The following is a 44,561-nucleotide window of genomic DNA, read 5'->3' on the forward strand; positions in this document are numbered from 1 at the left end:
AAAGCACGTTTCGCCGAGGCGATCCTGACTTCCGGGCATGACACGGCAACGGTGCGGCAAGTATTGAACGTTTCGAAATCAGGGCTGTCTCACCTGACAAAAATTACGCAACATGTTCCTGCAAAGATTGGTGACATGATCGGCGCAGCCCCAAAATCAGGCCGCCCAAAATGGACCGTGCTTGCAGAGCACTTCGTTGCAGGCAAGCTAGCGGAAGATGAAGCTGCAAATCTTCTTGCAACCATTGAGCCATCGATGTCGTCAGATGATCGGCTGGAAATGCTCCTAAAAGCAGCTGCCAAACGCGGTGCAAGACAAAGAGAAGGTGCAGCCGAACTCAACCCAATCGAAGGCGTTACAATCAAATCTACCAACGGATCACTAACTGTTTCGGTCAAAAGGACCGGAGCTAACGCTGGCTTCGCTAGCTGGTTGGACGAAAACATGGCTGAAATCATTAAGCGCTCACACGCTGAGTTTACAGCTGTAAACGCCAAGAAAAAGAACTGAGGACGAGCAGAAAGGAGGAAGGCAAACAAACAAAACCCCCGAAACCGGAGCTTCGAGGGCTGCTGCGCAAAGCGCAATTCTTAGATTAGACACCTAGAATCTAGCAGCACCCGAATCGCCACACAAGAAAAAACGCTCTTGAGCGAACGGGTAATTTTTGTCTGCCGATAGATAATCATGAAAACACTAACAGCATTGGCTCCAATTGGAGCGACCTTGTCGGGAACGGCAGGGCAGGGGAACAGTACGCCCAAAAAATGGATACTTCTTCGCGCCGTTGAAGAGGCCAGAGAACCTCTTGGGTTAAAATCCACAACTCTCAATGTCCTGAGAGCGATGGTTTCCTTTATGGGCGGTGATCAGATTGCTGCGGACCAGGATGATCATCACATCTGTTTCGCGTCCAACGCGGCGATAGCCAAACGAACTCATGTCAGCGTGCAGACAGTTGAGCGTCATATCTCGACGCTGGTGGACCTTGGACTTATCCGCCGCGTCATGAGCGCAAACGGTAAGCGATGGGCGCGCCGGGATCGCCAGGGCAGGGTGGTCACCGCAACTGGGCTCTCCTTGATGCCTTTGTCTGAACGGCACGCTGAGTTCATTCAGGAAGCCCAGAGGCATGCTGATCGCGTTCTCGAGTTCACTGTACTCCGTGACAAAGTTTCCGCCGCTCTGGCGCGCCTTAAGGAACTCGTAGCAAATGACACCGCGATCTCTGATTTGGTGACCACCGTACGCAATGCTCTGCGTCGCAAACCAGATGCGAATGTACTCAGCGAGCTGTTGGCAGAAATCTCTGTGGAAATCTCCGAGATAACACAGACTGATACAGAAAATTTGAGGGCCAGTGACAGTGAAATTGAGGGGCACAAAGAGGACTCTTTGAATCCGGAAGTTAAGAAAGAAAAGCTTTCTCAGATTCAGGTTTCTCCAGACCAAATGGAGCGCAGTTTTCCACGGCTATGCTCAGAACTACGCTTTGCAAAAGATCAGCACCACTGTGATCGGCTTATGGATGATATCGCCGAGTATCTACGGCTTGGCCAAACCTGGTATGCAATGAAATCAACTTTTGGCCCAGCTATTCGCTTCATTGTTCTCGGATACATCTTTCAACGTGCTGAGAACATACAATCTCCAGGGGCTTACCTGATTTCGTTGCTGGCCAAGATCGAAAAGGGCGAATTGTCTCCAAAGGCAATGCTCTCGCGGACATCCAATGCTACGTAAATTTGGGGAAACAGGATGAAATTTACCGTTTTCAGATTACACCTCCAAGTGATGACTGGATCGAAGGGTCTGAAAAAGGTGAGCTATAGGATTGACCTCTATAAATCACGCAACCATAAATAGTGAGTTATAGAAAGGAAGCTTATACCTCACGATGTGGAACTGGCAGAACCCTGACTGGCCTACCTTTCGTTACGACGCCGCAAGACTCGAACCATACGAGCAACAGTTCCTGTTGTCCTCAGGGGAAGTTCTTGGAGCGGTTCATCATGTGAACACATCGGATCGAGATCAATTGCGTATCGACCTGCTAAGCGAAGAAGCAATGAAGACCAGCGCGATCGAAGGTGAGATGCTGGATCGTCTCAGCGTGCAATCTTCCTTGCGCCGACATCTTGGACTGGCTCCCGACAGCTATCCATCCAAACCGCGCGAGCAGGGCGTTTCTGAAATGATGGTGGATGTTTATTCCAACTATTCGGAACCACTGTCACACGACACCCTGTTTCGGTGGCATGACATGCTTCTGTCCCATGACAGGCATCTGGAAACGATTGGATCATACCGGAGCCATGAGGATGCGATGCAAATCGTCTCAGGCAGGCTCGACCGCCCAACGGTGCATTTCGAAGCTCCACCTTCACATCAGGTTCCGGCTGAAATGGACCAGTTCGTAGCCTGGTTCAACCGGACCGCACCGGATGGTCCCGAACCATTGCGCGCACTGATCCGGGCCGGTTTGAGCCATCTGTATTTCGAGAGCATTCATCCCTTTGAGGACGGCAATGGCCGGTTGGGTAGGGCGCTGGCTGAAAAGTCCTTGGCCCAGAATATCGGTCAGCCAAGTCTGATTGCCCTTGCTTTCACGATCGAGCGAGAGCGGAAGGCTTACTACGACCAACTCGAACGCCATCAAAAGACGCTGGAAGTCACACCGTGGCTCGTCTGGTTTGCCGAAACTGTCCTTACAGCACAGCAGGTGACGCTTGAGCGGGTTGGTTTCTTTATTTCCAAGACGCACTTCTATGATCGGTACCGTGATCAGTTCAACACTCGCCAAAGCAAGGTAATCGCCCGTTTGTTCAAGGCTGGGCCGGATGGGTTCACAGGGGGATTGAGCGCTGAGAACTATATCTCGATCACGGGAACATCGCGCGCCACAGCAACGCGGGATCTCCAGAACCTGGTAGAGAAGGGCGCTTTGATCCGAACGGGTGAACTCCGGTACACGCGATATTGGTTAAAGCTAGATCGGGACGGGTAGGGGGCTGAAGTACGGCACGAAGCGCGGGAAGTGGAAGTTCGCTGCAGTCGCTACGCATGCTCGCAGGAAATGCGGAAGCTGACGTTTAGATAGCTTCCCAAGCGAGCATCTTTCTGTCCCGCCGCAAGGCGGCTCCGAGTTCGTACTTCATATGAATGGTCCATGCCGAAACTGGCGCAATGGGCGGGAAACGAACCTTCGTCGTGTCAATCCCGAACTCCGCTATGCGGCCTAAGCCGAGCTAGAGCTTGTCCACGCCGGTCATATTGATTGAATTCCGAAAGTGTGGAAACGTTCATATGGTAGACGCGTTAACGGCGATATTTCACATGAAGCGTATCCTGTTCTCAGTTGTGTTTTGTTTTCTGCCTGCGATGGTGCTGGCGGACAAAGTTGCCTTGGTAATTGGCAATGCGAACTACCAACATGTCAGCAATCTCAAAAACCCGTCGAATGATGCGATCGACATTGCAGAGGCATTGCGCAGGATCGGGTTTGAGGTCACAACAGGTCTTGATCTGGATTACCGCGACATGCGCCTTGCCATACGTGACTTTGGAGAAAAGGCAAAAAACGCCGAGTCGGTCATCGTATACTTCGCCGGCCACGGCATCGAGTTGGACAACACGAACTTCCTGATCCCTGTCAGTGCGGAACTGCGGAGCGACCGTGACATCGAACTCGAGGCAATCCGCCTCAACACATTGATTAGCTCCATCGCGGGCGCACCCGGCTTGAAGATCGTGTTGGTTGACGCCTGCCGCAACAATCCATTCCTCGCGACTATGGAGCGCACAAACAGCACCCGCTCAATTGGACGCGGACTTGCACGTATCGATCCGGGAGGTGTGTTGGTTGGATATGCTGCAAGGAGCGGAACGCTGGCGCTTGACGGCGATGGCCGCAACAGCCCCTATGCTCAGGCTCTGCTCAACCACATCGAGGAACCCGGACTTGAGATTGGCAAGTTGTTTCGGCGAGTCCGCGACAGGGTTTACACTCTGACAGAAGGCTATCAGGAGCCATTTACTTATGGCTCGCTTCCCGCCAGAGACATTTTTCTTGTTCCAGATGCGGCTGCAGGCTCGACGCCAGAGGAAGAAATTGAGCGTGTCGAAGACCAGATTTATGCGGACTTTGAACTTGCGCGTTCGCTCGGAAGGCTTGATGCGATCGAGATGTTTCTGGAGCGATACGAAGGCGAAAGGGATCATTTTGCAGTCGCGCTCGCCCTTTCGTTGCGGGACGACTTGCTTGCTGAGCACCAGAAGGACGAAGTGCCGGGCAACAGTAGTACTGCGCGAGACAAAGTAGCAGCTCTTGTGCCGACATCGCCTCAAAGCGCGAAGGATGATACAGAGACGCGCAGCCTGATCCGTGATATACAAACTGAGCTAAATCGCGTTGGCTGCAGCGCTGGCACAGCGGACGGTGTTGCGGGCCCACGCACGAGATCTGCTTTCTCTCGGTATATCAGCGCTAGAGAGAATCTTGGACTGACGCCTGAGAGCCTCGAGACCAGTGAAACTCTTGCCGCACTTCGAGGAGAGCAAGGAAGAGTCTGTAATCAGTTGGTCGCGCCGTCTTTCGCGACTTTTGATGGTGACTACATTGTCTTAATCAGACGCAGATGGGACGATGATTATTGGCAAACAACCAGTCGGCCCGACAAGGCCTATTTCCCCGGAAAAATCGAGCCACTTGCAGCCTTGCGCATCAATCGCAATGGAGACAAGCTGACCTTGCTATCTGCCCAAGGCTTTGCGGCCGAAGGGCCTTGGTTTAGGGACTTCACTGGCAAATTCGATGACTCCGGTCAGTTGAAATTGCGCTTCACATTGAGTTCGCATTTCGGGCAGGCGACACCCTATAAGGTCAATATAAGCGTCAAACTGCCCGAAGGACTTTCGCCAGGAAGAAGGCTTGTCTACGAGCCGCGCAGGATTGACGGGCAGTTTTTTCTGAATTTTCTAATACGCCGTGTCAGTTGAAACTTTAAAGCGATGTCCTTGCCTGCTCCGCAAGAAGACCGTCGCTCTGGGCTCCTCGTCGCTGTTCGCCGCAGATTTCGCCAAGGTCTTGTTTGGGCCGTCCGCGAAGACGGCCCAAGTTGTTAGATTTCAATGGCCTCTGCGATCGCAAGCGCATCTTCCAGCTCAACACCGAGATACCGGACGGTGCTGTCCATCTTGGTGTGCCCAAGTAGCAGCTGGACCGCCCGCAGGTTGCCGGTCTTCTTGTAGATCTGTGTGACTTTTGTCCTCCGCATCGAATGCGTTCCGTATGCACTGGCCTCCAGACCGATCGACGTGACCCAATCCCGGACGATCCGGGCGTACTGGCGTGTCGAGATGTGCAAGCGTTCATGGAAACGACCCGGCCATAGGTACTCCGAGCCGACCATGAGCTCATCTTCCATCCACTTTTCAACCGAGGCGCGTGTGCCTTCGGAGATTTCAAAACGAACCGGCTTCTGCGTTTTGCTTTGCAACACCGAAGCTCGTTCCTTGATCTGGCCGGACGCCATCACGTCGACGACTTTCATCTTCACGAGATCGCAGCCACGCAGTTTGCTGTCGATTGCCATATTGAACAGCGCCAGGTCCCGATGGTTCTCGGCGAGTTCAAGTCGAACACGGATTGCCCAGACGTGTTTTGGTTTCAGTGGCCGTTTTTGCCCAACGATGCGCCCTTTGTTCCAAGCCGGGCGAAGCGCACGAATGGCCGGTAAGTTTGGTGTTTCCATGACTGATCCTCCGATCCGCCATGCCCTCCCACAACGACAACCTGACGTTGACGATGCCTCCATATCACGGGATGCTGCGTCGCATCCGAGGTCGGGGCTGAGCCCAAATTGACCAATTCTGTCGTCAGGATCAATTGGCGCATACTGTCAAGAAGCTGCCACTCAAATTCGCGGATCAACGCAAAGCGAGTGAGAGTTTGCGGTCCGCACGTTCCACCAAATGCTTCAATCGGTGGCAGTTAACTTCGGGTCAGACGAAGATCGCTTCAGACGCCATATGTGCAAGATCGAACCCAGATGAATGCTGCACCAATGCGCGAATTGCGAGATTTTCCAGGCTCTGATGCTCAGGAAACGGGAGTGTGAATCCTACGGGGCAAAAGAATCCTTGACCAATTCCAACATCAGCTCTAGTAAAACTGAAATGACGTTTTGCTAGATGAAACGATTGCGAATGATTATGTGGAGCCGCGCATGTCGCGAAGCCACAAACCAACCAACAGTTCGGGAGGAGCCTGACATGATGAAAGATAACCAAAAACTGAAGCTCACCACGGCGCTAGTGGCAGGTGGCCTGGCCATTGCTTCGCCTGCCTTTGCCGAGGGAGAGGTCGTGTTTGCGTCCTGGGGAGGCTCGTTTCAGGATGCCTTGCGCTCAGCCATGCTGGAACCTGCCGCTGGTGCGCTGAATATCACTGTCAAGGAAGATACGACAAACGGCATTCAGGACGTGCGCGCGCAGATCACGGCGGGTGCCGTTGCATGGGACGTTACAGAACAGGATTTGCCTTCGTGTGAAACCCTGAGCCGGGAAGGCAGCCTTGAGCCGATCGACTATTCGATTGTTGACACCACAGGCATTCCGAAAGAGCTGATCCATGACAATTACATCGGCTTCATCAACTTCACCAAGGTGATTGCCTATCGCAAGGATGCATTTGGCGACAATGGCCCGTCCAATTGGGCAGAGTTCTGGGATCTGGAAAACTTCCCCGGCAAGCGCGGTATGCACGGCAAGGTGAACTATAACCTCGAAGCCGCGCTCATGGCGGATGGTGTGCCGATGGCCGAGATCTATGACACGTTGGCCACGAATGAGGGCAAGGCGCGCGCATGGGACAAGCTGGGTGAGATTGCCCCCGAAGTTACCGTTTGGTATCGCGGCGGGTCGCAATCGGCGCAGTTGCTGCGTGACGGCGAAGTGGACGTGATCCATATGGGCCATAACCGCGTAGAAAGCGTGATCGCGTCGGGCATTGATGTGGCCTATGCCTTTGATGGCGGCACGATGGACGTGGACTGCTTGTTGGTTCCCAAGGGGGCTCCGAATAAAGACAACGCGATGCGCCTTATCAACGAATTGCTGAGCGCCGAAGCACAGGCGAGGCTGGCGGTGACCATGCCGTTGGGTCCGGTGAATTCGGGTGCCTTCGGCACCGGGATAATCTCGGATGAGATGGCAGTGAAGGTCAACACACATCCCGACAACTATGGCAAGCAGCTTCTGGTCGATCCGAACTTTTACATCGGCCAGCTGGGCGAGTTGACCGAAGAGTTTGACACGCTGATCCAACAGTAAAAAATATCTGGGCGCGGCACATCTTGTGCTGCGCCCATTTTTGTCAGGTTAGGAGCCCCCATGTCACCTGCAGCCCACTCCCTTCCCATCGATATATCCAACCTGTGCAAGGCCTACGGATCGGTCAAAGCGCTGAATGACGTGTCTTTGAACATCGCCGCGGGCGAGTTCCTGACATTGCTGGGGCCATCAGGCTCCGGCAAGACGACGCTTTTGATGGCGCTGGCCGGATTTGTGCGTCCTGATGGCGGGTCGATCCGGTTTGGCGAACAGGAAATGATTGCAACGCCGCCCCACAAGCGCGGCCTTGGCATGGTGTTCCAAAGCTATGCGTTGTTTCCGTTCATGACGGTCGCAGAAAACGTGGCTTATCCGTTGAAAATTCGCGGGGTGTCCAAAAGCGATCAGAAGGCCCGCGCCGAGCGCGCGCTGGAGACCGTGCAGCTGGGCGGTTATGGCGACCGGCGCATCACGCAATTATCCGGGGGACAAAGACAGCGCGTGGCCCTTGCCCGCGCCATGGTTTTTGAGCCGCAGATCATTCTGATGGATGAGCCGTTGTCAGCGCTCGACAAGAAGTTGCGCGAACATATGCAAATCGAATTGAAGGCGCTGCATGAAAAGCTGGATGCAACTGTCGTTTACGTGACCCATGACCAGCGCGAAGCCCTGACGATGTCGGACCGGATTGCAGTGGTCAATCATGGGCGGATCGAACAGATCGCGACGCCTGAGCGGCTCTATCGCCAGCCGCATAGTTTCTTTGTGGCGGATTTTATCGGGGAATCCATTTCCCTGCCGGTTAGTGTAGCGAATGACACGGCGCAGCTTGGCGAGCGCGTTCTGAAATCCAATACGCCTATTGCGCTGGGCAGCGGAGGCCATCGTCTGATCATCCGGCCCGAGTTGCTGGAAGTCACAGCAGGCGCGGTGCCAGACGCCGCCAATGACCTGTCCGGCCAAGTGCATGACATCATTTATCAGGGCGACAGCGTTCTAGTGATCGTTCAGCACGACAGCGCTGGTCAGATCAATGTGCGTGTGCCTGCCAATCGCGCGGGCCAAACCGGGTTGCCGTCGAAGGGAGAGCAAATCGGCCTTGCCCTGCATCCCGAAGATACGATCATCGTACCGGAACATGTGGCATGAGTATCGCCGAGACGTATGAAGGTGCTGGGACTCTTCAGAATGCCAGCACGCTCAAATCCGAAGAACGCCGCGAAAAACTGACGTTTCTTGGGCTTTCGATGCCTGCGGTTTTGACGATCTTGATCGTCGTCTTCCTGCCGATTTTCTGGCTGTCTTCGCTGTCGTTTTTCAATGCGGCAGGCGAACTGAGCACGGAAAATTACACGCGCATCTTTAGTAGTGCTCTCTATCGGCGAACCTTTGTCGTCACGTTTCAGATCAGCATTGCCGTGACGGTGATTTGCGTCCTTCTCGGCTACCCGCTGTGCTACTGGCTGACAAAGATGCCGAACAAAACAGCGGCCATTCTGATGGTGTTTGTGCTGGTCCCCTTCTGGACCTCGGTTCTGGTGCGGACCTATGCGTGGCTGGTGCTTTTGCAGCGCAATGGGATCATCAATTCGTCGCTGATGTCACTTGGCATTATCGAAGAACCGCTGCAACTGGCGCACAATCTGACCGGCTCCATCATTGGCATGGTGCATATCATGCTGCCTTTTTTGGTTCTGCCGCTCTACGCCACTATGCGCAATATTGACGGCGACCTGGTCCGAGCCGCCGTGGGCCTTGGTTCCAGCCCGCGCGGGGCCTTTTGGCGGGTATTTTTCCCAATGTCCCTGCCGGGCCTTTTTGCCGGCATCGTGCTGGTTTTCATCCTGTCGCTTGGGTTCTTTGTCACACCGGCTTTGCTGGGCGGTGGCCGGGTTCAGATGCTGGCGCAGCGTATCGAAAGCACCATCACAGTCTATTCGAACTGGGGGGCCGCATCAGCCCTGGGCGTGGTCCTGCTGTTGCTGGCGCTGGCGATGATCTGGCTGATGAACCGTGTCTTCGGGCTCGACAAACTGTTTATGCGCTGAGGATCTGAAAATGGAACAAGTCGGACAACGTAAAATCGACGGCCTGTGGCTGACAGTGGTCGGCATTGCTGTGCTGTTCTTTCTCATCCTGCCCACGCTGATCGTTATCCCGATGTCGTTTTCGGGGGCATCCTATCTGGAATTCCCGCCGACATCGCTCTCGTTTCGCTGGTACGTGGCCTATGTCACGTCGCCGGAATGGATGAGCGCAACAAAGACCTCGCTGATCGCGGCGGCGCTGACCACGGCAATCGCGACGCCCCTGGGCTCACTTTGTGCCTATGGTCTGCATTGCTCTGCGCCTCGTATCAGGAGCGCGGCTCAAATCCTTGTGATCATGCCGATTGTCGTGCCAGTGATCCTGATCGCTGTTGGAGTGTTCAGCCTCTATGCCAAGCTGGGGCTCAATTACACACTGACCGGGATCGTGATCGCCCATACTGCGCTGGCGCTGCCATTCGTGATCGTGACGGTGATGTCGGGATTGCAGAATTATGATTTCGATCAGGAGCTTGCAGCGCGCAGCTTAGGGGCGTCCCGTGCATACGCATTGTGGACAATCACCGTACCGCAGGTGAAATTCTCGATCCAGACAGGGGCTTTTCTGGCATTTATCACGTCGCTGGACGAGGTTGTGATCTCGATGCTGGTCTCGGGCGGGGAAAACGCCACAATCACCCGGCGCATGTTCAATTCACTGCGTGATCAGCTTGATCCGACAATCGCGGCGATCTCGACCTGTCTGATTGTCGTGTCCATCACGGCGCTTATCGGTGTGCAGATGATCGGGCGTCGGAAAGACAAGGCACAATGATGCGGGTCTTATTTTTCGCCAAACTCCACCCGAATCTGGCGGGCGGCATCAAGGACCGCCGCGCGATACTTTTCGACGGCTGTGTCATTGAAGCGGACGCGCAGGCCGGACAAGCTGATCGCGCCCAGCAATTCATCTTCGAACCCAAGAACAGGAACCGACAGTCCGGCGACGTCAGGATCGCGTTCACCAAGGCTGAGATAATACCCGGCCTTTCGGATGCTGGCCGCCTGTTTTCCCTGCCGGATGGAATAAGCATCCAGCACCTGACCCGAAGAGCCCATGCTCAGCGGAATGATCTCGCCCTCCTGAACGTGATCCCGCGCAAGCCTTGGCGAATTGACCCGGTAGAGGCACACGCCAGAGTTGCCGCGTTGCACATAAAACGACGCACTTTCGCCGGTCGCATTCACCAAATTCGCAAGCACCGGTCGCACAATTGGCCCCATCCGCAGGTTTTGGCGAAACACGGATCCAAGACGCCACAAAGACGGCCCGAGGTGAAACAGACCCTCGGCGTCTCGCGTAATATGACCAAACTTTTCAAGCGACACGCTCAGACGCAGAATTGTCGCCTTGTTGACCCCGCTGCGGTCCGCAACCTCCTTCAAAGAGAGGCCTGCATCGCCCGGCTCAAAGATGTCCAGCACACGCAATGCGCGCTCTACCGCTTCGACACCACCATTGGCGTCAGGGGATCGGGGCTTGTCGGGCATAGGCAGACCTTTCGACGCAAATCCGTCGCTTTTTATAGCCGGTTTGAGCGCAATTGGAAATCGCAAATAACGAAGGCGTCTGGCAATGAATAGCGCGCGGAAACAAATGATAACAGCTGGTTATGCGGACCTTCCTTTTGGCATTCATTCGCAATGTAAGGCTGATTGTGTTGGGGTTATGGGCGTTCCGAGCGAAGTTAACACCGGGCCCCGATCCGGCACCTCTCTGGCACCCGATGCGCTGCGCAAAATGACTGCCCAACTTGGGATCGGACTGCCTGTAGATGGTCGGGATCTTGGCAATCTGGACCTGTCAGGGGATTGGCCTGCCGCGTTGGAACAACTTGTGACGCAAATGGTGGATCACGGTGTTGTACCCGTTGTCTTGGGTGGCGCGTCTGATGTCGCCTCGGGTGTGCTGGGGGCCTTGCCTGATCTGCCAGTTGTCGCGGCCATGCCGTTGGCCCGGCGTGATATCGCGACGCGAACAGCCAACACGATCTGGGTGGGATTGAACGGCGATCAACCTGCTGGTGTCTGGGATCTGATCAGCCAGCGCAAGATGGATTGGCGCACCGCGCGGCAGTTGGATGAAGGGCACGGCGACTATTCTGACACGCCCGAGCGCGCTGTCTTGTGGATCGACATATCGGTCATTGATCTGGGGCATGCAGCTGGCAGCGTCGGCCTAAATCCCGGCGGGATGAAACCTGAAACGCTGGTTTCCGTCATTGGTGCCATGTCCTGTAAATGGCAGGCGATTGTGATCACCGGCCTTGCGCCTGCGCGCGACACCAGGGGAATGTCGGAACTGGCGGCGATCGAAACCCTGAACGCGGCGTTGCACAATGAGTGAAGCGGCGCAAATACAGTTTGACGCGATCCCCAGTTTTCTGGGCGCATCCATTGGCGATCTGGAAGATCTCGTGCCCGGTCAGGTCGCGATTGCAGGCTATTTTTGTGACAATCTCGCCCGGCCATCGGCAGGGCAACGCTATCTCGCGCGCCAGCTTCGGTATGCGTCCTGCCCCACAGTAACACCCGCGAATGCAATTGACCTTGGGGACGTGAACGTCTTTCCGCTAGAACCTGACAAGCATTTTCTCGCAGTTGCCTCGCAATGTGAATCGGTTCTTGAAACCGGTGCCCGCATGGTGTTGGTAGGCGGCGATTCCAGCGGTTTGGAAGCGCTTGACGTCGCCGCAAGACAGGTCACAGGTGCGGATGTTCCCATCATTGGGGTCAATGGCGGCGCAGTGAGCCATTTGCCCCGCACCCAACCGGTCATCCTGTCTGTGGATTTACAAGAGCTTGCGGGCAAATGGGTATCGCACCCGCATCGCCTGACGGGAATGTCACCAGCACAAATGATCGCGCAAATTGACGCCACCCCGGGCGATACCATCGCGGCTGCGGTTTTTGGGCTTGCCCCGGAACTGGACAACCGTGGCAAGGCTGAAACCCGCGCTGCACTGGCGATCCTGCAAGCGGTCACAGCTCGTCTTGAGAAAGGAGCAGGCTGATGCCTCTACGTTCGGCCCCGTTGCCGCGCATGGCAGGGCATCTGTCGTTCATGCGCTCTCAGACCAAAGCAATCGGCGACGTCCGGTCTGGAGATCTGGCCGTACTGGGCATCCCGTTTGAAGATACAAACGCACCTCATGCAGGGCAATCTCTGGCGCCGCGTGCATTACGCGAAACCTCGGTCTATTTCGGTTGGCACGCAAATCCACAATTCAGTCACCCCGTAGATATCGATGCGCGTCAGGATATCAGTACCGATGGCCTGCACGAGCGGCTTTGTGATCTCGGAGATATTGCACCGGGGTCCGAAGATGCGATCCACGCGGCCTTGAAGGCGGCCATGCGTCAGATCAGCGACAATGGCGCCTGTGCAATCTTTTTGGGCGGATCAGATCGCATGTCCGAGACGGCGCGGAGCGCGCTCCCTCATTGTCAGACAGTGCAGCTTGGCGGTACACCAGCCGATGCGCGCGATTTTCATATTGCGCCCTTGCCGAACGGAACGACCACGCCGGTAAATAGAGATACTGCCGCGCAGCGTGCCGCGTTTTCAGAGTGGCGGGATCCATCAAAGCCGTTGTTTGTTCGGTTTGATCTCTCGGTGTTTGAAACATCGCTCAGTGCGCTTTGTGATCGGCCCCGTTTGGGGGGCTGCGATCTTGCGACGGTGGTGCAATGGCTTGAGCTTTTGGGACGGCACGAGGTCAGCGCCATTATGTTGACCGGTCTGAATCCGAACCGTCCCGGAATGGGTGTCGTGAAGGTTGGCCAACGCCTGATGGTCACGGCTCTTCTGGCGTTTATCTATGCGCGCCTCGGCTTTGGGATTGATTTTCCGCGCCGCCAAACTTCCAAGGAAAAAGTACTGACATGACTGCAGCGATAACGACATTTCTCCCGCCTCTGGCACAACCGGGGTATCGGCTGTTTGATGGGCCTCTGCTCGATGCCGCCGACGTCCGTCCGGGCCAAATCGGTGTGGTGGGTATGCCCAGCGATTGGACACATTCAAGCCGGCTCGGAACCAGGTTTGGTCCCGAGGCGCTGCGTAAGGCAACGACGGTATTGCAATCCATGCGACCGCAGGGGGTCAGTTTTGATCCAGATACGGGCCAAAGAAGCGCAACGGCCAGCGACTGGCTCGTGGATTGCGGGGATGCAGTGATCACCCCTGAGGATGTAGACGCAACCACCGAGGCCATTGCCGCAATGACCGAGGCGCTGAGCGTTGGAGGGGCGATCCCTCTGGCACTGGGCGGTGATCACTATAATAGCTTCCCGGCCTGCCTTGGCTATTCCCGTGGGTTGGCCAAACGCGCACCAAATGCACGTTTTGGGTATATCCAGATCGACGGTCATCTGGATTTCTCTGACCGGCTTGGCGCGTGGGGCAGCCATAACCACGCAACCAATGCCCGTCGGATTTCCGAACTGCCCAATGTCGACGTGTCCAATATGGTTTGGGTCGGGATCACCGGTTGGGTCGACAGCGGTGAACTCGCCTTGATCGAAGAGCAGGGCGGTCGGGTGTTTTCGGCTGGCGACGTACATAAATTGGGGACGGCAGAGGCAATTCGTCAGGCGTTGGAGCATGCCATGAAGGGATGTGACGAACTGTATCTGTCAATCGACATCGATGCGATGGACGCTGGCTACCTCCCCGGCACCGGCTCAATCGTTCATAGCGGTATTACACCGCGTCAGTATTACGATCTGCTGGATGGGCTGGCCGAGGCCCCGTTGGGTGGACTGGATATTGTTGAGGTGTCCCCTCCTCTTGATCCGTCGGAGCGTACCGAATTTCTGGCTGCAGAAATGTTGTTCCGGATCCTGCGTCGCTTCCGCACACAACCTGTGACCGGGGCGGTGACAGAGCAATGATGGACTACAAAGGAACAGAGCAGCTGGGTGGGTTTTCCCATGCAGGAAAAACACTTGCGCCCGCGACACGGCCCTGGATCACAGACCTGTCAGCGCTTTGCCCTTACGAGGGCCTGCAACCCGGGAACCTACCGGAATTTGAACGCGACCCGAATTGGGACAACTGGGCGCTCACCGACAGTCCCAAAGACCCGAACCTGCGCCTGAACTGGCATCTATTTGAGGACGGTGGAAGAAGATTGATGGTCGCCGACCGGATGCTTATGAGCCGCGTCAGCTGGCAGGATCTGGATGATGCGGGGTATGTCCATGGCACAGAGCTGTCGATTGATGGACGCCTGTTTCGCTGCCGGTTGCTTACGGGGGGGGATACGCCCTGTAGTGACCCTTTTCAGGGGGCGACGCGCCCCAATGAATGGGATGCGCTGGTGGGGGGCAGCGGGGCGTTGAACGCTCCGCAACCGGACCCGGCCAATAGTACAGCACCGCTTTGCCCGGATCATCTGACCTCGCCTCATAACCGTTTGTGGAACTGGTTCGGCGCGGTCAGCTGGACCGCCGAACCGGTTGCCAGACGGGCCGATGGGCGGGTGTGCAGGGGCTATCATGGCCCGACCTATTTTTACGTGAATACTGTGGACCACCGGCATGAAGATATCGGGTGGCGACCAGTTCTTGAGGAAGCGCTATGACTGCAAACCCCTTTGCCAACTTTATCGCCGGATCATGGGTTGCTAGCAGCGACGCGGCCCCCAATGTCAACCCGTCCGACCTGAACGACACGATCGGCGAGTATGCCCGGGCAAGCGCCGATCAAACGGTTGACGCAATCGAGGCCGCGGCCGCGGCCCTGCCGAATTGGCGCAAGACATCGCCTCTGGTCCGGTTCGAAGCGCTCGACCGGATCGGGTCGGAAATCCTCGCCCGTGTAGACGAGCTGGGCGATATGCTGGCCCGCGAAGAGGGCAAAACCTTGCCCGAAGCCAAGGCCGAAGCGCATCGCGCCGGGCATTTGTTCAAATATTTCGCGGCTGAGGCGTATCGTGCGACCGGCGACACCTACCAATCTCTGCGCGAAGGTGTGTCGCTAAATGTTGTACGCGAGCCAATCGGCGTTGTGGGCGTAATCACGCCCTGGAATTTCCCACTGGCGATCCCCGCATGGAAAATCGCACCCGCTCTGGCCTATGGCAATACGGTTGTGTTCAAACCTGCCGAACTGGTGCCCGGATCGGCATGGATGTTGTCCGATATTATTGCCCGTGCGGGCGTGCCTGAGGGGGTGTTCAACCTTGTGATGGGAAAAGGCCGTGAGGTTGGGGAGGCAATCGTTACGCACCCCAAGGTGTCCGGGGTCACATTCACCGGTTCCACACCCGTCGGTCGCCATATGGGGGCGGCGCTGTTTGCGCGAGGAGCGAAAATGCAGCTGGAGATGGGGGGGAAGAACCCCTTGATCGTGCTGGATGACGCCGATCTGGATCTGGCGGTGCACTGCGCCGTTCAGGGCAGCTTTTTCTCAACCGGACAACGCTGCACAGCGTCTTCCCGCCTGATTGTGACCGAGGGCATTCACGACGCATTTGTTGACCGTCTTTGCGCGGCAATGAAAGACCTTCGGATCGGTGATGCGCGCGCTCCGGAAACCCAGATTGGTCCGGTCGCCAGTGAAGCGCAGCTCGCCATCGACAAACGATACGTGTCTCAGGCTGTGGATGACGGTGCAACGCTTGCCGCAGGTGGTGGCGAGGTCAAATCCAAAACAACCGGCCATTACTTTGCGCCTGCGTTGTTTACGGATGTGTCACCCGACGCAGCCGTGGCACGAGACGAAATCTTTGGGCCCATCGCCGCCGTGTTACGCGTGCCGGATTACGACGCCGCCCTGGCCACGTCCAACGACTGCGAATTTGGATTGTCCGCAGGAATTGTCACGCGGGATCCCGCCAAAATCGATCACTTCTCGCAGAACGCCGAAGCAGGCATGATACAAGTCAATCTGCCCACCGCCGGCATGGATTTCCACGCACCCTTTACGGGCCGAAAGGGATCCTCTTATGGTGCACCGGAAAAAGGCAGCTATTGCCGCGAGTTTTTCACGGCGGCCAAGGTTGTACACGCGGGGCGCGGATAATGTCGCAGACACCTTTGAAGGGCATTCGTGTTCTTGATCTGACCAATGTCCTTGCCGGTCCGTTCTGTTGTCATCATCTGGCGCATCTGGGCGGCGAGGTTATCAAGGTCGAAGCCGTCGGTCGGGGCGATCTCGCCCGCCAACTGGGGGCCGACCCAGAGCTGAACAAAGTCAACATGGGCGTGTCCTTTCTCGCCCAGAACGCGGGCAAGAAATCGGTCACGGTCAACCTCAAGAACCCACGGGGTCGAGAGATTTTTCTGAAACTGGTCGAAACTGCAGATGTCGTGGTTGAAAACTTCCGGCCCGGCGTCATGACGCGCCTCGGCGTGGGCTACCAGACCCTGAAAGAGGCCAATCCGACCCTCATCTATTGTGCTATCTCCGGCTTTGGCCAAGAGGGCCCGTGGATACGCCGCCCGGCTTATGACCAGATCATACAGGGAACCTCGGGTGTGATGTCGATCACCGGGGATAGCGACAGCGCGCCGCTGCGCGTTGGATATCCGGTGGCAGACACTGTGGGGGGCATCACCGCAGCCTTTGCGATTTCATCTGCTCTGAACGCCAATCCGCGCGGCACCTTTATTGATGTGTCGATGCTGGAATCGGTGCTGGCGACAATGGGCTGGGTGGTGTCGAACTATCTGATCGCCGGCGTCAATCCGACTGCCAATGGCAATGAAAACCCCACTTCGGCGCCTTCCGGTGCGTTTGAAGCGAAGGGCGGGTTGATCAACATTGCCGCAAACAAAGACCAGCAATGGGAGCTACTGACGGACCACCTGGGATTGGCCGCGCTGCGCGAGCGGCCTGAATATGCCACGCGCGAGGATCGCAAACGCAATAGGCTGGCTCTGAAAACTGAGCTGGAGACCGTGTTGAAGACCCGGTCACCGCGCGACTGGGCCAAGGAACTCAATAGCATTGGTGTGCCATCAGGAGCGGTTTTGACAGTGCCGGAAGTATTGGAAATGCCGCAGGTTGCAGACCGCGGTTTCCTCGACCAGTTTGAAAACGTCCCCGGCGTCGGACGCGACATTCAGGTTGCCACGACCGGGATCAAATTGGACGGCAGCGCGCCCACCGTCGATGCACCACCGCCCACATTGGGGCAGCACAACTCTCAAATCTGGAGCGAGTTAGGTCTTTCACCGGAAGACATTGAAAAACTGGCAAAGGATGGCGCGATATGACGGACCCCGCAGGACGCAATGACGCCGATGCCATTTGCCACTGGTGGCGCACCGAAATTATCGACATGGCTCCGGGGCGGATCGCCTTTCGCGGCCACCCGATCCAGGACCTGATCGGAAACGTCAGCTTTGCTCAGATGATCTGGCTCATGGTGCGCGGCAATTTGCCCACGCCAGAACAGGCGGCGCTTTTTGAATGCGCGCTGGTGGCGGGCGTGGATCATGGTCCGCAGGCGCCATCGATAGCCGCAGCGCGTATGGCCGCGACCTGTGGGCTGGGGCTCAACAACGTCATGGCCACCGGGGTCAACATGTTGGGTGACGTGCATGGCGGCGCCGGTGAACAATGCGCCGAGCTTTATTTCGACGTCGCCAAACGGATGGATGACGGCGCTGAACAGGAAGTTGCCGTCCGCGACGGTATCGCCGCCTGGTGTGAGGAAAATGGCAAGATCGTCTCGGGTTTTGGCCACCGTTTCCACAAGCCCGTCGATCCCCGCGCACCGCGATTGATGGCGTTGGTACGCGAGGCCGCGATGTCAGGCACTGTAGAAGGGCGATTTGCCGATATCGGTGAAGCTATACAGACGGAAATCGGACGTAAGCGCGGTGCCGATATCGCGATGAATATCGATGGGGCCACGGCTGTTATCTTTTGCGAATTGGGGTTCCCGGCACCGCTTTCCCGGGGATTGTTCTGTCTTTCCCGCTCGGTTGGCGTCTTGTCTCATGGCTGGGAACAGATTCAACAGGGCGGGCGGAACAAGGGGCCAATGCCGCCGCGTTATCTGCCGGAATATATTGGTGTCAAATCGGAGCGCTAACCCGATGACCATTGATGGTGCGAACGCCTAAATTCACACCGAACTTGGCATTGAAGCGCCACTGGCGTGTGGACTGTTTTGCCGGTCTCGGTCATTGGGCATCCCCCCCTAGAAGCAGACCCAACATGTTAGTCTGAACAAAGATTCACTTCTTTGGTGTTGTCTTTGAAGGTATTTCAATCCAGGCGAGAATCGATACATTTTCACGCTTGTTCTGACGTCAGCGAAGCGCACCGAGCTGCCATCGCGACAAGCGCGGCGAATTCACACTTGGTCCGCGATGCGTGAGTTTGTCGATCGCTGGATTTCGCAGTCGCAGCTAAAGTCCGGTCTGGTGGGCCGCACCGCAGCGATGCGCGCCCTCGGTCAACGGCAGCAAAGGGCCGATCTCCTAACAAGTTGTGGAAAGAAATTACGGGATCACCTTAGATCTCAGCGTTATCGCTCAGATTGAACCAAGTTGGCTATGCTAGTTCGCTGATCATCGATTTCAGATGGCGCATGTCGGTACCGCAGCATCCTCCAAATACTTGGATCGACGGATTCTGCCTCGCAATCGCGGCAATCTGTTTACCAAGTTCAGCTGGATCGCCTTCGTCCAGCTCATCTGCTTCGTCAAGTTCCGCATGCGAGCAACTCGAAGCGTTCGCCACAAGGCCTCTCAGCCGGGGGTGGTTGCCAAGCGCTCCGGCGAAATGGGTAGGGTGAGCGCAGTTGACCATAAAAAACAGCGCCGCCGAGTCGGTTGCTGCGTCGATCTGGTCAATTCCGTCCACAAGTTTGGTCCCGTCTGCCAGGCACCCGTCTGTCTCAACAACCAGAGACATGATGATCGGCAGTTCAGCGTCCCGGGCGGCGAGGATGCATCCCGCTGCCTCGCTTGGGCGGTTGAATGTATAAGCGGTGACCAGATCGAGGCTTGTGTCTTTCAGGCTGTGCATTTGAGCGGCGTGGTATTGACGTGCATCTTCGACGGGTACCGGCGGGATGTCGGCGTAAGGATCATGGCGCGGGCCGATGCAGGCCGACACCAGTACATCATCGCGAGCGGCAGCTTGGCGCACGTCTTCCATTAGACTGACCGCATCTTTGTTTACTTCGGCGAGCCGCTCTGCATCGTACCCCAAGGGCGCTGCCCGGTCGGCGTTCGCCATCCATGTGGGCGCATCAAGGATGCATCCGACATTCATTTCACGGGCCAGATCGACAAGAGCCTGCATTTGACCGGCCAGTATCACCCTGGTGCCAGGTTCTTCCAGCAATGGAAACGACGCGAAACCGGGAAGCTCAATTCCATGATTGAAAATCAGGTCGGTGCCAGTGCCGGCGTAAACCAGAAAGGGCTTGTTACCTTCGAGTGGGAGCTGTCGCGCCATTCTGATCCACGCCTATTGCCGTTACCTCTGCACAAGAAACCTACTTTGTCTCGGGCCTCCTGTGAACCTTAGGACTGCGACAGGGTGTATTCCGTCACTCTGATCCCCACGCCAGGCCAAACACCAGGTCATGTCTCGGTCGAAATCACCAGTGGCGACCGGCGCGCTCTGATTACAGGTGATGCAATCCATACAACCGCCCAGTGCTGGCATCCCGAGTGGCATTTTATGTTTGATTCCGATGCTGAGATGGCCGTGACATCCCGTCGGAAACTGTTGGAAAGCGCCTCGGAAACGGGATGTATTGTGCTGGGAAACCACTTCGCTTTGCCGTCTATTGGTCGGGTGAAGGCGGACAACGACGCGTTTCGCTGGGAGGACTAGCCCAGGTTGTATTTTGATGTGCGCGGGTCTGTTGTGGGATGGCGGCTGACGTGAAAGTTCGACGCGCCGCGCAGCTTACAGGCAATGATCGGCGAAACTAAATCTCGAACCCATTGGGCTATGTCACATTCCCTTGAATTCTTGTTTCACAAGCTTTCTCTCTTCACCATTTTGTGAAAGCCTGAAGCAGTTATGAGTGACAGAGTGTGCAATTTTCAGAAAACAGTGGTTCTTTCTGAACTCCAATCAGCTCTCTTGGACGGAATTTGTGATCACTGCGAGGTGACAAGTTCGGAACTGGCCAAGAGTGGAGAGGTGCTGGAAATATGTGGACAAGAGTACTGTTTCGATTATGAAACCGGTGTGTCCACGGAGACTGAAATTTTGTTGTGCCCCAGCTGTCACGAGGCAAACCATCTGGACGCGCAGCGACAGCATAACCCTTGCCACATCTCTGCAAGACGCAGCCGGGAAAACATGGGTTAGTCGATGGGTTCAGGAGGCGAAGCTTTGGAACGGTTTTTGCAAGAACCATCGCTGGTCCAATTTCGGTAGTCTGACAGACCAAGCTCGTCCCACATCCAGCCGAAATCATACTCAGCCACCGGAGAGCCGGTCTGGCGCGCGCTGCGGTTTTCGATTGTCTTCAGCCAGTCTATGACTTTCTTCCTGCCCGCCGTGCTGCGAACGGCCTGGCGCGGGGTCTTGCCATCCAGGGCAGGAATCGGCTGGTCAAGCGTATCGCGGTAATGCTGTTCGAGATATTCGTGGGCCATCTGACGGGCAAGGGCACGGGGGATGTCCTCTTCTTCTGCCACTCCGTTACTCGTGCTGTCATCCGCCATCATCTGTTCGGCGGTCTGGATTGATGTCAGCGGAGATTTCACCAGGTCGCCCAGGAGGTCCCGGACCAGGGCTTCGCCGCGTTCAGCGCGCGCTGTAGAGCTCACAGAAAGTGTGAGTGTCCGACCTTTCAGATCTAGGGACCCAAGCACGGAGGCCCCTGACATTGATTTGTCCAACACGAGGCCGGTGCCGTGCTTGGTGCCGGACGGGGTGTCGAGGTCAAGCCAGGTCCAATCCTTCTGGCCTGAGATCACGAGTTCTGCGGACTGTGTTAGCTTTTCAGATACCTGGCTTTGCGTCACTTTGCTGGCGAGGGGGAAGCGCATGTCGTGAAAGAGCAGGTTGTCGCCATCGCTGTTGCTGATTTGTGGTGGTTCCGGATCCAGTAGGTTCGGCAGATGTGCGAAGAGCCAGGCATTGGTGAAGAGGGGTGCGGAACGGTGTAGCTGATCCTGTGTCAGCCTCAGTTCAACGTCGGGGTTCAATTTCAACACGGAGCGGAGCCCGTCTTCAAAAAACGCGACGGTGTCGGGGTCGAATGGGAGCAGCGCCCCCGAGATCACGTTATAATCCCCCTGTGCGACAACCCGAGCTGCGATGCGATCCCATCGCTGCAGCATCTGCGTCGCGCTGTGTTCCCGGACGGTAACCGGCTCTGCGTCCGAAAGCATGTTGCGCAAGACCATGGATCTGCCGGGGTCTACCTCGCTCACCTCATAAAGGCTGACCGACGCGTCCCGCAATCCTTTGATATAGGCGCGGGTCTGCGCACTCTCCTTGGAACCGCTCCCTTTCAGATAAGCATCCGCAGCGTTTTCGGCGTCCGCTCCGAATGTCCTGCCCAGCAAATCTTCCAGGCCACCACCCCACAGGACCATCGGCCAATCCTCGCCCAGCAAGTCGCCCAGATCCTCGAACTCAAGATCGAAGGCCTCGAGCGCTGGCAGAAAATGCTCGTCCAACACATCAGCGAGCCGCTCATGCCAAATCTCGTCACGGGTGATAAACCCGATGAGCCCACCAAGATCGTTCCCCGTTGTCATCTTCAGCTTCTCCCTGTTTGCCGGACAGGGGCGATTTAGCGCAGATTGCAACCGCCAGCCAGCCCACACGCGTATGCAGACCTGCGTTACATGGAGGGACTTGTCATGGCGAATGCTATGTCTTTGGCTCCCGCCCAAAAAGCTCTGTGAAAAGCTTTTCGGAGCGGCGCAGGCCTTCATCGGTCAGTACCACCGATTTTGCCTTTCCAACCGGGTCCAGGATCAATCCGTTACGGTGCAGGCGATCAAGCGCTCCCCAGTCAAAGCCTTAGGGCCGTCCTGAACCCAGCGAATTCGGGGATGTTGCGAGCCGCTTCGACGACGGGTGTGAGCCCAACTAGTGGATTCGTCAGGGCGTTTCCGCCGGTATTCTATGATTGCTAAAAGATGGTGGTGCTGATCGCTGTCGTATTAGATTTTCCGCAAATATGCCCAAGAGACGTATCCCTTAAGCTTGCGCGCGCGCTCCAAAGAGACGCGGCACCAACGGGTGCCACCGGTCTGCTCACAGCCGTGAACTCGTAGTGCGGTTCCATTTGGAAGACCAACGATCACATTGAACCCTGTTCCAGGCCCACTGCGCATTTTTAGCATGTCACCGTCTTCGACGCCAAAAACCTCATATGTTCCGAGTGACGCGGCCGCCGCCGGTTTAACGTCCATGACGACCCCCAGGAACAAAGCCATTAGGGGTAAAAAGATTGCATTGCGCATCGCGATGTCCTGCTTATTGCCTCAACGACAATCGTAGCAACTCGGGTCACCAAGAGGAACAACTCCAAGACAGAAATGTAGGTGATACCAAAGCTTCAAACGCTACATTTCTTCCAAATGGTGGGGAACCCTGGCCCAGTTGGGGGCATCTTTCACAAAAACCTTGCTCGTTGGCTTGAAGTTGTTTGGCTCATCCAATGTCCCAGCCGCAATGCTCGTCAATCCGAAGGCTGTCACGCCCCACAGGCCTGATCCGCAGGTGCCACAAAAATGCTTGATGACAGGTCGACCTTCCTTTGAGGTCTTCTCAAAGGTCCGTGGTTTGCCTTTCAGCAGCTGCAGGTCTTCCGACTTTATCATGTACCCGGCATAACCGTCCGTTCCGGTCATCGATAGGCAATCACTGCAAAAACACATGAGTTGCATTACTGCGCTGCCAGTGACCTGGTATCGAACCTCACCGCAAAAACATCCGCCTTCCAAGATTTCAGCCACGTTGCCTTCATCCTTCTATTTCGTTTTGCAAGATATGAGAAAACCGTACCTACTCTGGCCAGTGGTCACAACGGTTCCAGCAGCGGAATGTGGAATGGTGCCAATATGAGCTCCTGTACCTGGATGGGTACGAGGCAAGCATCAGACAGATTGAGTTGTCGAATGTTTTCATCACGGTTCTGAATCCTTGCCAATTGACTGTTCCAGCAAAGTCATTGGACAGACGAGCTTTATTGATCGACAATCGCGTCATGGAGCTGACAGACACCACACCTGTGCACCTGATCCATGTGGACCCTGAGATCAACATGGCGCGGTTCTATGGCATCGAGTTGCAGCCGACGTTGTTTGGGGAGGTTTCAGTGCTTCGTACCTGGGGGCGTATTGGCACGAACGGGCAAGCCATGATGGTGACGTATGATGACGAAGCCCTGGCTAGTGAAGCGCTCCACAATCTCGAAAAGCAAAAGCTCCGTCGAGGGTATGTTCCGGTCGGTGAGTGACTTCGGGCTGCAGTCTGTTTCTGTGGCAAATCCCGAGCCTTTCGGCTCGTGAGCAGGCTCTAGGTTTCAGCCGACGTATCGGCTTCCACCCAGAACACCCCAGAATGATCTCCCTGTCCCAGTAGCCCCTGACCCGTCTCTTGCGAGCCGGGGCAGGGGCTTTGGGTCATGGTCGGTCCATGCCGTGGTGATCTGCCCATTCGGGTGACGGTCCCTTTTGCGCTCACGCAGGATCAGAGATCCTTTGTCCTTTCCTTGTGGGTCAGGCGGGATTTGGACAAGCCAAACGCTACCTTCCGTAAGGGGGAAGGCGCGGCCTCCCCCCTCGGACAAGACAAATAGACAATACCGTGTCCTCGCGCGCCTGCGCTGCGGGCCGCACCACTCTTGTCGATTGGTCCTGTCTCGCCCCTCTCCGCGTTCGCCACGGGGCAGGTTTTAGAGACGACGCCCTTTCAGGGCTCGGCTCAAAACCAGCACCAAAGGGGATCAACCCCAGAGGTCGCACCACAAAAGGAGAGACGGTTTTGGACATTGAAAAGACAAAAGACATCGACACTGACACCAGCCTGCAGGCGGCAGAGATTGCGACCCAGAATGACCTATTTCGGAAAGCGCTGATCGATCCGACTGCGGCAATCGAGATGCATTCTAAGGGAATTCAGGGTCAGGTATTTGTCACGCCCGGCGTGTCAGGTGAAGGGATGGAGTTCCAGACTGCAGCTTTGGCAGCGGTGGCGTCGGATGACCAGTTTGACGAGGGCAATGACCCCTATGGCGATCACACCTTTGGGGCGGTGACAGTCCGTGACCAGAAGCTGTTCTGGAAGATCGATCTTTACGACACGGACTACACGTATGGGTCCGACCGGCCGTTTGACACGTCAGTGACGCGCCGCGTTCTGACCATCATGTGCCCCAGCGAATACTGATCTCAATCCCAAACCGGAAAGGAGGTGAACACCATGAGCAATGAAATCTTGCAGCAACGTATCGCAGAAGCGTGGGCGCTAATCAGGAAGGGCGACAATTTCCACATCGCGCGCCGCTTCCTGATCCAACACGCAGCCATCTAAACGGCTCCGCTCTACCCCGGAAGGGGTAGGGCACCCTTAACACGATCTCAAACACTCAAACAAGGATTTGCCCCATGAGCAAAGTCGAAACATTCACCGCACCGGAAACCATCGAAACCGTATCCCTGTCCGATCTCTACCTGTCTGACATCAACCCACGACAGGAGGTTGGTGAGGAAGGTATTGCACTTCTGGCCGACAGTTTGGTTATGTGTGGCTTGATCCAGAACCTCAGCGGGTTGCGCGATACCGATGGCAAAGTCGCAATCGTTGCCGGTGGTCGCCGCCTACGGGCTCTGAACATCGCCGTGACTGAGCGCGCTGATCTGGCACAGGTTCCCGTTAAGGTCACGGACAATCCCTTCGTGGCTGAGCAATGGGCCAATGCGGAGAACACCGCCCGTGAAGAACTGGACCCTGTGGACGAGGTCCGTGCTTATGGCAAAATGGCCGAGAAATCTCTGTCTATTGCCAAGATCAGCAATGCGTTTGGCGTGACCGAATCCCATGTGCGCCGCCGCCTCGCGCTTGCCAGTCTGCCCGCCGCCGTTCTGGATGCGCTCAAAGCCGGTGAGATCAGCATGGGGCTGGCCAAGGCCATGACCGTCAGCACCGAAGAAGAGAAAATTCTGGAGGTTCTGGAACGGGCCAAAGAATGTCGGTGGTTCAGTGAGCATGATGTCAAACAGGCACTGACGTCGGAGGCTGTTAGCAGCACTAGCCGCAAGGCCGTATTTGTCGGGCAGAAGGCTTATGTTGAGGCGGGCGGCACCGTCACCGCTGATCTGTTTGCCGATGAAACCCTATTCAATGAAGGCGCGTTACTGGATCGTCTGTTTGCCGAGAAACTGGCGGTAGAAGCGGAAAAACTGCGCGACGCGGAAGGCTGGGACTGGGTGGACACCCATGAGGAAAGCTACATTCCCTATGGGTTCTCGGGTACGAAAGACATGCACCGTTTGGACATGGTGAGCCGGGACTTCACCGAAGGACAGGCCGAACGGTATGACGAACTTGCCGAACTCTATGAGGGTGAGGCTCTGGACGCGGATGGTGAAAAGGAGCTGGCCGCGCTTGAGGACTATACGGCGCCGTTCTATTCTGACGCGCAGCGCAAGCTGTCCGGCGTGTTTGTCTATGTCACCAACAATGGCGAGATCAAAACATCCCCGGCCTATGTCGCGGCGGAACATGTTCAGGCTGCCATTGAGGCTGGTGTTCTGGCCCCGGTCAAAGAACCGGAGATCAAGGAAGAACCAAAACCAGTTTATTCGCAGAAGTTCATCGACGACATGGTGGCGATCCGGCTGGCAGCGGTTCAAACGGCCCTGCTGGACAAGCCTGATTATGTGTTGAGCCTGTTTGCTTTCTTTGCCACCCCGGCCTCCGGTCTGAGCAGCAATCTGTTTGGGTTTGGCTATGGTGGTGCCGAGCGGAACACACCCGAGATCGATGACCAGTTCATCCTCGACCCGCGTCTTGGCGGAGAACGGGATGAAGCGGCACAGGCAGCCTATGACCAGTTCCACGAGATTGCCGCACAAGGCAGCGTGGAAGCGTTCAAAGCGTTTCGCGATCTGGGCAAGAAGACCCGCAATGGTGAGATCACGGGTTTTCTGGCCCGGCGGTTTCTGACCCAACGCCCGGAGTTCATGGCGGAGATCGAGGCTGAGATCGAGGCTGACATGCGCGCGATCTGGACCCCTTCGGCTGAAAACTGCTTCAAGCGTCTGAAAGGCTGGCAGCTGGATGATCTCTACAAAGACCTGCTGGACCTGCACATCGACGCCGACATGTTCAAAGCCTTCGCGAAATCCAAAAAGGGTGCCAAGAACGAGGCGCTGCACAAGCTCTTCAATGATCCAGAGCATCAAAAGGCACTGGGCGTGACCGAGGCACAGAAAGCCCGGATCGATGCATGGGTGCCGGATTGCTTCTGAAACTGGCAGGGCAGGGCGCAACGCGCCCTGCTTTTCAGCAATGATTTTTGATTTTAGTTCAATGGTATAGGTTGTTTTGACTTGAAAGGTTGTAGCCTGTAGGCTACATATAGGTATGATAGAAATTCGTAAGACGGACCTGTTCGACAAGTGGCTCAAGGGCCTGAAGGACCAAAGGGCGAGAGCCAGGATCTTGGTTCGCATCACGCGGTTGAGCCTGGGCAATCCCGGTGATGTGAAACCGGTTGGTGAAGGTGTGAGTGAACTGCGTATCTCCGAAGGGAAGGGGTATCGCGTTTACTATGTGTCGCGCGGTGACGTTTTGATCGTTTTGCTGTGCGGGGGAGACAAGTCATCCCAGCAAGCCGACATCAAAACCGCCAAGGCGATGGCAAGAGAGTTGGAGTGAAAAACATGGGTGTCAAAACAACGAAGTTTGAAGCGGCTGACTATCTGGACAGCCCGGAAGCCATTCAAGCCTATCTTGAAGCGGCTTTTGAAACCAGCGACACGGCGCTGATCGCGTCGGCACTTGGCGATGTTGCCAAGGCCAAAGGTATGTCGAGTGTGGCCGACAAATCTGGTCTGTCTCGGGAAAGCCTCTACCGCGCACTTAGCGAAAATGGCAATCCCGAGTTTGGCACGGTGCTGAAAGTGCTGAGCGCTGTGGGTGTGACGCTCACCCCGAAAATGCACGTGAATTAACCCACTTTAAAGGCTATCCACCATGTCCACCGATGCAGCTCCGTCTACGGTTGAAAAAGCCGCCCGCCGCGTCTGGAAATCCGCGCAGATGTTCGTCGGGTTTCATACAGACCAGAAGGGCAAGCCGCGCACACAGCCGAAGCTCTGGCCGCCAAAAAACGGGAGCGCGTCGATCCATGGTGATCCCAGCGCGCAGGAGGCCATCGTGGTCGTCAAAGCCGCTGATCCGGACGAGGTACAGGACGTGCAGATCAAGCTGCACCCAAACCGCATTGTTGTGCGCCGCGATGCAGATGCCTGGTGGCAGGGTGTCGCTGTAGATGAGCATACCGTGACGGTCCGAATGGCCGACAACACGATCATCGAAATCCGCCATGACGGATCGGTGAAGCGGCGCTCGGCAGAGGACGAAACCCATGTTGAAGCAGATGGCAGCATCTTCAAGTTCACGGAATTTGCCGAGGCGCATATGACGGGTGACGGGGTGGAAATGACCCGCCGCACAGAGGATCGCATTGCCACGATCACAGCTGACGGTGTTGTCGATCGCGCGCGCAAGCGTTAGCCTGTAAAGAATACCTCCAGATTTTCCTTTGGTTAAACTCGTGGCCCGCTTCGGTGGGCCTTTTTCTTGGCGTACTCATCACTGTATCTGCCCGTGCGCCGGTCTCGCCCCGCGACAGCGCTTGAGAGAGTTCTTGCGGATTACCGGGGCGTCCTACCGAACCCGCCAATCCAAATTGAGTCCGGCTGTTTACCTGATCCGCACAAGCACGGACCAGGGCCGGACCGTCCGGTCTTTGGCCTCCGCCAGTTGGATAGGGCGGTTTGCACCGTCCGTCATTCTTCATCCTTTGCGACGACGGTCATACCGACCCAGAAGGGCAACCCCCAACTTAGAACTGAGCGCCGCGCCTGTGTCGGATCGAGGTGATGTTGCCGCCATCAAAGACATCGTTTTGTTCAGATGTTCCGCGCGCAGCGATCCCAGAAAGCCTTGCCTTTCACCAGGTCTGACAGTTTCAAGTACGTTGCCGGAGAAGATCCTCGGCTGCGGTGTTTCTGAAGGGATGAACATAAGCGGGCAGTCGGGGAAGACGCGCGGCGCCCGGGCCGGGCGCCGCGCTTCAACAAGGAATGTCCCCTGCGCCTGCGGCGCATTCCGCGCGGATCAAATTCCCTGCTGACATCCCCTTGATGCCCGCTTTTCCCTTGTTCATCGAAACACGCCATAGCGAGGATCAAACAATGGCAACTCAAACTCTGAAACTGAGCGTCAAGACCGGTGAAAAAGAAGGCAAGACATTCTGGGATCGATGCGGGGTGCTCTTCGTCAATACCGATGAGACCGGCACCATCACCTCGATCCAGGTCAAGCACAGCATGTTCCCTGGCGTTGAGATGGTGGCCTTCCCGAAGCGCACCGATGACGATCCCGTCACCGAATGACGGGAGGGCAGGGCGGCGCAAGCCGCCCTTTCTTCTGCTCCGGCCGCAGGCCGGACCACATATGCGCCACAGGTGGCGCGCGGTCCTAAGACCGGGCAGGGGTGCCGACCTGCCCCAATGCGGCAGCAGACAACCCTGCCACACCCGCCGCGAAAGCGGCGGGACATTGAGCGCGCTGAGGCGCGCGGAAAATGCCATACTGACCTTGAACGTGCCGGTATGTGACGGGCGCTGTTCGGGCAGCTCCCGCTTTGCGTGATTGCCCTGCGCCGGTCCACCGGCACCCACGCCTGCTGGCTGGAAAAGGGGCAGGACCCTTTTCCCGGCGTGGAGATTGCCTCCAAGAGCAAAACTGTTCCGGGGGCAATTTGAGAAAATACGGATTTCTAAAATCACCCCCGGTTTCCTCTTGGAGAGTATGACAGGATAAGGTAGTTGTGTTACAAGTCATAAAAACAACCAGAGGTATACATTGAGCAAGCCCGGCGACACCACTGTCTTTTCCGTTCGATTGCCGTCAGATGCGTTGGTGCGTTTGGAGGAGGCCGTGCAGTCGCTTGGGGCCAAGAGCCGCAACCAGATCATCCAACGACTGATCTATCGTCTGATCGGGTATCTCGATCCTGACCCGGCCGTTGTCGATCTCTGGCAGACGCACTTGCGGCAGGTTCAGGGTGGATACACCAACCTCAATCAGCTCGCAAAATCGGCCAAACGCGGTTCGGTGATCTGGACCGATGACGACCGGCGCGATGTCGAAAACCTCCATCGTGCGATCATCCAGCACCGGCAAGACCTGAAGGCGCTGATCACCGCGGCCCGCCGAAACCGAGAGCCAGACTCCGCCATTCGCCGAATCTTGCGCGACGATGAGAGGACATCTGAAGCATGAACGTCGCGGCTCACAATTTGACGGCAGGGGACTTTCTGGAGCTAGCCTTCCGGGAAGCGCAGAAGGGTATCGATCGGTCCAAGCAGATCAGCCAGCAGCTGCAAACCGCCAAGCGCATGAAGTTCATGATCTCGCGGGCCTCATCCATCAAGGCGCGGCTTGGTGCTGTGGTTGGAAAGCCCGAGGCGGTTGTGAAACACGTCCGCAAAGGTGGGGTGAAAAAAGCGCATGAGCTGCGCCGCCAGATCAATTACCTGACCGTCAGGGCAGAGGGCGTGTTGGACATCCGCGACAATGGTGTGACCCCGCTCGATGCCGATCAGGTGAGTGATCTGATCGAGACCTGGGCCGAGGATTTCAACGGGAAAACCAACTATGGTTATACCCGTCACATGATCGTTTCTTTTCCCGAAGGCACCTATCCGGATGCCGCGCATGAGGCCGGTTTGGACTTCGCGGATCGCCTGTTTGGGAGCGGTGATTTTGGCGATACCTGGGACTATCTGACCGTGTTCCACAACGACACTGACAACCCCCATGTCCACATCGTTGTGAATAACCGAGGCGTGGAACATGGGCAGTGGTTGGCTATGGGTATGAGCAGCGACATGAACATCGACGTTCAGCGCTCTATCCAGGTTGAGGTTGCCGAAGGATACGGAATTGAGCTGACCGCAACGACCCGCCTTGAGCGCGGTTTGCGGCAGGAAGTTGAGACCGACACGTGGAAGGTTCAGGCCGGACTGTCTGTTGTTGAAAGCACTCCGGAGGTTGAAGTTACGGCCCGCGACATGGCCGGTGATGTGATGACACTCTCCATCGCAAGAATGTCGGATCTGTTTGATGAGCGCGCCAACGCTGTCAAAGACCGGATCGAAGAGTTTGCCATCCAACTCGTTGAAAGTGAGGAACCTATGGTATCGAGAATGGAACATCTGCTGGATCAAGCCCATCATTTTGATGATTACGGCGAGCCAGGAGACCCGTCTTATGTGTCGCCCGAAGTCATGAGCAACTTGCGGCGACACATCGAATTAGGCGGTTCTGAGGAAACAATCGCACCCGAGCTGAAGGCTCAGGTTGTTGCCCATATCAGCGACGTTCGGGACAACGAACAGAGCCATCCGTATCTGTCTGCCCTTGCTGATATTGTCGATGACAAGGCGTTCCAGTCGTCCGCTGATTATGCCCCGGCAGCACGCCGGTACGAGGTCTATATACAGGACACCTTGGGCAAGGGGGCCTATGAGGACTTCCAGACTCAGACCAAAGAATTGCTGCAATCCATCGACAAGATGGAAGGGCTGGCCCGTGAGGTTGACGACCCTCATCTGCGTGTCGCTATGGATATTCAAATTGGCGAGTTGAAGGGCGACGTTGCGGACCTGCGCACCAACGATCCGGACCTTCAAGCCTTCATCATCGAGGACCGCCGCTATTCAACGATGATGGGAATGGGCACTGCCGAAATGGATGTCTTGGATTATTCAGAGGCCGGCAAGTGGGCAGCGATCCGCAAAGAAGTCACCGACACGGCCAGCAGCTACGGCCTCGATGGCGAGGCGTTCGTTGCCCGCTTTGGCGATCATCAGAACGTCACCCTGGGTACAACAATGGGATGGCGCAGCGACGACATTTCGACCGCCGCGGCCCACTTCCAGGCGCAAGGATTACCCGACAGCCACGACCGCGCTGAGGCCGTTGTTGACGAGCTGCACCAGCTTGCGTCTTCCAGGATCATCGCAATCTCAGAAGAACTTTCAGACGTTCACGCCCACGCAACGCACCCGCTCTTGCAGGGGCGCGGTGACGATGACGGGCACAGCTTGTAAGGACTTTAACCGGTCTGCCTGATGCGCGCGCCAACGCCCCAGGCAGACCCATCACAGAGTTTTCCATCAACTCGCAAAGGAAAAACTATGGTTTCGCGTACAGACTATCTTTTGAACGAAGTCGAACACTTCGCACCCTATTCCAGATTTGATCAATCCGCCCCGCGTGAAGATCGCGTTTCAGAGCAGATCGACATCATCAGGAAAGAACAGCAGGCGATGGGCTTTGATCGTGCAGCCATCGCCTCAAACAGCTTCGACATCGAGGACCAGGCCAACCGCCGTGTTGACGAACATACTGCGCAACAAGATCTGGTCGAAGAATTCAAAATCGAATTTGAAGCTGCGGAGCGGTCAGGGGAGCCGGTTGATCTGAACGATATGCAGGCTTTGGTTTCTCAGCACATGAGTGATGCTCAGGAATACGATCTGTATCACCCTTACTATTCGTCCCTTGCGGATCTGAGTGGTGACAAGGATTTTCAGGAGTCCGACGACTACCAGTCGCCCGGTGATCGCTATGTTCAGTATATGCAATCCGCTTTGGGGGAGGCCATCTTTGAGAACTACGAGCAGCAGACCAAGGACATCGTGAACTCCATCGAGAACATGGAGGCTCTTGCACGAGAGGTCGAAGATCCACACTTGCGTGCCGCAATGGACGTTCAGATCGGGGAGTTGAAAGGCGATGTTGCCGAACTGCGCCCATATGACACCGACCTGCAGGCATACACTTTGGCTGATGACAGCTACACCACATCCATGAATGCGGCCGAGTTGGACAACCTGGACCCCACGGAAGCCGAAAAATGGCTGGCTGTGCGTGATGACATTGTGGCGACCGCGCACAGCTTCGGTCTCGACGGAAGCAAGTTCCTGGCCCGCTACAACGATCATGACAGCGTTTCAATCGGCACAACGGCGACTTGGAAAGACGCGGACATTTCCACCGCTGCCGCCCATTTCAACAGCCAAGGCGTTCCGGACAGCTACGAGCGCGCGGAGGCCGTTGTTGGTGAGCTGCACCAAGTTTCATCCAGCAAGATTGCCGCCGTGGTGCAAGAGATTGCCCATACCCGCGAACAGGCTACCCACGTCCATGAGTATGATGGACACAGTCTTTAACCACGGAGGACATGATAGATGATTGTTCGCGCCGGTGAATGTGTTGCCGGGAACAGCGAGACCACCGGGTTGGAGTAATGTGGGGTCTGTTCCGATTGGGACGGACTCTTGTCCTTGGACATTCCGGGCATTCGCTGCACCACGTTTGAATAGGCAAGAAGCGGACAAAACAGTCTTTCGCTGGGACTAAAGCAATGTCCGCTCATAGTTTAGTGATCGTGGTGACAGAGTTTATGATCGGCAAGAGACGCGAGCACATAGCAGTTCTCTGACACTCCTTCGTCATCACAGCCCTTCGAAATCCGAACCAGCTCTTTTTCAAGAGCCCGTAGTCGTTTGATCTTTGCTCTTACTTCGGAAAGTTGTGAGACGGCGATGTCCGTTGCGGCTTGGCATGAACGATCCGGGTGGCCTTGAAGCACAATCAATTCGGAGATCGCTTCAATTGAGAAACCAAGATCGCGTGCATGCTTGATGAAACTGAGACGCTCTAGCCCTGCCACATCGTAGCGCCGTTGGTTGCCTTCGGTGCGTTCTGGTGCGGCAAGCAGGCCCATTTCCTCATAGTAGCGGATAGTCGGAACTTTGACCTTCGTGCGCTTGGAAAGCTCCCCGATAGAAAACATGAAAATACCTCTTGAACCTCTAGTAACTAGAGACACTACACTATGGTCACGACAGATACAAAAAGGGCTTCCCAATGTCAGCATGTTGCGGACACAACGCCAAATTCGACGGCGTATCAGACGACTACAAAAGGAGGCTGTGGATTGTCATTGCTCTGAACGCGGTGATGTTCGTCGTCGAGATGACTGCCGGTCACTATGCAAAGTCTCAGGCACTTCAGGCCGACGCTCTAGACTTCCTTGGGGATGCTTTGACCTACGGTATCTCGCTGGCAGTGATCGGGGCTTCAATCCGTGCACGCACCAATGCCGCTCTGGCGAAAGGGGTGAGCTTGCTGCTGATGGGTCTTTGGGTGTTTGGATCGACCGTGTACCGGGTGTTCTATGTCGGAGTGCCGGAGGCCGAGATCATGGGCATCGTTGGCTTTTTCGCTCTTATGACCAATCTCGCAAGTGTTCTCTTGCTCGTCCGTTACAAGGACGGCGATGCAAATGTGCGCTCTGTCTGGCTATGTTCGCGTAATGACGCCATTGGCAATGTGGCCGTTATGTTTGCAGCTTTAGGCGTCTGGGGCACAGCTAGCGGTTGGCCTGACCTGATTGTTGCGGCGGTCATGGCAACGTTGTTTCTTTCCTCTGCTTTCCAGATCGTGCGCCAAGCGCTCGCCGAGCGTCGGGAAGTTGGCGAACATGAGCATGTTTGACGTGGATTATGACCTTTGATCTCGAATGATACGAAATCGGCTCAATTTAGTTGGAAATACCAAGGACTCTCGCCATGAACCTGAAACGCCGCCAAGTACTGACTTACGCCGCTGGCTTTGCCAGCACAGTACCATTTGCCGCGTTTGCGCAAGACACGCCTTCCGTCCGTGTTCTCAAGGATCCGAACTGCGGCTGTTGCCAGGTTTGGATCGACATCCTGCGGCAGGAAGGCTTTCGCATTACCGAGGAGCGCAGCTTTGGAACACAGCTTGTCCGCCACAAATTGGACAACGGCATTCCCGAAGAAATGATGTCCTGCCACACAGGCGAGATCGATGGCTATATGATCGAGGGGCATGTGCCGGTTGCAGACATTCGTCGTCTGCTGGAGGAGCAACCCAGTGCTGTTGGACTTGCTGTTCCTGGCATGCCCTACGGTTCCCCTGGGATGGGGCCGGAAGATCGTCGTGAGGCCTACGACGTGTTTTTGATCCTCAAGGACGGTAGCACCGAGGTGTTCAAGAGTTACGAAGCGGCCTGAGGCGACGTTCATCGAGCGGAAACAGTAAGGAGGAGAAGATGACGAAGCTTGGATTACGCACTCTTACCTTAAGCGTTCTGTCTATCACCATTGCTACAGTGGGTTGCGCACAACAACAACGAGGAGATTGGTGGGGTCACGGGCCAATGGGATCTAACCACATGAGGTCTGAGCACATGCGTGGTTGGGGGCACGGCAATATGGGGCCTGGCCAGCAGCAGCGCATGCAACGACATTGGACGTATATGAACGAGGACGTGCCCGCAGCCTACCGCGGGGCTCGGAGCACCATTCGTGCAACGCCCGAGAATGTTTCGGAGGGCAAGACGCTATATACGGAAAACTGCGCAAGCTGTCATGGAGCTGAGGGTTTGGGCGATGGTGAAGCCGGACGTTCGCTCGCGCCCTCTCCCGCTCTCCTACGATGGTTCGTTCAGATGCCGATGTCGGGGGACGAGTACCTTCTTTGGGCAATTTCCGAGGGCGGCGAACGCTTCGGAACAGACATGCCAGCCTTCAAGGAAGCGCTGAGCGAAGAAGACCTTTGGAAGATCATCGTTTATATGCGTGCGGGGTTCCCTTGATCTGTCGTCAATCTGTTGGTTTTTGATGAGTGTTTTTGCTGTCGATACTATGACGACAATTCTCAGCAGGCATAAAGCTGACAATGCGCCATTCTAGTAAGCTTCACGGAAGCGGACATATATGTAAGTCGCAGCACGAGCAGGTTAGGGCTCTCTCCTGCCGTTCTCTGCATATTGAAGTAAGGTCCGGTTCGGCCGCGTCCTGTTACCCCCGTCAAGTGAAGGCGCTACTTTCAGCCCGTTTGGCTTTCATTTTCTCCATCGCCATATCTTTCGCTGACCGACTTTTCCGCTTTGCGACCGTGCGCTGCGCATCAAATGCCGCCTGAAGTTCCTGGTCTTTTTCAGAAACCTCTTTCACCGGGGCAGGGGCCGGATTCGCATCCGCCAGAGCCTTTGCCGTGTCCCTGGCCTGTTCTTCAGCAAGATCCAGATGTGTACCTTTGATCTTTGGAGCATCACCCCCAAGGAACTGCATGAAATAGGGATCTTCGAAGTATCGGATCTTGTTTGCAATCACCGGCATCTTGCCTTCGCGGATCAGCACAACTTCATTTTCAGGCAATCGGCCAACGTGTTCGGGCCGGAGCAGGCGAATGCCTTCTTCACGCTCTGATATGCTGCCCATTTCCATCTTGCCGAGTGCTCGAGACTTCGACTTGCTTATGACCGTTTTGTCCCCGATGGACCTGGACACATGTTCGCGTACTTCGGAATCCTCTGAGGCGGCAAACATCTGGGTTCCAGCGTTTGCCAGCATCGCCCGCACACCCTCGTGCCCATAAATGTCCTGTAGGCGCGACAGTGTTTGCGAAATCACCACGAGCCTGCCCCCGAACGATCGCATGGTGTCATAGGCTTCAACAACGCGCTCAAGATGGCCGAGGCGTTGGAACTCATCGAGCAGCATCAAAACCTTGAACGGCTCATCTTCGCCCGGCTCAACAGTTTCGATGGTGTTCACCAGATCGAGGAAGAACAGGCGAATGAGCGTCCGGAACTCTTTGACCTTTTTCCCTGGCACGGAAAAGTAGATCGAGCTGGGGCGCCGACGCAGATCTTCAAAGTTGATGTCATTGCCCTGCGTGGCTCTTGCTACCGACGGGTTGCGCCAGAGCTGCAGGCCGGAGTTCAACATAACCGAAATCGTTGACCGCAGGATTTTGGATTCTTCGGCTGCAAGATTCAGAAACTCATCTGCAGCTCGCGCATATCCAACTTCTTCAGCCATTTTCTCATAGTCCTTTTGCTTGGTCGTTTTGACCAGGCGCAGGACTTCGGAAATGTATGGCCGCTTTCTTTTGATCGCCAGCATCGCCATTGCGCAGAACATGCCTTCAACACCACCCATAAAGCCCTGCGCGGACGAGCTGGGCGTGTCGAACATCTGAGTTGCAACCTGAATCACTTCTTCCCATCGCCGGTCCAGATTGTCGGCACGTGCTGCGCGGCGCAGAGGGTTGTAGCTGTGGCTTTTGTCGGGGTTCTCGGGGTCGAACACAAAAACCTCATCGCCCATTGCTGCCCGACGCGCGCCGGTTGTCTGGAAAATCTCGCCCTTGATGTCCAGGACGACGCAAGACCCATTGAAACGCAGGACATTCGGGATCACAAAGCCGCTGGTTTTGCCCGAACCAGACGGGGCAATGAACATCGCGTGCGGCTTTTGGACACCGGGGCCGGGCTTATAGTAGATCGCGTTTTTGTCCTTTGGCTCACCAAATTTGGCAAACACGATTTCACTATCCAATTTGTCTTTGAGCTTCAGAACCGACGCATAGCCTTCCTGGACGAGCTGAGGGGCCTTTGCAAAGGTCGCATCACCGTATTTCGTTGAGGGACCACGCAGCGCAGCCGCCACAAATGCAAAGGTCAAAACACCCACTGCGACCACCGCCACCAGACCCATGATCTGCTGCGTCTCTGCAGGCTGTGCCATGAACTTCTCTGGGATCGCCCAGATGTCCAGCCCGCGAAAGCCTCTGGTGTTGATGTATTCGAGCGCCAGCCCGACCACCAACACCGCGCAAGCCGAGGTAGCGATAAAGCCCATAGTACCGGCTATCGCGACCTTCTTGCCTTTGGGTAGATCCTGAAACTCAGCCATCGGTCAGCTCGCGTTTGAAGAAGCACACGATGCCAAATTCTGCACGTGCGACACCAACCATTTCCCAACCTTCTTTGCCCAGCTTTGCGAATTTCTCGCTGGCGTCGTCGCATTCCGAAAAAGGCACGTCTCGGTACTCGAATTTCTTCATCTTTGTACTCCTTCAATTCAGTTGTTCAGCAGTCATCAGAGGCGGGAAGATCACGCCGTTGACCTTCCGTTCGTCCCCGATTTTCTTCATGTGAACGATCATGTGAATGGTGGCCCGGATGTCATCGACCACTTCTGACTTTTGAACGGTCGGAGATCCGCGACGCACCATTTTGCTCATCCGTCCAATGGCATCTACGGGCGAGTTCGCGTGCATGGTGCAGACAGATCCATCGTGGCCGGTGTTCACCAGTTCCAAGAACATATTCGCGTCGTCGCCTCGGATTTCACCGCAGACGAGGCGGTCAGGCCGGAGGCGAAGCGCCGATTCCAGCAGCTTTGTTGGTGATCGAGGGCCATCTTCTTCGGAACGGTCGGCAAGCAGATCGACAGAATTGGGTTGCTCGATGTCCAACTCGGCCACTTCTTGAATCGTCACGATCCGTTCGCCCGGATCGACGCGCTTCAGCATTGCATTGAGGACAGTGGTTTTGCCGGACGAGGTGCCCCCGGCAATGATCACGTTCCATTTGCTAAGCATTGCAAGGTCGGCCAGCTCGTCAAAGTTCATTGTTCCGTCAGCGAGAACAGCCCGAGCATTTTCAAGCGCGCTATGATCGTTGTTTTCTGCCAACGCCGCCTCTTTGCTGGCGAAGCTGAACGCGCCCAGATCGACGTTTTTCACGCGCAGGAGACGGATCGCAACGGACCCCACGCCGGTTGTTGCTGGCGGAATCACGACCTGAACCCGCGCTTTACCCTGCTGTGTCGGCACGTTGGCCGTCGCAATCGGCTTCTTTTCTCCGAATGTTACATCGCTGAAACCGGCCACGCAGCGCCCGATGTTTTCTACATCGTCTCTGTTCAGAGTGATGTCTGTCCTGGTCATGTGCGTTGTGCCCATTTCTTCGACCCAGACCGATCCGTCAGGGTTCACAGAAATTTCGCTCAGGCTTTCATCGTGTAACAGATGCTCGATCTTGCCTGTATAGTATTCCAGAAGGCTATTCCCGTTCCGCCCGCTCATGTTCTTGTCCTTGGTAGAGCACTTTTTGGAACACTGGAGGTTGCCTTCGCTGCATCTCGGCTTTGCCTCGAACACGAAGGCATCCACATAAGATTCATTGCTTCCAAAAAGTGCTGAATTTGCTTCAAAAAAGGCCGCTACCGCACTCGATCATGCTGGCAGCGGCCGGAAAGACCGCTGAGGCGGTCGGCTCATTGGCTCGCTCTCAGAAGCTATCGAACACAACGTCGCGCTGCAGGATCGCGTTGATACGACTGCCCTGATCGACAAAGATTGTCGGAGTGATGCGCAGGTATTCATCAAGCGCCGCTGCCGTGGCGTTCTGCAGGTTAGACCCCACTTGGGTTGCCAGATCCGTTCTGACCGAGTTGTTGCTGTCGCTGTCAGACACCAGCGCCACAGGGGCAATACCGATGATGGACAACAACGCAGCCGTGCCGAACCGCTTCCCAAAGTGTGTGTTCACCCTGCCGGTCGCGCCGGTGCGGCCCTGTCCGTCCGTGCCAACTGAGCCGATCTGAGCGGAAAGGCCATCCGGTGTAATGACACGGCTCCAAACAATCATGATGCGCGTTTGCGCCAATGTCGTATCCGCTCGATACTCGCCATAGAGCTTCGATCCACGAGGCAGAAGCAAACGTGTGCCGTCCATCGAGTAGACGCCGCGTGTGATCGTTGCCACGACACTACCGGGCAGTTCCGAGCTGACCGCCCCACCGAATAGCGCCGACAAGACCGTGCCTTGCGTTAAGGTGCGCGACGGATCGTCAATGATCGAGGCCCCGACGATGGGTGGATATTCTTCGACCAGATTGTTTTGCCATGTCGTATTCGGGTTTTCCTGATAGCCGCGCTGTTCTTCAGGTAAGCGGGTGTCGTCTGGCTGGACTTGAACCGGCTGCGGCGCAGCAGGGAAGGGTTGGAAAATGACCGGCTGCGATCCACCATTGATCGGCTGGTAGTTTTGACCGGGTGCTTCCTGTGCCATCGCGCTTGACGCCAAAGCAACCAGGGCGAGGGTGAGTGCTGTTCTGTTCATCGTCAGCTCCATTAGTTTCTGCCGTATGGGTTTTCATCGAACACGATGCCGTCTGACTGGTTCTGGCGCTCGCGCATCCGCTTGAGTTCTTCAAGCCTGCGCCGCTCATCATCAGTCAGACCCGTAGTCTGCAAGTGGCTCATACTGGCGAGCGCCCGGGCCTCTGCATCAGCAACCGCCTGGGCAAGCTCAGTCTGAAACTTTTTCTCGCGCTCATCATATCTGACCTGAAGGCGTTCATTGGTCAGGTTCAGCGTTGCGATTTCACCGTCTTTTTCTGACAGCGAAACTTTGGCGTCCGTCAGCTCGTCTTGCAGATCGGAAATCCGGCCATTCTGTTGCTCGATTGTTTTCAGGGCTTGTTTCAGCCCTTCGGAATCGACCTGCGGCACTGCTACCGGTGTTGCCACCGCAATTTCCTCGGGCAAAGCCTCTTGTTCCGGCTCATCGACCTCTGGTCCCCGTGCGGTCAAAAGCCCGTATCGCTCGCCACCGCCTTGTTGCAAAGCGTCAACGCGGACACCCGTGTTGGTGCTTTTGTTTTCGTCGCCCATGACAAACCATACAAAGCCCAGGAACACCGCCCCTGCGATTGCAACAGTTATCAGCTTCTTTGGGTCGAACTTCTTCCGGACACGTTGCGACGGCTGTTCAGCCGCCGCCCGTGCCGCAATTGTCTGATCGCGGTTCATTACTTGCTGCCCCCCGGTTTAACTGTCTGTGAAGTGACGGGCCGACCGCTCACACTTGCCTGCTGAAACGCGTCGCCATCGTTTCGTACACAGATCGAAGTGTCCTCGATGCGCAGTGTCCAAAGATCTGAAAGGCCTTGCACCTGGATAATGCCGCGCTCTTTGACTGTGGTGTTCACCATCAGCTCGCGGCCATCAGGCAGGACACGGAAGATCCCCGGCAACTCCGCATCCTGCGGGATCTGCATATAGGTGTGAACGCCATCGTCCCACACGGCAGTAGGCGCGAAGTCAGCTTTGCCCGAGCGCGAGTAGTTTTGGTTGACGAAGCGGCCTGTTGGTTTCGGTTCGCTGCGCGCTACCGTGCCACGGCGCGTTGTAGTCCCGCCGCTGTTGTTTTTGTTGTAGAACGTGACCCGGAACGGAACACGTTTGCGTTCGGCGGCGCTCTCGGCCGGAACCAGATAGAAGTTGTATGTGCCGCGATTGGTCAGGACAGTCAGGTTTGAATCCGAGTTCAGGATTTCCGGCTTGAACGCAATAACGCGACCTTCCTGAAGGCGAGTGATCTGAAAACTTTCAGTGTCGCCCGCACCAATGCTGCGGACGGTTTCGCCCTGCGGAAAGTGAACATAGGTAATCAGGCGTTCACCCACAGGGATGCGGTACACCTGGTTCTCGACGTAATGGAAATGCGTGATGCGGTGATCCGCGTTCTTTCCGTCCGGTGTCGGTGTGATTTCAGCGAGCAGAGGCGTAGAGAATGCCAAAACTGCTGCGGCGGTGGCGGTGAGTGTTTTGAAAGAACGCTGCATCAGATGTCTCCCATTGCGTCTACGCGATAGTTGGTGACGACGAAGCCGAATGGATTTTCCAAAAGTTCGTCCATCGACGTCACGATTTTTTCCTCAAACCCATAGGTCACTGTGACCACGTAGCGGGCTGAGGCCGTTGCTTGGTTTGGAACGATCAGGGACTTGCGGATCTCGACCTGCACCGTCGCATCGTTGACCGGCGACACGCCCAGAATTTCGGTCTGCACCTTTGTCTTGGGCGTATAGATTTCGTCCGGATGGTTGTCGTTCGACCCGTCCCACAGTTCGCGGTAGGACGTTTCGGCCAGCTCATCAGAACGACGCAGCACCGATTTCAGGCGCTCGTTGTTGTCCTGGACATCATAGGTTTCCCGGTCGCGCACATAATTTGCGACTTCACGGAAGGCCATCGCCTCAGAAGGTTCCAGTTCTTCGACTTTTTCAGTCAGCAGGACCGGCAGTTTCGTGTCCGGATCAATGGAGAATGGCACCGCGCGGATTTCCTTCAAGGGAAGGAGCATCGCCCAACCAATCATAGAGGCCACGCCCATTGCCATGCCGACCATGCCGAATACCTGCCATTTGAAGGCATCGCGGCGTGCACCCAGAAAGAGTTCTTTTTCGTGATCTGTCACGTGTGACATCAGCTCAATACCTCGATTTAGGAAGATTTATTGACGCGAGCTTGTCGAATGCTCTGCCGGTAACGGTCAGCGGCGTAGCTCTGTCGAGCCGCCCCATCCTGATTGCGGGCTCTGTGTGCAATGTCCCGACGCGCTTGCATCGCGCGCGAGGCGCTGTCACGAACACCTGTCCCATCGCGGGCTGCGGAGGCCATCGCGGCGGCGGTTTTCCCACCGGCTACTGCACCCCTTGCGCCGTCGCTTGCAGTGCCCAATGCACTTCTTGCGGCAGCGACGGCACCAGTTGCCACGGCAAGACCCGAGGATGCCGAAACGATTGCACCCGACATTCCGCCCGCGAGCGATGGGATCTGCGTGAGCATCACGATTGACACAATGCAGATCGCCAAAAACCGGCCACTGGCCTCCATATTGTTCACATCCTCAACAGCGGTCAGTTCTGAGCTGAAAAGGGCCTGAATAAGAGAAACAATACCTGTCAGAACGACGATGACCATGATCAGGCCAACAGTCGTTTTCGCCCAGGCTGCGAAGATATTGGCTGTTGCTGAGCTGAGCAGCGTTGCGATGAAAACAGGCGCTAGTCCCAGCAGGACCGCCAGACCGCCTTTTGCGATCAGCGCCATGCCGGTGCCAAAAGCTACGATGACAGCCCCAACAACCCAGAGAATAGCCCCGGTGATGCTCAGGCCCCAGGTCGCGTTTTCAATGGCCTGCTGGCCCATCAAGAAACACTGAAGCGCAATGTCATCGAGTGCTTCCCAGACATTTGTTGTGCCGGTCAATTCTCCGGCAATCGTGTCTGGGAGGCTCGAAATGCCCTGATAAATGGGCTGAAAGAAGCTCCAGCTGGAAGCCATACCAATGATGATCGTCGCCCGAATGATCCAGCCGACATAGCCACCAAACCCGATTTCCCGGATTTGAAGCACACCGTTGATCAGCATTGCCACGAAGATCAGCGCGGCTATTGCCCAGAGGGCGGATGCAAGATCCGCCGCCAGGCTGTTGTATGCTTGCTGCGAGAAGTTATTAAGCGCAGCCTCAATCGAGCTGACGAAATCTTGGATCACGGCCCACAAGCCTCCTCAATTGCAGGGCGCAGAGCTTCCAGACGGGTCCGTTGCTCTTTTTTAAGCGCGGCAAGATTGTCGGACGGTTGGGTCCAAAACTCGTCTTGGTCAGCTCCGACCTTTTGGGCCGCGTCCTCACGGCTCAAACCACCCAGCGGACATTCGGTGCTGTAGGTCTCGCCAGACTTGCGCAGATTACATTGCTCGATGGTGGCCTCGTGCGCTGCTATGACCTGTTCATTCAGGATCACCACCGACCAGTTGGTCACAAGAGGCTGCTTGTCTGCGGATTGGCCCGCTTCGGCCATGCGCGCTTGATCGTCTTTGACGAATTGACGACCGTACTCACTCGCGCCCGAGTACCCAAGGCACTTACGATATTCATCGAACGGCATATCGACCTTGGGTGACGGGCGCAGCTTCACCTGTGCCGATGCAGCACCCGACATAACGACGGCGGCTGCAATGGTCAGGATGAGAGTTGAGCGGAGTTTCATTGTGAGGTTCCTCGTACATAGTTGCTGAGTGTCGAAAGATCAGCAGCGGTTGCAGCCAGATCCGTGCCCGACGCCAGAGCATTAGCCGAGGTTGCGCGCAAGATTTCAATTTCAACTTGCAGGAGTTTCAGGAGAACCGCCGTGTTATAGTCGATTGCATCCTTCAGATCTTCTTGCTGACCGATTTCACCGCGCAGTTTTTCAGCATCTTCGGAGAGCTGACCGGCCATGTCATAGCCATTCTCACCCAACGCCGACGCCATCAGGCCCGCACCACCACGCTCAGACAGGATGCGGCGAGCCTGCACATCCGATCCGCTGAAGTCGGACAAGATGCCATCGTTCAGGCCGAGGTTGATTGATCGACGTTCCATTGCCTGCGCAGCGACATCGGGCAGGCCGGAGATACCGCCCTCCGCTGCATCCAGTGCGTAGCCGAGCGTGTCAGCAGCAGTCGCCAGTTTCAAAAAGCTGCGGCTGTTGAACTCATCCAGATCTGTCAAACCGCTGATGGTTTTGAAGGAGTTTTCGAGCAATGCCCGCTGTTGTTCCAGTTTCTCGTACTGTTCCAGCAATTGCTCGTACTGGCGGACCATTTCAGCGATTTCTTTGGCCGAATTGGCGGCGTCCTGCGTGATGGATGCAGAGTCCACCACCGGAACACCCTGGGCCGATGCCATGACGGGCAGGGCGGCCAGAACTGAAACAGCAATGGTTGTGCGGAATTTCTTTGAAATATTCATCAGACAAGCTCCAAGTTTTCAGGGGGGGTCATGCGCTCAAAGTCGCAGGCGCATTTGCTGCGATAGCCCGAATAGGTGCTGGTGCAGGCTGAGACAGCGGCCAGAACTACAAGGGCGATTACAAGGCGGGTTTTCATGTGATTTCCTTCCAGAAGTTGGGGTTTTTTCGCCAGTCAGGATCAGGGAACGATTTTCCGTCTGATCCGCTCAGAACACGGAGAAGCGGGCCGAGAGCGCCGACATCGACATCGAGCCAAACACTCTCATCACCCTTTTTCATGAGCATTACGCGGTCGCCAAAATGCGCCCTCAGCGCGGCCAGCTCTGAATCGTTCAAGCCGATTGCCCGGTAGTCTGCTTCATTGCCGGATCGAGAGGGGAACAAGAGCTGCGTGCTGGTGTTTTCCAGGATCGACTTACTTGCCGCCGACGACAGGAGGTGATCGGGGATCTGCGTCATCATCATCAT

At 56.1% G+C, this 44,561-nt stretch carries 48 protein-coding genes and 2 pseudogenes (1 of these 50 only partly in view); 30 read left to right on the forward strand and 20 right to left on the reverse strand.

What is annotated here, in order from left to right; translation table 11 throughout:
* From repB to GOV79_RS19720, 4 genes are all read left to right on the forward strand, one after another.
* A protein-coding gene (gene repB, locus GOV79_RS19705) for a plasmid partitioning protein RepB (RefSeq protein WP_170417850.1) crosses the window boundary here: on the forward strand, positions 1-510 show its 3' portion. 459 nt of this gene lie to the left of the window's left edge; 510 of the gene's 969 nt are visible here — the last part of the coding sequence; the start codon falls outside the window, past its left edge; its stop codon occupies positions 508-510.
* A 177-nt stretch (positions 511-687) separates the two neighbouring features.
* Complete coding sequence (locus tag GOV79_RS19710) at positions 688-1,743, forward strand: helix-turn-helix domain-containing protein (RefSeq protein ID WP_170417847.1); 1,056 nt, start codon at positions 688-690, stop codon at positions 1,741-1,743.
* Between the two features lie 154 nt (positions 1,744-1,897).
* Entirely contained in the window at positions 1,898-3,007 is a 1,110-nt protein-coding gene (locus GOV79_RS19715) for a Fic family protein (protein WP_170417844.1), read from the forward strand.
* 329 nt (positions 3,008-3,336) lie between these two features.
* On the forward strand, positions 3,337-4,998 hold the full coding sequence (locus GOV79_RS19720) for a caspase family protein (RefSeq protein WP_170417841.1): 1,662 nt from the start codon (positions 3,337-3,339) through the stop codon (positions 4,996-4,998).
* 122 nt (positions 4,999-5,120) lie between these two features.
* On the opposite strand, the gene GOV79_RS19725 is transcribed toward GOV79_RS19720, so the two are convergent.
* A complete protein-coding gene (locus GOV79_RS19725) occupies positions 5,121-5,753 on the reverse strand; it encodes a tyrosine-type recombinase/integrase (RefSeq protein WP_093037018.1) in 633 nt (210 codons plus the stop codon).
* Between the two features lie 520 nt (positions 5,754-6,273).
* Between GOV79_RS19725 and GOV79_RS19730 the strand changes: the two genes are divergently transcribed.
* The 4 genes from GOV79_RS19730 to GOV79_RS19745 are packed head-to-tail and all read left to right on the forward strand — an operon-like array spanning position 6,274 to position 10,194.
* Positions 6,274-7,332 carry an ABC transporter substrate-binding protein gene (locus tag GOV79_RS19730; RefSeq protein ID WP_170417838.1) on the forward strand — a complete coding sequence of 353 codons (1,059 nt, stop codon included), beginning with the start codon at positions 6,274-6,276 and terminating at the stop codon, positions 7,330-7,332.
* Positions 7,333-7,392: 60 nt separating this feature from the next.
* Positions 7,393-8,481 (forward strand): ABC transporter ATP-binding protein, encoded by a 1,089-nt coding sequence (locus tag GOV79_RS19735; RefSeq protein WP_170417835.1) that lies wholly within the window; start codon positions 7,393-7,395, stop codon positions 8,479-8,481.
* A complete protein-coding gene (locus tag GOV79_RS19740; protein ID WP_170417832.1) occupies positions 8,478-9,380 on the forward strand; it encodes an ABC transporter permease in 903 nt (300 codons plus the stop codon). Before GOV79_RS19735 ends, GOV79_RS19740 begins: the two co-directional genes overlap by 4 nt.
* A 10-nt stretch (positions 9,381-9,390) precedes the next feature.
* Positions 9,391-10,194, forward strand: coding sequence for an ABC transporter permease (locus GOV79_RS19745; RefSeq protein ID WP_170417829.1), 804 nt, complete (start codon positions 9,391-9,393; stop codon positions 10,192-10,194).
* Between the two features lie 8 nt (positions 10,195-10,202).
* Here the strand turns inward: GOV79_RS19745 and GOV79_RS19750 are convergent, their stop codons facing one another.
* Positions 10,203-10,910 carry an IclR family transcriptional regulator gene (locus GOV79_RS19750; RefSeq protein ID WP_170417827.1) on the reverse strand — a complete coding sequence of 236 codons (708 nt, stop codon included), beginning with the start codon at positions 10,908-10,910 and terminating at the stop codon, positions 10,203-10,205.
* 178 nt (positions 10,911-11,088) lie between these two features.
* On the opposite strand from GOV79_RS19750, the gene GOV79_RS19755 reads away from it, so the two are divergent.
* The 8 genes from GOV79_RS19755 to GOV79_RS19790 are packed head-to-tail and all read left to right on the forward strand — an operon-like array spanning position 11,089 to position 18,469.
* On the forward strand, positions 11,089-11,766 hold the full coding sequence (locus tag GOV79_RS19755; RefSeq protein WP_170474326.1) for an arginase family protein: 678 nt from the start codon (positions 11,089-11,091) through the stop codon (positions 11,764-11,766).
* Positions 11,759-12,433: a hypothetical protein gene (locus tag GOV79_RS19760; protein WP_170417821.1), complete on the forward strand. Its 675-nt coding sequence runs from the start codon at positions 11,759-11,761 to the stop codon at positions 12,431-12,433. Before GOV79_RS19755 ends, GOV79_RS19760 begins: the two co-directional genes overlap by 8 nt.
* Complete coding sequence (locus GOV79_RS19765; protein ID WP_170417818.1) at positions 12,433-13,308, forward strand: arginase family protein; 876 nt, start codon at positions 12,433-12,435, stop codon at positions 13,306-13,308. The genes GOV79_RS19760 and GOV79_RS19765 overlap by 1 nt, the downstream gene beginning before the upstream one ends.
* Positions 13,305-14,315, forward strand: coding sequence for an agmatinase family protein (locus GOV79_RS19770; protein WP_170417815.1), 1,011 nt, complete (start codon positions 13,305-13,307; stop codon positions 14,313-14,315). Before GOV79_RS19765 ends, GOV79_RS19770 begins: the two co-directional genes overlap by 4 nt.
* Entirely contained in the window at positions 14,312-15,007 is a 696-nt protein-coding gene (locus GOV79_RS19775; RefSeq protein WP_170417812.1) for a hypothetical protein, read from the forward strand. The genes GOV79_RS19770 and GOV79_RS19775 overlap by 4 nt, the downstream gene beginning before the upstream one ends.
* A complete protein-coding gene (locus GOV79_RS19780; RefSeq protein WP_170417809.1) occupies positions 15,004-16,449 on the forward strand; it encodes an aldehyde dehydrogenase family protein in 1,446 nt (481 codons plus the stop codon). Before GOV79_RS19775 ends, GOV79_RS19780 begins: the two co-directional genes overlap by 4 nt.
* Positions 16,449-17,645 carry a CaiB/BaiF CoA transferase family protein gene (locus GOV79_RS19785; protein ID WP_170417806.1) on the forward strand — a complete coding sequence of 399 codons (1,197 nt, stop codon included), beginning with the start codon at positions 16,449-16,451 and terminating at the stop codon, positions 17,643-17,645. Before GOV79_RS19780 ends, GOV79_RS19785 begins: the two co-directional genes overlap by 1 nt.
* A complete protein-coding gene (locus tag GOV79_RS19790; RefSeq protein WP_170417803.1) occupies positions 17,642-18,469 on the forward strand; it encodes a citryl-CoA lyase in 828 nt (275 codons plus the stop codon). Before GOV79_RS19785 ends, GOV79_RS19790 begins: the two co-directional genes overlap by 4 nt.
* A gap of 464 nt (positions 18,470-18,933) precedes the next feature.
* Here the strand turns inward: GOV79_RS19790 and GOV79_RS19795 are convergent, their stop codons facing one another.
* A complete protein-coding gene (locus GOV79_RS19795) occupies positions 18,934-19,845 on the reverse strand; it encodes a homocysteine S-methyltransferase family protein (protein ID WP_170417800.1) in 912 nt (303 codons plus the stop codon).
* A gap of 84 nt (positions 19,846-19,929) precedes the next feature.
* On the opposite strand from GOV79_RS19795, the gene GOV79_RS22540 reads away from it, so the two are divergent.
* Positions 19,930-20,229 (forward strand): MBL fold metallo-hydrolase, encoded by a 300-nt coding sequence (locus tag GOV79_RS22540; protein ID WP_170417797.1) that lies wholly within the window; start codon positions 19,930-19,932, stop codon positions 20,227-20,229.
* Positions 20,230-20,711: 482 nt separating this feature from the next.
* On the opposite strand, the gene GOV79_RS19805 is transcribed toward GOV79_RS22540, so the two are convergent.
* From GOV79_RS19805 to GOV79_RS19815, 4 genes and pseudogenes are all read right to left on the reverse strand, one after another.
* The gene (locus GOV79_RS19805; RefSeq protein WP_174819503.1) at positions 20,712-22,118 is read right to left on the reverse strand and encodes a DUF7986 domain-containing protein; all 1,407 of its coding nucleotides are present in this window, start codon (positions 22,116-22,118) and stop codon (positions 20,712-20,714) included.
* 115 nt (positions 22,119-22,233) lie between these two features.
* Positions 22,234-22,374, reverse strand: a pseudogene (locus GOV79_RS22655) (DUF6429 family protein); the annotation flags it as partial.
* A 155-nt stretch (positions 22,375-22,529) separates the two neighbouring features.
* Positions 22,530-22,781, reverse strand: coding sequence for an SH3 domain-containing protein (locus GOV79_RS19810; protein WP_408015525.1), 252 nt, complete (start codon positions 22,779-22,781; stop codon positions 22,530-22,532).
* Between the two features lie 153 nt (positions 22,782-22,934).
* On the reverse strand, positions 22,935-23,327 hold the full coding sequence (locus tag GOV79_RS19815; protein WP_152460663.1) for a GFA family protein: 393 nt from the start codon (positions 23,325-23,327) through the stop codon (positions 22,935-22,937).
* A 215-nt stretch (positions 23,328-23,542) separates the two neighbouring features.
* Between GOV79_RS19815 and GOV79_RS19820 the strand changes: the two genes are divergently transcribed.
* The 10 genes from GOV79_RS19820 (at position 23,543) to GOV79_RS19865 (ending at position 32,849) form a co-directional block, all read left to right on the forward strand.
* On the forward strand, positions 23,543-23,830 hold the full coding sequence (locus tag GOV79_RS19820) for a WGR domain-containing protein (RefSeq protein WP_237215935.1): 288 nt from the start codon (positions 23,543-23,545) through the stop codon (positions 23,828-23,830).
* Positions 23,831-24,357: 527 nt separating this feature from the next.
* Positions 24,358-24,762 carry a DUF3768 domain-containing protein gene (locus GOV79_RS19825; RefSeq protein ID WP_152460664.1) on the forward strand — a complete coding sequence of 135 codons (405 nt, stop codon included), beginning with the start codon at positions 24,358-24,360 and terminating at the stop codon, positions 24,760-24,762.
* Between the two features lie 218 nt (positions 24,763-24,980).
* Positions 24,981-26,846: a ParB/RepB/Spo0J family partition protein gene (locus tag GOV79_RS19830; RefSeq protein WP_170417794.1), complete on the forward strand. Its 1,866-nt coding sequence runs from the start codon at positions 24,981-24,983 to the stop codon at positions 26,844-26,846.
* A 115-nt stretch (positions 26,847-26,961) separates the two neighbouring features.
* The gene (locus GOV79_RS19835) at positions 26,962-27,255 is read left to right on the forward strand and encodes a type II toxin-antitoxin system RelE/ParE family toxin (RefSeq protein ID WP_170417791.1); all 294 of its coding nucleotides are present in this window, start codon (positions 26,962-26,964) and stop codon (positions 27,253-27,255) included.
* A 5-nt stretch (positions 27,256-27,260) separates the two neighbouring features.
* Positions 27,261-27,551 (forward strand): addiction module antidote protein, encoded by a 291-nt coding sequence (locus GOV79_RS19840; protein WP_152460667.1) that lies wholly within the window; start codon positions 27,261-27,263, stop codon positions 27,549-27,551.
* A 22-nt stretch (positions 27,552-27,573) separates the two neighbouring features.
* Positions 27,574-28,116, forward strand: a complete 543-nt coding sequence (locus GOV79_RS19845) for a hypothetical protein (RefSeq protein WP_170417788.1) — start codon at positions 27,574-27,576, stop codon at positions 28,114-28,116.
* Between the two features lie 683 nt (positions 28,117-28,799).
* Complete coding sequence (locus tag GOV79_RS19850) at positions 28,800-29,000, forward strand: hypothetical protein (protein ID WP_170417785.1); 201 nt, start codon at positions 28,800-28,802, stop codon at positions 28,998-29,000.
* Between the two features lie 472 nt (positions 29,001-29,472).
* Positions 29,473-29,892, forward strand: coding sequence for a hypothetical protein (locus GOV79_RS19855; protein WP_170417782.1), 420 nt, complete (start codon positions 29,473-29,475; stop codon positions 29,890-29,892).
* Positions 29,889-31,724, forward strand: a complete 1,836-nt coding sequence (locus GOV79_RS19860) for a relaxase/mobilization nuclease domain-containing protein (protein WP_170417779.1) — start codon at positions 29,889-29,891, stop codon at positions 31,722-31,724. The genes GOV79_RS19855 and GOV79_RS19860 overlap by 4 nt, the downstream gene beginning before the upstream one ends.
* Positions 31,725-31,745: 21 nt before the next feature.
* A complete protein-coding gene (locus GOV79_RS19865) occupies positions 31,746-32,849 on the forward strand; it encodes a hypothetical protein (RefSeq protein WP_170775031.1) in 1,104 nt (367 codons plus the stop codon).
* A 209-nt stretch (positions 32,850-33,058) separates the two neighbouring features.
* Here the strand turns inward: GOV79_RS19865 and GOV79_RS19870 are convergent, their stop codons facing one another.
* Positions 33,059-33,475 carry a MerR family transcriptional regulator gene (locus GOV79_RS19870; RefSeq protein ID WP_170417773.1) on the reverse strand — a complete coding sequence of 139 codons (417 nt, stop codon included), beginning with the start codon at positions 33,473-33,475 and terminating at the stop codon, positions 33,059-33,061.
* 74 nt (positions 33,476-33,549) lie between these two features.
* On the opposite strand from GOV79_RS19870, the gene GOV79_RS19875 reads away from it, so the two are divergent.
* From GOV79_RS19875 to GOV79_RS19885, 3 genes are all read left to right on the forward strand, one after another.
* Positions 33,550-34,179: a cation efflux transmembrane domain-containing protein gene (locus GOV79_RS19875; protein ID WP_170417770.1), complete on the forward strand. Its 630-nt coding sequence runs from the start codon at positions 33,550-33,552 to the stop codon at positions 34,177-34,179.
* 74 nt (positions 34,180-34,253) lie between these two features.
* Positions 34,254-34,721 carry a DUF411 domain-containing protein gene (locus GOV79_RS19880; RefSeq protein WP_170417767.1) on the forward strand — a complete coding sequence of 156 codons (468 nt, stop codon included), beginning with the start codon at positions 34,254-34,256 and terminating at the stop codon, positions 34,719-34,721.
* Between the two features lie 38 nt (positions 34,722-34,759).
* Entirely contained in the window at positions 34,760-35,305 is a 546-nt protein-coding gene (locus GOV79_RS19885) for a c-type cytochrome (protein ID WP_170624900.1), read from the forward strand.
* Between the two features lie 214 nt (positions 35,306-35,519).
* Here the strand turns inward: GOV79_RS19885 and GOV79_RS19890 are convergent, their stop codons facing one another.
* The 12 genes and pseudogenes from GOV79_RS19890 to GOV79_RS19945 all read right to left on the reverse strand — a co-directional run.
* Complete coding sequence (locus GOV79_RS19890; protein ID WP_170418000.1) at positions 35,520-37,412, reverse strand: type IV secretory system conjugative DNA transfer family protein; 1,893 nt, start codon at positions 37,410-37,412, stop codon at positions 35,520-35,522.
* Positions 37,405-37,563 (reverse strand): hypothetical protein, encoded by a 159-nt coding sequence (locus GOV79_RS19895; RefSeq protein WP_170417997.1) that lies wholly within the window; start codon positions 37,561-37,563, stop codon positions 37,405-37,407. The genes GOV79_RS19890 and GOV79_RS19895 overlap by 8 nt, the downstream gene beginning before the upstream one ends.
* A 12-nt stretch (positions 37,564-37,575) precedes the next feature.
* On the reverse strand, positions 37,576-38,589 hold the full coding sequence (locus GOV79_RS19900) for an ATPase, T2SS/T4P/T4SS family (RefSeq protein ID WP_170417994.1): 1,014 nt from the start codon (positions 38,587-38,589) through the stop codon (positions 37,576-37,578).
* 205 nt (positions 38,590-38,794) lie between these two features.
* The gene (locus GOV79_RS19905; RefSeq protein ID WP_170417992.1) at positions 38,795-39,628 is read right to left on the reverse strand and encodes a TraB/TrbI/VirB10 family type IV secretion system protein; all 834 of its coding nucleotides are present in this window, start codon (positions 39,626-39,628) and stop codon (positions 38,795-38,797) included.
* A gap of 11 nt (positions 39,629-39,639) precedes the next feature.
* Positions 39,640-40,320 (reverse strand): hypothetical protein, encoded by a 681-nt coding sequence (locus GOV79_RS19910; protein ID WP_170417989.1) that lies wholly within the window; start codon positions 40,318-40,320, stop codon positions 39,640-39,642.
* Positions 40,320-41,135, reverse strand: a complete 816-nt coding sequence (locus tag GOV79_RS19915; RefSeq protein WP_170417985.1) for a TrbG/VirB9 family P-type conjugative transfer protein — start codon at positions 41,133-41,135, stop codon at positions 40,320-40,322. Before GOV79_RS19915 ends, GOV79_RS19910 begins: the two co-directional genes overlap by 1 nt.
* Positions 41,135-41,779, reverse strand: a complete 645-nt coding sequence (locus tag GOV79_RS19920; RefSeq protein ID WP_170417982.1) for a VirB8 family type IV secretion system protein — start codon at positions 41,777-41,779, stop codon at positions 41,135-41,137. Before GOV79_RS19920 ends, GOV79_RS19915 begins: the two co-directional genes overlap by 1 nt.
* A gap of 17 nt (positions 41,780-41,796) precedes the next feature.
* Positions 41,797-42,852, reverse strand: a complete 1,056-nt coding sequence (locus tag GOV79_RS19925) for a TrbL/VirB6 family protein (RefSeq protein ID WP_170417979.1) — start codon at positions 42,850-42,852, stop codon at positions 41,797-41,799.
* The gene (locus tag GOV79_RS19930; RefSeq protein ID WP_170417977.1) at positions 42,849-43,349 is read right to left on the reverse strand and encodes a hypothetical protein; all 501 of its coding nucleotides are present in this window, start codon (positions 43,347-43,349) and stop codon (positions 42,849-42,851) included. Before GOV79_RS19930 ends, GOV79_RS19925 begins: the two co-directional genes overlap by 4 nt.
* Positions 43,346-44,092, reverse strand: a complete 747-nt coding sequence (locus tag GOV79_RS19935) for a type IV secretion system protein (protein WP_170417973.1) — start codon at positions 44,090-44,092, stop codon at positions 43,346-43,348. Before GOV79_RS19935 ends, GOV79_RS19930 begins: the two co-directional genes overlap by 4 nt.
* Positions 44,092-44,229, reverse strand: coding sequence for a hypothetical protein (locus GOV79_RS19940; RefSeq protein WP_170417970.1), 138 nt, complete (start codon positions 44,227-44,229; stop codon positions 44,092-44,094). Before GOV79_RS19940 ends, GOV79_RS19935 begins: the two co-directional genes overlap by 1 nt.
* Positions 44,226-44,561 (reverse strand): annotated as a pseudogene (locus GOV79_RS19945) (hypothetical protein); the annotation flags it as partial. The gene GOV79_RS19940 and the pseudogene GOV79_RS19945, both read right to left, overlap by 4 nt.

It is taken from the genome of Ruegeria lacuscaerulensis (assembly GCF_013034745.1).
Taxonomy (GTDB): domain Bacteria; phylum Pseudomonadota; class Alphaproteobacteria; order Rhodobacterales; family Rhodobacteraceae; genus Ruegeria; species Ruegeria lacuscaerulensis_B.

Excerpts from the sequence above, each read along its gene's own strand:
- GOV79_RS19760 (WP_170417821.1), top strand. The coding sequence starts at position 11,759 with ATGAGTGAAGCGGCGCAAATACAGTTTGACGCGATCCCCAGTTTTCTG.
- GOV79_RS19810 (WP_408015525.1), bottom strand. The coding sequence starts at position 22,781 with ATGGACGTTAAACCGGCGGCGGCCGCGTCACTCGGAACATATGAGGTT.
- GOV79_RS19860 (WP_170417779.1), top strand. The coding sequence starts at position 29,889 with ATGAACGTCGCGGCTCACAATTTGACGGCAGGGGACTTTCTGGAGCTA.
- GOV79_RS19720 (WP_170417841.1), top strand. The coding sequence starts at position 3,337 with ATGAAGCGTATCCTGTTCTCAGTTGTGTTTTGTTTTCTGCCTGCGATG.
- GOV79_RS19930 (WP_170417977.1), bottom strand. The coding sequence starts at position 43,349 with ATGAAACTCCGCTCAACTCTCATCCTGACCATTGCAGCCGCCGTCGTT.
- GOV79_RS19830 (WP_170417794.1), top strand. The coding sequence starts at position 24,981 with ATGAGCAAAGTCGAAACATTCACCGCACCGGAAACCATCGAAACCGTA.
- GOV79_RS19845 (WP_170417788.1), top strand. The coding sequence starts at position 27,574 with ATGTCCACCGATGCAGCTCCGTCTACGGTTGAAAAAGCCGCCCGCCGC.
- GOV79_RS19865 (WP_170775031.1), top strand. The coding sequence starts at position 31,746 with ATGCGCGCGCCAACGCCCCAGGCAGACCCATCACAGAGTTTTCCATCA.
- GOV79_RS19780 (WP_170417809.1), top strand. The coding sequence starts at position 15,004 with ATGACTGCAAACCCCTTTGCCAACTTTATCGCCGGATCATGGGTTGCT.
- GOV79_RS19850 (WP_170417785.1), top strand. The coding sequence starts at position 28,800 with ATGGCAACTCAAACTCTGAAACTGAGCGTCAAGACCGGTGAAAAAGAA.
- GOV79_RS19920 (WP_170417982.1), bottom strand. The coding sequence starts at position 41,779 with ATGTCACACGTGACAGATCACGAAAAAGAACTCTTTCTGGGTGCACGC.
- GOV79_RS19765 (WP_170417818.1), top strand. The coding sequence starts at position 12,433 with ATGCCTCTACGTTCGGCCCCGTTGCCGCGCATGGCAGGGCATCTGTCG.
- GOV79_RS19730 (WP_170417838.1), top strand. The coding sequence starts at position 6,274 with ATGATGAAAGATAACCAAAAACTGAAGCTCACCACGGCGCTAGTGGCA.
- GOV79_RS19805 (WP_174819503.1), bottom strand. The coding sequence starts at position 22,118 with ATGACAACGGGGAACGATCTTGGTGGGCTCATCGGGTTTATCACCCGT.
- GOV79_RS19785 (WP_170417806.1), top strand. The coding sequence starts at position 16,449 with ATGTCGCAGACACCTTTGAAGGGCATTCGTGTTCTTGATCTGACCAAT.
- GOV79_RS19715 (WP_170417844.1), top strand. The coding sequence starts at position 1,898 with ATGTGGAACTGGCAGAACCCTGACTGGCCTACCTTTCGTTACGACGCC.
- GOV79_RS19795 (WP_170417800.1), bottom strand. The coding sequence starts at position 19,845 with ATGGCGCGACAGCTCCCACTCGAAGGTAACAAGCCCTTTCTGGTTTAC.
- GOV79_RS19890 (WP_170418000.1), bottom strand. The coding sequence starts at position 37,412 with ATGGCTGAGTTTCAGGATCTACCCAAAGGCAAGAAGGTCGCGATAGCC.
- GOV79_RS19835 (WP_170417791.1), top strand. The coding sequence starts at position 26,962 with ATGATAGAAATTCGTAAGACGGACCTGTTCGACAAGTGGCTCAAGGGC.
- GOV79_RS19735 (WP_170417835.1), top strand. The coding sequence starts at position 7,393 with ATGTCACCTGCAGCCCACTCCCTTCCCATCGATATATCCAACCTGTGC.
- GOV79_RS19840 (WP_152460667.1), top strand. The coding sequence starts at position 27,261 with ATGGGTGTCAAAACAACGAAGTTTGAAGCGGCTGACTATCTGGACAGC.
- GOV79_RS19870 (WP_170417773.1), bottom strand. The coding sequence starts at position 33,475 with ATGTTTTCTATCGGGGAGCTTTCCAAGCGCACGAAGGTCAAAGTTCCG.
- GOV79_RS19895 (WP_170417997.1), bottom strand. The coding sequence starts at position 37,563 with ATGAAGAAATTCGAGTACCGAGACGTGCCTTTTTCGGAATGCGACGAC.
- GOV79_RS19905 (WP_170417992.1), bottom strand. The coding sequence starts at position 39,628 with ATGAACAGAACAGCACTCACCCTCGCCCTGGTTGCTTTGGCGTCAAGC.
- GOV79_RS19775 (WP_170417812.1), top strand. The coding sequence starts at position 14,312 with ATGATGGACTACAAAGGAACAGAGCAGCTGGGTGGGTTTTCCCATGCA.
- GOV79_RS19750 (WP_170417827.1), bottom strand. The coding sequence starts at position 10,910 with ATGCCCGACAAGCCCCGATCCCCTGACGCCAATGGTGGTGTCGAAGCG.
- GOV79_RS19910 (WP_170417989.1), bottom strand. The coding sequence starts at position 40,320 with ATGAACCGCGATCAGACAATTGCGGCACGGGCGGCGGCTGAACAGCCG.
- GOV79_RS19710 (WP_170417847.1), top strand. The coding sequence starts at position 688 with ATGAAAACACTAACAGCATTGGCTCCAATTGGAGCGACCTTGTCGGGA.
- GOV79_RS19915 (WP_170417985.1), bottom strand. The coding sequence starts at position 41,135 with ATGCAGCGTTCTTTCAAAACACTCACCGCCACCGCCGCAGCAGTTTTG.
- GOV79_RS19755 (WP_170474326.1), top strand. The coding sequence starts at position 11,089 with ATGGGCGTTCCGAGCGAAGTTAACACCGGGCCCCGATCCGGCACCTCT.
- GOV79_RS19940 (WP_170417970.1), bottom strand. The coding sequence starts at position 44,229 with ATGAAAACCCGCCTTGTAATCGCCCTTGTAGTTCTGGCCGCTGTCTCA.
- GOV79_RS19900 (WP_170417994.1), bottom strand. The coding sequence starts at position 38,589 with ATGAGCGGGCGGAACGGGAATAGCCTTCTGGAATACTATACAGGCAAG.
- GOV79_RS19885 (WP_170624900.1), top strand. The coding sequence starts at position 34,760 with ATGACGAAGCTTGGATTACGCACTCTTACCTTAAGCGTTCTGTCTATC.
- GOV79_RS19745 (WP_170417829.1), top strand. The coding sequence starts at position 9,391 with ATGGAACAAGTCGGACAACGTAAAATCGACGGCCTGTGGCTGACAGTG.
- GOV79_RS19880 (WP_170417767.1), top strand. The coding sequence starts at position 34,254 with ATGAACCTGAAACGCCGCCAAGTACTGACTTACGCCGCTGGCTTTGCC.
- GOV79_RS19790 (WP_170417803.1), top strand. The coding sequence starts at position 17,642 with ATGACGGACCCCGCAGGACGCAATGACGCCGATGCCATTTGCCACTGG.
- GOV79_RS19725 (WP_093037018.1), bottom strand. The coding sequence starts at position 5,753 with ATGGAAACACCAAACTTACCGGCCATTCGTGCGCTTCGCCCGGCTTGG.
- GOV79_RS19740 (WP_170417832.1), top strand. The coding sequence starts at position 8,478 with ATGAGTATCGCCGAGACGTATGAAGGTGCTGGGACTCTTCAGAATGCC.
- GOV79_RS19935 (WP_170417973.1), bottom strand. The coding sequence starts at position 44,092 with ATGAATATTTCAAAGAAATTCCGCACAACCATTGCTGTTTCAGTTCTG.
- GOV79_RS19875 (WP_170417770.1), top strand. The coding sequence starts at position 33,550 with ATGTCAGCATGTTGCGGACACAACGCCAAATTCGACGGCGTATCAGAC.
- GOV79_RS19770 (WP_170417815.1), top strand. The coding sequence starts at position 13,305 with ATGACTGCAGCGATAACGACATTTCTCCCGCCTCTGGCACAACCGGGG.